This window comes from Streptomyces sp. NPDC048270 (assembly GCF_040652335.1).
In the GTDB taxonomy this organism is placed as follows: Bacteria; Actinomycetota; Actinomycetes; order Streptomycetales; family Streptomycetaceae; genus Streptomyces.
Window position 1 is genome coordinate 1 of record NZ_JBEZLV010000043.1, and the last position, 47,484, is coordinate 47,484.

A 47,484-nucleotide genomic window follows, 5' to 3' on the forward strand; every position below is an offset into this window, starting at 1 on the left:
GGCTTGCCAGGGTGGGCGGGTTTGTCGGCGGCGCTTCGGATGGCGGCGGCGGCGGGGTCGGGCCCGTGCCCGCCGCCCCCGCGCCGGCCGCCCAGGCCCCCGCGGCCCCGGCCGCCGCCGCGCCCTCGCCGGGCATGGCCGCCGGCGCCGGGCAGGTCCAGGCGATGTGGCCCGGCGTCCTCGAGGCCGTCAAGAACCGCCGCCGCTTCACCTGGATCCTGCTCAGCCAGAACGCGCAGGTCACCGGCTTCGACGGCACCACCCTCCAGCTCGGCTTCCCCAACCCCGGAGCCCGCGACAACTTCGCGAGCAGCGGCAGCGAGGACGTGCTCAAGGCCGTCCTGGCCGAGCAGTTCCAGGTCAACTGGAAGATCGACGCCGTGGTGGCCGGCGGAGCACCGGCCCCGCTCCAGTCCTCGCCCTCGTACGGCGCCCCGGCGGCCCCCGCCCCGGCCTACAGCCCGCCGCCCCCGCCCCAGGCGCCGTCCTCCTCCGCTCCCGCCCCGCAGTACCAGCCGCCGCAGCAGCACCAGCAGTCGGCTCCGGCCCCGCAGCCCCCCGTACAGCAGGCGCCCCCGCCGGTCGCGCCCGAGGACGACGTCCCGGAGGAGGACGATCCCGACCTCGTGGAGAGCGCGCTGACCGGACACGACCTGATCGTGCGCGAGCTCGGAGCGACCGTTGTGGAGGAATACACGAATGAGTAGCCCCGCCTGATTGGGGTGGCCGCACGAAGCCGGCTGCGCCGTCCGGGCTAGGCTGAGCAGCGTGAAGGTCCTCGTCATCGGCGGCGGCGCCCGCGAACACGCCCTGTGCCGCTCTCTGTCCCTCGACCCCGACGTCTCCGCGCTGTACTGCGCTCCCGGCAACGCCGGCATCGCCGAGGTGGCCGAGCTCCGCCCGGTCGACGCCCTCGACGGTGCTGCCGTCACCGCTCTCGCCACCGAACTCGGCGCCGGCCTGGTCGTCGTCGGCCCGGAGGCCCCGCTGGTCGCCGGAGTCGCCGACGCCGTGCGCGCCGCCGGCATCCCCGTCTTCGGCCCGTCCGGCGAGGCGGCGCAGCTGGAGGGCTCCAAGGCTTTCGCCAAGGACGTGATGGCCGCGGCCGGGGTCCCGACCGCGCGCAGCTACGTGTGCACCACCCCCGAAGAGGTGGACGAGGCCCTCGACGCCTTCGGCGCCCCGTACGTCGTCAAGGACGACGGCCTCGCCGCCGGCAAGGGCGTCGTGGTCACCGACGATCTCGCCGCCGCCCGCGCCCACGCGCTCGGCTGCGACCGCGTGGTCATCGAGGAGTACCTCGACGGCCCGGAGGTCTCCCTCTTCGCCATCACCGACGGCGTCACCGTCCTCCCGCTCCAGCCCGCCCAGGACTTCAAGCGGGCGCTGGACGGCGACGAGGGCCCCAACACCGGCGGCATGGGCGCCTACTCCCCGCTGCCGTGGGCCGACCCGAAGCTGGTCGACGAGGTCATGGAGCTCGTCCTGCAGCCGACCGTCGACGAGCTGCGCCGCCGCGGCACCCCCTTCTCCGGACTGCTGTACGCGGGCCTGGCCATCACCGGCCGCGGCACCCGGGTCATCGAGTTCAACGCCCGCTTCGGCGACCCCGAGACCCAGGTGGTCCTGGCCCGGCTGCGCACCCCGCTCGCGGGTGTGCTGATGAACGCCGCCAAGGGCACCCTGAACGCCCAGCCCGAGCTCCGCTGGAGCGAGGACGCGGCCGTCACGGTGGTCATCGCCTCGCACAACTACCCCGAGACCCCGCGCACGGGCGACGTCATCGAGGGCCTGGACGAGGTGGCGGCCGAGGACGCCCCCGACGCGTACGTGCTGCACGCCGGGACCCGGCGCGAGGGCGATGCGGTGGTCAGCGCGGGGGGCCGCGTGCTCTCGGTGACGGCGACCGGATCCGATCTGGCGCAGGCCCGTGAGAAGGCGTATAAGGCGGTCGCGCGGATCCGGCTCGACGGCTCCCAGCACCGCACCGACATCGCCGCGAAGGCGGCCGGACGCCCCTGAGCTGCGGCAGAGCGACCCCCGCGGGCCCGGTGCGCACGAGGTGCGCCCGGGCCCGCGGGCGCGTTCGCGTGCGACTGCATCCGGCCGCGTTCGAACGCACCCACCTTTGCCCAAAGCCATTCCATCGGGTGATCGTCCCCCGGTCTGCCTGACGGCCGCTCCCGCCCCAACTAGGGTGCGGCGCAAGCATTCCGGCACTCGTTCCGGCACTTGGCCCACCGGCATTGCGATGTCAGTGGCGGGTGTCACAGTGGGGGAGTGAGCAAAGCCGCCGCAGCGCAGAGGGGGTGAGGTCCGGCCGTGTCCGGAACCGGTTCGATCATGGAAGCGGGCGTGCCGTCCGCGCGTTCCCGCGCCTTGGCCGTGCTGCGCGTGCGCAGCAGGGCACTGGCCGTCGGGCTGCTGCCCGCCGCCCTCGCGGTGGTGCTGGTGGCCGCCCGGATGACGGGCCGGCTGGCCGGTGACCCCTGGCCCGCGGTGACCCTCGCCGTCTGCGTGGTCGCCGTGCTGGTGCTGCTGGTCGGCGGGATCTTCGGCGCGGTGGTCCTGCGGGCGAGCCCGGCCGTGACGCCGACGGTGCCGCTGTCCGAGGCCGCCGCCCCCGACCTGTACCGGCTGGTGCGGGACCTCGCCGACCGGATGAACGTGCCGGCGCCCTCCGCGATAGCCCTCACCCCGGACTGCGACAGCTGGCTCGAGGACCGCACCCACGCGGCGCACCGCCGAGACGGCATATCCGCGGGCCCGGAGTCCGAGCCCGGTGCCGCCCCGGTGCTGGTCATCGGCTCGCCGTTCCTGTGGTGGATGCGCGTCGCCGAGCTGCGCGCCGTCCTCGCCCCGGTCGTCGCCGGTACGGGCCCTTCGGCGCACCCGGACATAGCCGATGCGCGGGGGTTCGTCCGGGGTCTGGACGCCGCGGTGGACGTGGGCGGCCGGCGCGGCCTCGGCTGGATCGCCGCCCCCGCGCGGCTGCTGCTGCGGCTGTGCCGGGTGGACGCCGCGGAGATGGAGCGCGGGGTGGCCGCTGCCGCCTCCGAGCGTGCACAGGGTGTGGACTACGGGCTGCGCATCGTCGCCCAGGAGCAGGTCGGCCTGGCCTACGCGGGCTGGGACCGGCTGCTGACCCGCGTCGCGCTGCCCGCCTGGCGGATGGGGCGGTGGCCCGCGCACCTCGACGCCGGGGTGGTCTCCGCACTGACCGAGCTGTCCCGGCGCGACCGGCTGGCCGACGGGTTCACCTCGCGCCTCGGCGAGCGCCCCGCCTGCGACCTGCTGGAGCAGCCCGGTGCCGTCGACGAGGCGACTTCGCTGCTGGCCGCGCGGCTCTTCCACGGCGGTCCGGCGCAGACCGGGCCGGAGTGGTCCCCGGTGGACTGGGCGGCCTATCCGGAGGAGGTCGTGGACCGCAAGTGGCGTACGGAGGCGGCCCGTCTGCACACGGCGCTCGACGCCCTGACCGTCGCGGCCGCGCCGCCCGCCCCGCCGGCCTCCGCGGCCGCCGCCCCCGCACCGGCCGCCCCCGCACCGGCCGCTCCCGCGGCGGCCGCTCCCGCGGCGGTGGACGGCTTCGCCGGCCCCACGCTGGAGCGGGTGCTGGGCTATCTCACCGACCCCGCCGGCGCGGGCGCGGCCGGGGAGGCCCTGGCCGGACGGCTCAGCGGCGATCTGGCCCGCGAGGAGCGCGCCGCCGGTGCCGCGCAGCCCTCGGCCGGCAAGGCCCGGGGCGCGGACGCCGTGCCGCTGTTCCCGCTCCAGCCCCCGCGCAGCGGCCGGGACCTGCTGGCCGACCACGTGACGGCCATGGTGTGCTGTGCGGCCGTCGACTCCGCCGGAGCCGCACCCGGCCTGGACTGGCTCGACGGCCCGGTCCTGCTCGTCGGCGGCGACCGCCGCTCGGACCTCGCGCCCCGCGTGCTGTGCCTGGTCGAGGACGGTGACCCCGAGCCGCTGCGCGACTGGCTCGCGGACCTCGGCGTCCGCCCCGAGAAGCCGGTCCGCCTCGTCTGAGGCCGCCCCGAGGCTTCCAGGGGCCTTCCGGACGCCTCCCGTACGGGCTACGGCTCGCACACTCAACCGGATTCCTATGTTCCGATCACGTCAATTCGCGACGAAGGGTGACGGACTGCGTGCGTAATGTGATGTGCTGGGACCGGCTCGATGCATTGCCCGTTCGGGGGAGCGAGGGAGGGGAGCGGTCATGGGTGCGGACCAGATCCGGCGTTGGGAGTCCGGTGCGCTCGCGCACGCGGTGAACGACCCCTTCGGACAGGGCCCCCTGCCCTGGTTCCGCGGCAGCGAGCTCTACTTCGACGACACCGGCCAGGTCGTCCCCTGGTACGTGGACCCGGCCCTCGCTCCCGGCCAGCTCCCACGCGCCCGCAGCGGCGGCCCCCGCACGGCCGACGACGTGCACCGCCAGATCAAGGGGTTCGCCTCCACCGGCGCCGTGGCCCCCGGCGAGGCGATCGACTTCCACATCACGGTCGACCCGCCCCAGCAGTTCTCCGTCGACGTCTACCGCATCGGGCACTACGGCGGCGACGGCGCATCCAAGATCACCACCAGCCCGCGCCTGTCCGGGATCGTCCAGCCGGCCCCCCTCGCCGCCGACCGCACCGTCTCCTGCCACCACTGGTGGCTGTCCTGGCGTCTCCAGGTCCCGTCGTACTGGAGCATCGGCGCGTACGTGGCCGTCCTCACCACCGTGGACGGCTACCGCTCCCACATCCCCTTCACGGTCCGCGACGACCACCCCGCCGACCTCCTGCTCCTCCTGCCCGACATCACCTGGCAGGCCTACAACCTCTACCCGGAGGACGGCCGCACCGGCGCCAGCCTCTACCACGCCTGGGACGAGGACGGCCGACTGCTCGGCGAACAGGACGCGGCCCACACCGTCTCCTTCGACCGCCCCTACGCGGGCGCCGGCCTGCCCCTGCACGTCGGCCACGCCTACGACTTCATCCGCTGGGCCGAGCGCTACGGCTACGACCTCGCCTACGCCGACACCCGCGACCTGCACGCCGGCCGCGTCGACCCGACCCGCTACCGCGGCCTGGTCTTCCCCGGCCACGACGAGTACTGGTCCGCGCCCATGCGCCGCACCGTCGAACGCGCCCGCGACCACGGCACCTCCCTCGTCTTCCTCTCCGCCAACACCATGTACTGGCAGGTCGAGCTGGGACCCTCCCCCTCCGGGGTCGAGGACAGGCTCCTGACCTGCCGAAAACGGCGCGGCCCGGGCCGGGCCAGCCTCTGGCGCGAGGTCGACCGCCCGGAGCAGCAGCTGCTCGGCATCCAGTACGCGGGACGCGTCCCCGAACCGGCGCCCCTGATCGTGCGCAACGCCACGCACTGGCTCTGGGACTCCACCGGGGCGGGGGAGAACGACGAGCTGCCCGGCCTGGTCGCCGGCGAGGCCGACCGGTACTACCCGCGCACCCAGCTCCCCGCGCACCAGGAGCGGATCCTGCTCGCGCACTCCCCGTACCTCGACAGCGAGAACCACCGCCGCCACCAGGAGACCTCGCTCTACCGCTCGCCCAGCGGCGCCCTGGTCTTCGCCTCCGGCACCTTCGCCTGGTCCCCGGCGCTCGACCGCCCCGGCCACGTCGACGAGCGCGTCCAGCGCGCCACCGCCAACCTGCTCGACCGGATCTGCAAGCGGGACTGAGAACCCGCGGGGGCCCGGCACCCCCGCCTGCCCGGGCAGGGCGTCCCGTACGGGAGAATGGGTTCGCGCTCGTACAGACCCACAGGGAGACCCCGTGTCCGGATTCGTCGAAAAGCCCGAGCCGGTTGAGGTTCCCGGCCTCGTCCACCTCCACACCGGCAAGGTGCGCGACCTCTACCGCGACGAGGACGACCGCCTCGTCATGGTCGCCAGCGACCGGATGTCCGCCTTCGACTGGGTGCTGCCCACCGAGATCCCGGACAAGGGCCGCGTCCTCACGCAGCTCTCCCTGTGGTGGTTCGACCAGCTCGCGGACCTCGTCCCGCACCACGTCATCTCCACCGACCTGCCCGCCGGCGCCCCCGCCGACTGGGCCGGCCGCACCCTGGTCTGCCGCAACCTCGACATGGTCCCCGTCGAATGCGTGGCCCGCGGCTACCTCACCGGCTCCGGCCTCGCCGAGTACAGGCAGACCCGTACGGTCTGCGGGCTGGCCCTGCCCGAAGGCCTCGTGGACGGCTCCGAGCTGCCCGCCCCGATCTTCACCCCGGCCGCCAAGGCCGCGGTCGGCGAGCACGACGAGAACGTCTCGTACGAGGAGGTGGCGCGCACCACGGGCGCCGAGACGGCCGCCCTGCTGCGCCAGACGACCCTCGCCGTGTACGGCCGGGCCCGGGACATCGCCCGTGAGCGCGGGATCATCCTGGCGGACACCAAGTTCGAGTTCGGATTCGACCCGAAGGACGGCTCGCTGGTCGCCGCGGACGAGGTGCTGACCCCGGACTCCTCCCGCTTCTGGCCGGCCGACCTGTGGGAGCCGGGCCACGCCCAGCCCTCCTTCGACAAGCAGTACGTCCGCGACTGGCTGTCCTCCCCGGCCTCCGGCTGGGACCCGAAGGGCGAGCTCCCGCCGCCCGCCCTCCCGCAGGAGGTCGTCGAGCGGACCCGCGCCAAGTACGTCGAGGCCTACGAGCGGCTCACCGGTCTGCCCTGGTCGTAGGACGGCCGGCGCGGCGCCGCAGGGCGCCGCGCCGCCCCGGAAGACGAAGAAGCCCCCGGTCCTGAGGACCGGGGGCTTCTCCCTTACAGAGCGGACAACGCGACTCGAACGCGCGACATCCACCTTGGCAAGGTGGTGCTCTACCAACTGAGCTATGTCCGCAGGTGCGCCGTAACGCGAGAACTACTATACCCAACCCCGCTCGCGTGCGAGACGCACTGCGGTGTGACGGTTCTCGGCCCCCAGCTTCGTCGCCGCCGAGGAGAGGTAGTTCCGCACGGTCCCCTGGGACAGCCGGGCCCGCTCCGCGATCTCCGCGACCGGCGCCCCGTCCGCTGCGAACTCCAGCACCTCCGCCTCCCGGGCGGTCAGCGGCGAGTCCCCGGCGCTGATCGCGTCGGCCGCCAACTCCGGGTCCACGTAACGCCCTCCGGCGTGCACGGTCCGGATCAGCTCCGCCAGCCGCTGGGCCGAGACGGTCTTCGGCGCGAAGGCCCGCACCCCCGCCGCCAGGGCCCGCTTCAGGTGCCCGGGACGGCCGTGGCTGGTCACGATCATGGCCTTGCATTCGGGGAGCTCGGCCCGCAGCGATGTGGCCACGCTCACACCGTCCGCCCCGGGCATCTGGAGGTCCAGCACCGCCACGTCCGGCCGGTGCGCCCGCGCCATCGCCAGGGCCTCGGGCCCCGACGCGGCCTCGGCGACCACCAGCAGGTCGTCCTCCAGCGCCAGCAGCGCGGCCAGCGCCCCTCGGATCAGATGCTCGTCGTCGGCGAGCAGCACGCGTACGGGGCTCACGCCCGCACCTCCAGTCCTTGCACGTGGGCATTCGGGATCTCGGCGCACAGCCGGAAGCGGCCGCCCGCCACCAGCCCCGCCTGCAGGGTTCCGTCCAGGGCCGCGAGCCGCTCGCGCAGCCCGGCGAGCCCGGAGCCGGGCGGCCCGGCGGGGCACTCGGGCGCCCCGTCGTTCTCCACCACCAGCGTCACCGCCCCGGCCTGCGGTGCGGTCAGCCGTATCAGGCAGTTCTGCGCGTCACCGTGCCGCAGCACGTTCGTGGTGGCCTCGCGCACCACCCAGCCGAGCGCCGACTGCACTTCCGCCGGCAGCGACCGCCCGGCCCGGACGTCGACGCGGCAGTCCATTCCGGCCGCGCTCAGCACCCCGCGCGCGCCCTCCAGCTCCACCGACAGGTCCGCCTCCCGGTAGCCGCGCACGACGTCGCGCACCTCGCGCTGGGACTCCTGCGCGATCCGCTGGACCTCGATCATCTGGTCCACCGCCTCCGGGCGTTCGCGCCGCGCCAGCTGGACCGCCAGCTCGCTCTTGAGCGCGATCACCGCCAGGTTGCGGCCCATCACGTCGTGCAGGTCCCGGCCGAAGCGCAGCCGCTCCTCGGCGACCGCCAGCCGCGACTGGGCCTCGCGGGAGCGGTCCAGCTCCCAGACGGTCTTGAGCAGCCAGTTGGTGAATCCGCAGGCGATCGAGAAGAAGAGGGTGGAGATCAGCATGCCGACCACGTACCCGAGGGCCTCCGCGGCGGACAGTCCGAGCGCGAGCACCACCAGCCCCGTGCCGCCCGAGTAGGCCGGGCCGACGTACCGCATCTGCCGCACCGAGGGCAGGCACATGACCAGGGCCCCGCTCCCGAAGCCAGCCGCTCCCGCGATCAGCTGCGGGGCCACAGCCGGGTCGGAGAGCACCCCGTACCGGCGCAGGACGAGCACCGTCACCACGAAGACGGCCGTGACCGTCGCGACGGTGACCGAGAGCCGGACCGGCCGCTCGCGCCGGCCGACCACCCAGTCCATCGCCCGCGAGTACACGAACCCGCAGAGCACCGCGTGCGCGCACACCAGCAGGAAGAGCGCGAGGGCCACCATGGGCTGCTCGGGGGCCTCGACGGCCACCGGGAGCAGCCCGAAGGAAAGGATCTCGAGGAGCACGAAGAGGTGGCACGACCAGCGCGTGTACAGCTCCACCTTCTCCGCACTGCTGCGGTTCTTCCACCACCCCGTCAGCTTCGACACGGTTCCCGTCCCCCGACTCCCCTAGCGGCGCGGTTCCCAGCGGAACCACTTCTGCACAGCAAACACGGTGATCACGACCCAGGCCAGCGTGGTGAGCGTCGCCCCCAGCAGCTCCTCGGCCTGCGTGCCGCCGCTCCAGCCGGCCCGCACCAGGGTCATCACCCCGCTGAGCGGCAGCAGTTCGCACACCGAGGCCAGCTTCTCCGGCAGCCGCTCCAGCGGTACGAAGAGCCCCGAGCCGAGGGCGGTCAGCAGGAACAGCGGCAGCGTGGTCAGCCCCGCGCTCTCCACGGTGCGGGTGACGGCGCTGGTCAGCGCGGACATCCCGGCCAGCAGGACGATCCCGGCGAGCACGGCCGCCACGAGCAGCAGCGGACTGCGCGGCATCGCCGCGTCCAGGGCGGCCGCCCCGGCGACCGCGAGGACGGTGCTCTGGCCGACCGCGAGGACGGCGGAGGGCAGCGCGGTCCCGGCCAGGATCTCCAGGTCGTTCGCCTCGCCGGTGCGCAGCCTCTTCAGTACGAGCTCCTCGCGTCGGGCCACGAACGCGGACACCAGGTTCATGTAGACGACGAGCAGCAGCACCATGCCGATCCCGCCGGTCAGCGTGGCTTCGCCGACGGCGGCCAGGCCCTCGGCGCCGCTCAGGGTGGAGCGCAGTACGAAGACCATCAGCAGCGGCATGAGCAGGGCCACGCTCAGCGCCGCCCGGTTGCGGACGAGCAGGGTGAGCTCGCTGCGGCCGAGCGCGGTGAGCCGGCCGGGGTTCAGGGTCGGCGTGTTCATCGGGCGGCTCCTGCCAGTGCGCCGGCCGGACCGGCCGGCGCGGTGGTGTCCGGGGTGGCGGCCGTGCCCCCGGCGCGGCGGCCCTGGGCGATGTCGAGGAAGGCCTCCTCCAGGGAGCCGGACCGGGCGTCGAGCCGGTCCAGCGCCACCCCGGCGTCATGGGCCCAGCGCAGCAGTTCCGTCAGGGACTCCTGGAGCCGCCCGGTACGGATCTCCACGTGCTGCCCGTAGGCCGCGGCGCGCAGCGACAGCGGGAGCCGGGCCGCGGGCACCCCGTCCGGCAGCGTGAAGCGGATCCGGGCGGGCCGGCCGGCGGTCACCTCGGCCGGGGTGCCGGCCAGGACGATCTCCCCCTCGTGCAGGATCGCCAGCCGGTCGGCGAGCTCCTCGGCCTCCTCCAGGTAGTGCGTGGTGAGCACCACGGTGGTCCCCTGGTCCCGCAATTCGCGTACCAGCGCCCAGGTGTCGCGGCGCCCCTCGGGGTCCATGCCGGTGGTCGGCTCGTCGAGGAACAGCACCTCGGGCCGTCCCAGCAGGGCCAGCGCCAGGTCGAGGCGCCGGCGTTCGCCGCCGGACAGCTGCTTGACCCGGACGGAGGCGCGCGCTCCCAGGCCCACCAGCCCCAGCACCTCCGCCGCGGGCCGGGCGCCGGTGGTGACCCCGCTCCACATCCGCACGGTCTCGGCGACCGAGAGGTCCGAGGGGAAGCCGCCCTCCTGGAGCATGACCCCGGTGCGGGGGCGGACCTCGGCCCGCCGCGTGGAGGGGTCGAGCCCGAAGACGCGGACCTGCCCGCCGCTCGGCGCTGCCAGTCCCTCCAGCAGCTCGACGGTGGAGGTCTTGCCGGCGCCGTTCGTGCCGAGCAGGGCGAACACCTCGCCCCGGGCCACGGAGAAGGAGACGCCCCGTACGGCTTCGAAACCGCCGGCGTAGCCCCGGCGCAGCCCCTCGACGTCGATCACGGTGTCAGTCATGACTCCAGCCTCGCGGCGCCCGGACGGCCGGGGCAGTGCGCGCTGTCATGATCCGCAATGACATTTGTCAGGACGCGGAAGGGAACGCGGAAGGGAGCGCCCGAGGGCGCCGGAGGGAAACGGGGACGGAAACACGAAGAAGGCCCCGGTCGTAATGACCGGGGCCTTCTCCCAATGGAGCGGACGACGCGACTCGAACGCGCGACATCCACCTTGGCAAGGTGGTGCTCTACCAACTGAGCTACGTCCGCAGGTTTACTGCGTGCACCGCGAGCGGTGCGTGCATCACTCTACCCGATCCACCGTGGTGGTCGGACAACCGATGCAGAGCGGGTGACAGGGATCGCACACTGCGCCTTCCTCCTGGAAGGAGGATGTTCTGCTACTGAACTACACCCGCACGACTTCGGGGCTGTGACCTGCGGTCTGGCCCCTCGGCGTGATCCACACACTAGCCGACGGAGGGGGGTGGATGGCAAATCGGCTCTCAGTGGGCCGCGTTGTAGGCCTCGTAGATCTTCTTGGGGATGCGGCCGCGGGGCGGCACCTCGTACTGGTTGGACCGGGCCCAGGCCCGGACGACCGCCGGGTCCGGGGCGATGGACGTGTGCTTGAAGGTCTTCCCCGAACGCGACTGGCGGCGGCCGGCGGCCACGAAGGGGGCGAGGCCCTTCCGCAGCTTTTTCGCGTTGGCCACATTGAGGTCGATCTCGTACGACTTTCCGTCCAGAGCGAACACGACCGTTTCCGCCGCTTCTCCGCCATCGATGTCGTCGGAGAGCGTGACTACTACGCGCTGCGCCACGGATATCGGTCCCTTCGTGCGACCTCGCTCCGTGTTGACGTGGGGCGATGTCGACTGTGTGGATGTTTCGGGGCAATGCATCATTCAACCGGAATCCCGGGTGATTCCTTTGTACCCCGATTCCCATTGCATTGCGAAGCCCAGTTAATTCTCTCCGCGTGTCCCGCCGCAATGCCGGGCGCGTGGTTTTCCGTCGGATTTTGCGAAGCGTTGGTGAAGCCGAAACGGCCCGGTGATCACGGCTCCGAGATATCTACCCGCGTAGAAATTTCGGCCGGGTACGCTGAGGGAACCGCCTTCGCACCAACCACACACGGGAGTGCCCGATGGCACGCGTCGTAGTCGACGTCATGCTCAAGCCGGAGATCCTCGACCCCCAGGGCCAGGCGGTGCAGCGTGCACTGCCGCGCCTGGGCTTCGAGGGAATCGCGGACGTCCGCCAGGGGAAGCGTTTCGAGCTCGAGGTGGAGGGACCGGTCGACCAGGCCGCCCTCGACCGCATCCACAAGATGGCCGAGACCTTCCTCGCCAACACCGTCATCGAGGACTTCACCGTGAAGGTCGAGGACTGACGGTGACCACTCGCATCGGAGTCGTCACGTTCCCCGGAACGCTCGACGACCGTGACTCACTGCGCGCCATCCGCCTCGCGGGGGCCGAGCCGGTCTCGCTCTGGCACCGCGACAAGGACCTGCACCAGGTCGACGCGGTCGTCCTCGCGGGCGGCTTCTCCTACGGGGACTACCTGCGCGCCGGAGCCATCTCCCGGTTCTCGCCGGTGATGGACACCATCATCGAGCAGGCCAAGGGCGGCATGCCCGTCCTCGGCATCTGCAACGGCTTCCAGGTCCTCACCGAGGCCCACCTGCTGCCGGGGGCGATGCTCCGCAACAACCACCTGCACTTCATCTGCCGCGACCAGAAGCTGCGGGTGGAGAACACGGGGACCTCGTGGACCGGCGACTACACCGCCGGCCAGGAGATCTCCGTACCGCTCAAGAACATGGACGGCCGCTACACCGCCGACGAGCGCACGCTCGACGAACTGGAGGCCGAAGGCCGCGTGGCCTTCCGGTACCTCGACGTCAACCCCAACGGCTCGCTGCGCGACATCGCCGGCATCACCAACGCCGAGGGCAACGTCGTCGGCCTGATGCCGCACCCGGAGCACGCGGTGGAGCCGCTGATCGGGACGGGCCGCACCGACGGCCTCCCGTTCTTCACCTCGGTCCTGAAGAAGCTGGTGGGCGCATGAGCCTCGACACGGTCAAGAACGCCTCCGAGACCCCGGACGCGGCGCAGCCCTGGAAGGACCTCGGCCTCAAGGAGGACGAGTACGCCCGCATCCGGGAGATCCTCGGCCGCCGCCCCACGGGCGCCGAGCTCGCCATGTACTCGGTCATGTGGTCCGAGCACTGCTCGTACAAGAGCAGCAAGGTCCACCTGAAGCAGTTCGGCGAGAAGGTCCCGCAGAACGACGCCATGCTCGTCGGCATCGGCGAGAACGCCGGCGTCGTCGACGTCGGCCAGGGCTACGCGGTCACCTTCAAGGTCGAGTCGCACAACCACCCCTCGTACATCGAGCCCTACCAGGGCGCGGCCACCGGCATCGGCGGCATCGTCCGCGACATCCTCGCCATGGGCGCCCGCCCGGTCGCCGTCGTGGACCCGCTGCGCTTCGGCGCGGCCGACCACCCCGACACCAAGCGCGTCCTGCCGGGCGTCGTCGCGGGCATCGGCGGCTACGGCAACTGCCTGGGCCTGGCCAACATCGGCGGCGAGGTCGTCTTCGACGAGTGCTACCAGGGCAACCCGCTGGTCAACGCCGGCTGCATCGGCGTGATGAAGCACGAGGACATCCACCTCGCCAAGGCCTCCGGCCCCGGCAACAAGGTCATCCTCTACGGCGCCCGCACCGGCGGCGACGGCATCGGCGGCGTCTCGGTCCTCGCGTCCGAGACCTTCGACGACACCAAGCCGACCAAGCGCCCCGCCGTCCAGGTCGGCGACCCCTTCCAGGAGAAGCTCCTCATCGAGTGCACCCTGGAGATCTTCAAGGAGAAGCTGGTCGCGGGCATCCAGGACCTCGGCGGCGCCGGGCTCTCCTGCGCGACCTCCGAGCTCGCCTCCGCCGGCTCCGGCGGCATGCGGGTCGAGCTGGACACCGTCCCGCTGCGCGACGCGACGCTCTCGCCCGAGGAGATCCTCATGAGCGAGTCGCAGGAGCGCATGTGCGCGATCGTCGAGCCGCAGTACGTCGAGCGGTTCATGGAGATCTGCGAGAAGTGGGACGTCATCGCCACCGTCATCGGTGAGGTGACCGACGGCGAGCGCCTGGAGATCTTCTGGCACGGCGAGCAGATCGTGGACGTGCCCCCGGGCACCGTCGCCCACGAGGGTCCGGTCTACAACCGCCCGTACGCACGCCCCTCCTGGCAGGACGCGCTCCAGGCGGACGACGCCGGCAAGCTGGCGCGGCCGGCCACGTCGGACGAACTGCGCGCGCAGGTCCTGGCCCTGGTCTCCTCGCCGAACCAGGCGTCGAAGTCGTGGGTCACCGACCAGTACGACCGCTTCGTCCAGGGCAACACGGTGCTCTCGCAGCCCGAGGACGCGGGCATGGTCCGCATCGACGAGGAGTCCAACCTCGGCGTGGCCATGTCCACCGACGGCAACGGCCGCTTCGCCAAGCTCGACCCCTACGCGGGTGCGCAGCTCGCGCTGGCGGAGTCGTACCGCAACGTCGCGGCGACCGGCGCCAAGCCGCTGGCGATCTCGAACTGCCTGAACTTCGGCTCCCCCGAGGACCCGGACGTGATGTGGCAGTTCGCCGAGGCCACCCGCGGTCTCGCCGACGGCTGCCTGGAGCTGGGCACCCCGGTGACCGGCGGCAACGTCTCGCTCTACAACCAGACCGGCGACGTAGCCATCCACCCGACCCCGGTCGTGGCGGTCCTCGGCGTGATCGACGACGTCAACCGCCGTACGCCGATGGCGTTCTCGGAGGCCGGCCAGCTGCTGTACCTGCTGGGCGACACGACCGAGGAGTTCGGCGGCTCGGCCTGGTCCCAGGTCGTCCACAACCACCTCGGCGGCCTGCCGCCCAAGGTGGACCTGGGCCGCGAGAAGCTGCTGGGCGAGATCCTGATCTCCGCCTCGCGCGACGGCATGATCGACGCCGCGCACGACCTGTCCGACGGCGGCGTGATCCAGGCGCTCACCGAGTCCTGCCTGCGCGGCGGCAACGGTGCGCGGATCGTGGTCCCGGAGGGCCTGGACGCGTTCACCTTCCTGTTCTCCGAGTCCGCGGGCCGGGCCATCGTGTCCGTCCCGCGCAGCGAGGAGCTCCGCTTCACCGACATGTGCGGGGCGCGCGGCCTGCCGGTCGCCCGCATCGGCGTGGTGGACGGCGAGGAGATCGAGGTCCAGGGCGAGTTCACCCTCCCCCTGGCCGAACTCCGCGAGGCCCACGAGGCGACGATCCCGGGCCTGCTGGCCTGATCCGCCCCTCGGCTGTCGCAGGCCCCGCCCACCGTGTGGGCGGGGCCTGCGTGCCGTGGTCGGGGGTTGGTACGGTCGGCCGCGTCGGTGCGGTCGCACGAGCGGGGGGTCGGGGATGTTCGAGCCACTGGAGCCCGGCGGCGGGGTGCTGCCGGACTGGGGCCGATGGCGCAACGCGGCCAACCTCCTGCTGTGCACAGCAGGCGCGGTCGGCGTGGCCCTCGGCGGCTGGGCGCTGTCCGACACGTACCGGACCCATCAGGACCGGGAGGCGAGCCGGACGCTGATCACCCGGGCCTGCGCCGGGCTGGTGGACGCCGGGACGGTCATGGAACTGGACGGCGGCGCCGACCGGGTGGTGCTCGGCGGCGAGGGACCGGACCCGGGCACGGTCGGCCTCGACGCGCTTCCGGGCCGCTGCGTGCTGCACCGCCTGGAGGACCGCGACGGCCGGGACCTCAGGCTCAGCCAGTTCACCCTCACCCTGCAGGCGCTGCCCCGGGAGCGGGCCCTGCACACCGTTGGGGACTCCCGCCAGGAACCCTTCTCCACCTTGCGGCTCGGGTCGCGAGACGAGGTGACCGCGCGGACCAGGACCCCCGGCCGGCCGCCGCTCGGAGACGGCCGGCTCGGCGACTACGGCCCCGCCGACGTGACGGTCGTGGCCCGGTGCGAGCAGCCGGCCCTGGACGGGATGACCAGCCTCGTCGTCACCGCCGCCGCCCCGGGCACCCGCCAGGAGGCCGGCGACCGTCCGAGACTGGCCCGCCTCGCACGGCAGGCCGCCGAGCGTGCCGCCGCCGAGTTCGGCTGCCGCACCCGGCTGCCGGGGCTACCCGAGCGGCTGCCCGCGCCCGTCGCCGAGCTCGGACCGGTGGGCGAGCGGTCGGACAGCTGCGCCTGGTACGCCGCCCACGTGCGGACGGCGGACAGCGGCAGGCTGCCCGACCGGGCGGCCGGAGTGCCCCTGACGGGCGGCGCCCGCGAGGAGAGTTGCCTGCTCGCGGTGGGCCGCGAGGCCACCGAGCGGGTCTTCCCCACCCTGAGCCCGGACGAGCGGGCCCGCCTGGACCTGAACGGAATCCTGTGGACCTCGCCGTGGTGGGTCCGCACCCGCACGTACTACGGCGAGGACGCGGCCGCGGTGGCGGTCGAGGTCCGGGGCACGCACAGCCCGGACCCGCTCGTCCCCGGCAGGGCGGGCCGCCTCGGCGACGTGCTCCACGGCTCGATGACCTGCGACGGGCGGCCGGCCACCCTCACGATGACCGTCCCGTACCGCTACCGGTCCGTCCTCGGCCCGCGCCTCGACGAGCTGTTCAAGGCCTACGCCACCGACGCCGCGACGCGGCGCGGCTGCACCGGACCGGTGCTGCCCGCGGCCCAGTAGGGTCAGGACATGCCGCCCGCCAAGAAGAAGCCGCGTGCCTACGACCCCGCGAAGATCCGTGCGGCCGTCACCGCACAGTTCGGGCATGTCGCCCGGGGCGTGGCCGAGTTGGGGCCCGAGCAGCTCGCCCGGCCCAGCGGGCTCGGCGCGTGGACCGTCGCCGAACTGGCCGCGCACATCGCGTGGATCGCGGACTCGCTGGCCGCCGGCCTCGCGCGGCCGCCCGCCGCCGTCCCCGAACTGACCGCCGTCGAGTGGCCCTTCGCCACCGCGTCCCTCGCCGGGAAGATCTCCGAAGCCGCCCGCGAGACCCTGGCCGGAGCCCCGCTCCCCGAGCTCTACGAGCGGGCGGGCGCCGGCATGGCCCGGGCGCTGGAGGCCCACACCGGGGCGCGCGTGCTGGACCTGTGGATCGGGGACATGACCCTCGCCGACTTCCTGGTCACCCGGACCGTGGAACTGGTGGTCCACACCGACGACCTGAACCGGGCCGCCGGAGCGGACATCCCCCTCGAGCGCCAGGCCCTGGCCGCCTGCACCCGGCTGCTCGCCGACGCCCTCGCCCTCAAGGCCCCGGGCGGTTCCGTCGAGGTGCGGATCCCGCCCTTCGCGGTGGTCCAGTGCATCGAGGGCCCCCGCCACACCCGCGGCACCCCGCCCAACGTGGTGGAGACCGACCCGCTGACCTGGATCCGGCTCGCGACGGGCCGTACGGACTGGGCCGCGGCCCTCGACGAGGCGCGGGTCAGGGCCAGCGGCGAGCGGGCCGACCTGTCCGCGCTGCTCCCCCTGATGAGCTGAGCGGAACCGCCCGGGCGCCTCGTCCGTCCGATCGGCATGCGTACCCTCAGGCACCTTCCGACCGGCCTGGCCCTCGTCCTCGCGCTCTGCGCGTGCGCCCAGTCCGAGGACAGCGGGAGCAGCCCGCTCCCCGACCCACAGGGCTCCTGGGCCGTTGAGTCCCTCACCACCGGCGGCCGTACCCTGCACGCACCGGCCGTCGCCCGCCTCGAGCTGGGGCCCGACAAGGCCACGGGCAACTACGGCTGCAACGGCTTCACGGCGAAGGCCGTCTTCGAAGGAACCTCCGCCGTGACCGTGACCCCCGGCGCGAGCACCACCATGGCCTGCGAGAACCAGGAGTTCGAGATCGCGTTCGCCAAGCTCTTCAAGGGCCGGCTGACCATCGACCGGGGCCCCGACCGGCTCACCCTGAAGGCCCCCGACGGCGGCACCATCGCCCTGACCTCCCAGCCCGCGGCCCCCGACGCCCCCCTCGCCACGACCGAGTGGAGCGTCGACTCGCTCGTCGACGGCGCGACCGTGTCCTCCGTCCCCGCCGAGGCGGCCGGCAAGGCCCGGTTCACCCTGACCCCCGACGGCGCGGCCAGCGGCAGCCTCGGCTGCAACACGTTCAGCGCCAAGGCCGCCGTCGACGGCTCCTCGGTCACCTTCGGGCCGCTCACCTCGACCCGGATGGCCTGCGAGGGCCCGGCCGGCGAGGTGGAGCGGACCCTGACCGCGCTGCTCGGCAGCGGCCCGCTCACCTGGAAGATCCAGGGCCAGAACCTGACCCTGACCGCCCCCGACGGCAAGGGCCTCACCGCCAAGGGAGCCACGGCGGCCGAGTGACCCCCCGTACGCCGGCTGCCCGCCGGAAGGGCGCCGAAGCCGCCCCTCCGGCGGGCAACCGGCGTACGCGCCCCCCGGGTTCGGCCCGCCCGGGAGCACGGCGGGTCAGGCCGGGTACGGCAGCAGCTGCGCGTCCACGGCCTCCCACGCGGAGCGCAGCGCGGCCAGCCGGGCCGGTTCCACCGCGGCCTTGTCGGCCTGCTCGCGGACGTCCCCCGCCAGGTCGAACAGCTGGTCCCGGCCCGCCTTGCCGCGGTAGTACTTCCAGTTGCCGCGCCGCAGGGCCCGCTCCCCGCGGACCCGCCAGAACAGGTCCCGTTCGGCGGGCTCGTCGCCGCGCAGCAGGTAGCCGGCCAGGCTCACCCCGTCCAGCGGGTACGCCGGGTGCGGCCGCGTCCCGGCCACCTCGAGCAGCGTCGCCGCCCAGTCCGGGCTGAACACCGGGACGCGGCTGACCTGCCCGCCGTCCAGCCGCGCGGGCCAGCGCGCGATGTTCGGCACCCGGATCCCGCCCTCCTGGAGGGAGGCCTTGTTGCCCGACAGCGGCCAGTTGTAGGAGAAGCGCTCGCCGCCGTTGTCGCTGGAGAACACCACCAGGGTGTTCTCCTCCTGGCCGGAGCGCCGCAGGGCCTTCAGCACCTCGCCGACCGACCGGTCCAGGTCCTCGACCATCTCCCGGTACTTGTCGAGCGAGCCGCCGTCCTGGTGCCACAGCGCCCGCCCGTCGCCCGCCTTGATCCGGCGGACGATCTCGGCGCTCTGCTGCGTGTCCCCCTCCGCGATCCACGGCCAGTGCGGGGTGGTGAAGTTCAGGTTCAGCAGCCACGGCCTGCCGTGGTGGTCGCGGGAGACGTAGGCGCTCGCCCGCTCGGTGATGATCCGCGTGTAGTAGCGCAGGTCCCGGTAGGTGGCGTCGCCCTCGTAGAGGTCGTACTCGCCGCCCAGGCCGAGCTTCGAGTAGTACTCCAGCGCCCCGCCGAAGTTGCCGAAGAACTCCTGCCAGCCGGACTTCGTCGGGCTGTAGTCCGGCAGGTGGCCCGCGTGCCACTTGCCGATCAGCGCGGTGGAGTAGCCGGACTCCCGCAGCAGCGAGGCGAGCGTCGGGTGGGTGGGGTCCAGGCCCACCGACTTGTCGGCGATCGGCTCGGCCAGCCCGCCCTTGGTGCGGGCCGGGTAGCGGCCGGTGTAGAGGCTGAAGCGGGTGGGCGAGCAGGTCGCGGAACCGGAGTACGCGTCCGTGAACCGGACGCCCTGGCGGGCCAGCCGGTCCAGGTTCGGGGTCTTGATGTGCGGAGATCCGTACGAGGACAGGTCCGCCCAGCCCAGGTCGTCGCCCAGGATGAACAGGATGTTGGGACGCCGGGACTGCCGCCCGCGGGCGGCGCAGAACTCCCGCTCGTGAGCGGCCTCCGCCGCCTCCGCGGCCTGGGCGGGGGCCGCGGCGCCCAGGCCCACGGCCGCCGCGGCGGCGCTCACACCGACCGCTCCGCCGAAGGCGCGCCGGGACAGTTGGGGTTCGTACGAGGTCACAGGTACTCCAAGGCACGGCCCGGCACCCGGCAGCGCGGGGCGTGCCGGGGCGGGGCAGGACGAGAAAGAGAAAGGAATTGCGGCGTGTGACTACGCAGAACAGCGACAGATGGCGCTCGCGACACGGACCAGGTCCACGTGCCGGCGCTCGACGAGGGTGACGGTGCGGTCACCGAGAGGCTGCATGGGGCGAGAGCCTGTACGAATGCCCATACGGCTGTCAACAAAGGAATCCGGATACCGAGACGGAGCGGGCCGGTCACCCTCTGTGCTGTGACATTTCCCGGGCATCCCGAATTCGGACCAGTGGTCGACCTCGCCTACACTCGTAGTGTGCCTCGTGGTGATGGACGACTCAACCACGACCTGCTCCCCGGTGAGAAAGGCCCCCAGGACGCTTGCGGCGTCTTCGGTGTCTGGGCTCCGGGTGAAGAGGTCGCCAAGCTCACCTACTTCGGACTGTATGCACTGCAGCACCGCGGACAAGAGTCCGCGGGAATCGCTGTGAGCAACGGTTCCCAGATCCTCGTCTTCAAGGACATGGGCCTCGTTTCCCAGGTCTTCGACGAAACCTCTCTCGGCTCGCTCCAAGGTCATATCGCGGTCGGTCACGCCCGCTACTCGACCACCGGAGCCTCCGTCTGGGAGAACGCGCAGCCCACCTTCCGTGCGACCGCCCACGGCTCGATCGCCCTGGGTCACAACGGCAACCTGGTGAACACCGCCGAGCTTGCCGAGATGGTCGCCGACCTCCCCCGTCAGGACGGCCGCGCCACCCAGGTGGCGGCCACCAACGACACCGACCTGGTCACCGCCCTGCTCGCGGGGCAGACCGACGAGGACGGCAAGCCCCTGACGATCGAGGAGTCGGCCACCAAGGTCCTCCCCAAGGTCAAGGGCGCCTTCTCGCTCGTCTTCATGGACGAGGGAACCCTCTACACCGCCCGTGACCCGCAGGGCATCCGCCCGCTGGTCCTCGGCCGCCTGGAGCGCGGCTGGGTGGTCGCGAGTGAGACCGCCGCCCTCGACATCTGCGGCGCCAGCTTCGTCCGCGAGGTCGAGCCGGGCGAGCTCATCGCGATCGACGAGAACGGCCTGCGCACCTCCCGATTCGCGGAAGCGAAGCCCAAGGGCTGTGTCTTCGAGTACGTCTACCTGGCGCGCCCGGACACCGACATCGCCGGCCGGAACGTCTACCTCTCGCGTGTCGAGATGGGCCGGCGCCTGGCCAAGGAAGCCCCGGTCGACGCCGACCTGGTCATAGCGACTCCGGAGTCGGGCACGCCCGCCGCCGTCGGATACGCGGAGGCCAGCGGTATCCCGTACGGCTCCGGCCTGGTCAAGAACGCCTACGTCGGCCGGACCTTCATCCAGCCCTCGCAGACGATCCGCCAGCTCGGCATCCGCCTGAAGCTCAACCCCCTCAAGGAAGTCATCCGGGGCAAGCGCCTGGTGGTCGTGGACGACTCGATCGTCCGCGGCAACACCCAGCGCGCCCTGGTCAAGATGCTCCGCGAGGCCGGCGCGGCCGAGGTCCACATCCGGATCTCCTCGCCGCCGGTGAAGTGGCCGTGCTTCTTCGGCATCGACTTCGCCACCCGGGCCGAGCTGATCGCCAACGGCATGACGGTCGACGAGATCGCCACGTCCCTGGGCGCGGACTCGCTCTCGTACATCTCGCTCGACGCGATGATCGAGGCGACGACCATCCAGAAGCCCAACCTCTGCCGTGCCTGCTTCGACGGCGAGTACCCGATGGAGCTGCCCGATCCGCAGCTCCTGGGCAAGCAGCTCCTGGAGTCCGAGCTCGCGGGCGGCACGGACGCCGCCGACGCGCTGCGTCGTCCGTAACCTTCGCTCCACCTGCGCCGGGTCCTGTCTTTCAGGCTTTTCCCAGGGCCCGGCACCGACAGCAGTAACGACACGAAAGCTCTCCCTGTCATGACAGAGAAGACCACCGGTGCCAGCTACGCAGCCGCAGGCGTGGACATCGAAGCGGGAGACCGCGCCGTCGAGCTGATGAAGGAGTGGGTGAAGAAGACGCAGCGCCCCGAGGTACTCGGCGGCCTCGGCGGTTTCGCCGGCCTCTTCGACGCCTCCGCCCTCAAGCGCTACGAGCGTCCGCTGCTCGCCTCCGCCACCGACGGGGTCGGCACCAAGGTCGACATCGCCCGCCGGCTCGGCGTGTACGACACCATCGGCCACGACCTGGTCGCGATGGTCATGGACGACATCGTCGTCTGCGGCGCCGAGCCGCTCTTCATGACCGACTACATCTGTGTCGGCAAGGTGCACCCCGAGCGTGTCGCGGCCATCGTCAAGGGCATCGCCGAGGGCTGTGTCCTCGCCGGCTGCGCCCTGGTCGGCGGCGAGACCGCCGAGCACCCGGGCCTGCTGGGCCCGGACGACTTCGACGTGGCCGGCGCGGGCACCGGCGTCGTCGAGTACGACCGGCTGCTCGGCGCGGATCGCATCCGTAAGGGTGACGCCGTCATCGCGATGGCTTCGTCCGGCCTTCACTCGAACGGGTACTCGCTGGTCCGGCACGTCCTCCTCGACCGGGCCGGGATGGCCCTGGAGCAGGAGATCGAGGAGCTCGGCCGGACCCTCGGCGAGGAGCTCCTGGAGCCCACCAAGATCTACTCGCTGGACTGCCTGGCACTCACCCGGACGGCCGAGGTGCACGCCTTCTCGCACATCACCGGCGGCGGCCTGGCGGCGAACCTGGCCCGGGTCGTCCCGGACCACCTGCACGCCACGGTCGACCGCTCGACCTGGGCCCCGGGCGCGATCTTCGACCTGGTCGGCAAGGCCGGTCAGGTCGAGCGGCTGGAACTGGAGAAGACGCTGAACATGGGCGTCGGCATGATGGCGGTCGTGCCCGCCGAGTCGGTGGACGTGGCCCTGACCGCGCTGGCCGACCGGGGCGTCGACTCCTGGGTCGCCGGTGAGATCGTCGAGCGCGGCGAGCACACCGAGGGATCGACCCTGACCGGCTCCTACGCGAGCTGAGCAGCACTGAAACCCGGTCCGGGGCGATGCCCTGGACCGGGTTTCAGTCTGTGACCCTGTTGTGCAGACGCTCTCGAGAAAGCGTCAAGCGCCGCGACGCTGTGCCGACGGACCGGACTCTTCGTCCTCGTCGTCGTCATCGCTGTTGTAGAGATCCGCGTACTTGGCGTACGGGTCGTCGTCGTCCAGATCGTCATCGACTTCGACCGGCTCGCTGATCTGCAGCGGCTCTGTCGGCGATGCGCCCAGCTCATTGGCCAGACGCGAGAGGTCAGTCCCGCCGCTGTTGTACTTCAGCTGGCGGGCGACCTTTGTCTGCTTGGCCTTGGCCCGGCCGCGCCCCATGGCTCGACCCCCTCGGTGACGGGGCTCGACGGCCCCAGAGTCTGACACGCGTTCATGGTTCGGAGCGGGCTCTCCGTGGAGAGACCGTCCGTAGGGGTTTAACGGTACCTGCTTCCGCGGCCATACGGTACGCCGCCCGCATGACGCGCCCCGGTGCAGTACCAACAAGGCGCCCCGTCCTCGCTGGTCAACCGCGATTTTAACGCGTTCCTGGCCCGCGACCCGCCGAAGTGCAGTGAGTTCTGTCTCCCCGCACCCCGGCGGGCGCGCCCAAGTGCCCCCGGAAGGGGCCCGTGGCTAGCGGGCGGAGCGGGCGTCCGCCATCCGCTGCTCGGCGATCCGGTCGGCCGCGGCAGCCGGCGGGATGCCGTCCATCTTCGCGCGAGCAAAGATCTCCAGGGTGGTGTCGAAGATCTTCGTGGCCTTGGCCTTGCACCGGTCGAAGTCGAAGCCGACCAGCTCGTCGGCCACCTGGATCACGCCGCCCGCGTTCACCACGTAGTCCGGGGCGTAGAGGATCCCGCGGTCCTGCAGGTCCTTCTCGATGCCGGGGTGGGCGAGCTGGTTGTTGGCCGCGCCGCAGACGATCTTGGCGGTGAGGGCCGGCACGGTGTCGTCGTCCAGTGCGCCGCCGAGGGCGCAGGGGGCGTAGATGTCCAGGCCCTCGACGCGGATCAGCGCGTCCGTGTCGGCGACCGCGGTGACCTTGCCCGGGTGCTTGTCGAGGATCCGGCGGACGGACTCCTCGCGCACGTCCGTGATCACGACCTGGGCGCCGTCCGCCAGCAGGTGCTCGACCAGGTAGTGGCCGACCTTGCCGACGCCGGCCACGCCGACCTTGCGGCCGCGCAGGGTCGGGTCGCCCCACAGGTGCTGGGCGCTGGCGCGCATGCCCTGGAAGACACCGAAGGCGGTGAGCACCGAGGAGTCGCCCGCCCCGCCGTTCTCGGGGGAGCGGCCGGTCGCCCAGCGGGTCTCGCGGGCCACGACGTCCATGTCCGCCACGTACGTGCCGACATCGCAGGCCGTCACGTAGCGGCCGCCGAGGGACTCCACGAACCGGCCGTAGGCCAGCAGCAGTTCCTCGCTCTTGAGGACGTCGGGGTCGCCGATGATCACGGCCTTGCCGCCGCCGAGGTCGAGACCGGCGAGGGCGTTCTTGTACGACATGCCGCGCGAGAGGTTCAGCGCGTCGAGGACGGCCTCCTCGTCCGAGGCGTACGCGTGGAAGCGCGTGCCGCCGAGGGCCGGGCCCAGGGCGGTGGAGTGGATCGCGATGACGGCCTTCAGGCCGGTGGCTCGGTCCTGGCACAGCACGACTTGCTCGTGGCCGCCCTGCTCCGTACGGAACAGGGTGTGCAGGACGCCGTCGGTCATTTCGGTCACGGTGGTGACTCCCATGGGAGAGATGCGGCGCGGAAATGACGCCCGCCCTGCGGGTGGGGGAGGGCGTGCTGGGAGCAGCGTAAGACCTGAGGGGGGTGCGGGGACCGCCTGTCCGAGGATCGGAACACTCCCGTGTCACTGGCGCGCCGGAGGTAGCGGAGCCGCAAAAAGGGGAGTACGAGAGCGTGAGCGAATCTCCCGATCCCCTGCTGCCCTCCGCGCGCTCGGCGCCGGCCGTCCCGTACGCCTCCTACCTGCGCGTCTACGAGCCGCTGGCGGCCTTCCCGGAGCCGGAGCGGGCGCACTGGGCCGACTACGCCCGGCGCGGGACGGCCCCGACCGCCCAGGACGAACTGCGCCGTTCGCTCGCCGACTTGGTGCGGGTGCCCTTGGTGGGGGTGCCGGCCCACGAGAGCGCGGACGCCTTCACGGCGGAGGTCGACGGGGTGCTGCTGGTCTGCCCGTGGCGCACCCGGCTGCGCGGCTGGCTGGCGCTCAAGGAGCTGGTCGAGTGGTTCCCGCTGCCGGTGCTGGACGCGGCGCTCCCGCCGGCGGTGCGCCGGCGGGCGGCGGAGGAGTACGAGCACTGGCGCGAGCGGAACCCGGACGCCCGGCCGTGGATCCGTACGGGGGTGTGGCAGGTCCCGCTGCGCTGGTTCGTGCTGGTGGCGGACCAGGAGCGGGAGTACGTGCCGGGCGAGCGGCTGCGCTACCGGACGCCGATGGTCCAGGCGCGGCGGCGCCTGGCGCGCGCCCTGCGGACCCTGCGGGCGGCGGACGGGTACGGGATGCTCGCCGAGGGCCTGGTGGAGGTCGGGAGCTGGCTGGAGGAGTTCCACCCGCGGTCCATGGTCGAACTGGACTACGGAGGGCTGCTGCACGCGCTCCCGGCGGACCGGCTGGCGGCGGACCGCTCGGCGGGCGACCTGGCGGAGGGGATCGCGGCCCTGCGGGCGGGGGACGAGGAAGGGGCGGCCGAGGTCTACGAGGAGCTCGCGGAACGGTGGAGGGCGGTTCGGGAGAGACTGTTCGCGAATTAGTTTTCCGAGGCGGGCCGGCGCCGGATCGGGCCGCGGAGCACCCGTACGTACCCCCGCGTATCGGTCTTTCGGCCATAAGTGGCTGATCAGGGGCTTGATCGCACCTTTAAGGACGTTGTACCAGGACCTACGTCCCGATACGGGCCATTGGCCCAAGCGTGACGGACCGCACTAACCACACCCTTGCGCCCTTCCCCTACCCTCGTGCCAAAATAGGACAAGGAGTCCGGGGAGGGTTCCTTCCGTCCAACTAAGGGCGGAATGCTCGGCATTGCGCTCTACGGGGGGTCTGACGACTCCTGATCGCTCTGTGACTGATCGTCACAGTGGGGTGACTGTCCGTTATGGGGCGGTCCATCGGCTTCCGCCGCTGATGAACACCTCGGAGGGCAATTCCGTCGGTTTGGCCCTTGGGGCTGGACGGATGGTGTAGTTGTAGTGCCGAGGACAAGCCGTTCGTCCTATAACCGACTCGGCCCGCGTATGTCCATTTCGGGCACCGCGGGCCAAGGTGCAGAATTTAGAGGAAAGAACCGAGATGGTTCGGTTCTCCCGAGGAGGCCGCTCATGACCGCTCGCACCCCTGATGCCGAGCCGCTGCTGACCCCGGCTGAGGTTGCCACGATGTTTCGCGTGGACCCGAAGACGGTCACCCGCTGGGCCAAGGCTGGCAAGCTCACGTCCATCCGCACCCTGGGTGGGCACCGGCGTTACCGCGAGGCCGAGGTTCGCGCACTGCTCGCGGGAATTCCGCAGCAGCGCAGCGAGGCCTGAGGTCGCGCAAGCACCCCTGCTTTAACGGGTTCGTATCGGGTCCCCCAATCCGATGAAACCCACATTGCTTCATACGGCTGAGCCTGCCCCAACAGGTTCACAAGTCGTCGATCGCGCTGGACTCCGCCGGGTCCAGCGCGATCTTTTTTATGCCCTGGTCAGGCTGGTATCGGGCTGATGTGCGGGGGCCGGCAGGGTGGGGTGCAATTGCACATATTAAATCGAGCAGGTGTATGGGTGCGATAAAAGTACATGTCTCAAAAACTCATATGGTGACTCCCGTCACATATGATCACTCTTGTATGCACGGGAATGCACCCCGTAAGGGGGCGGGCCGCCGGGAAGCGCTTCATCCGAACGGGGGATTCTCGTGCGGATGGGAGGACGTCGGCCGGGGGTCGACCGAACGCGGCGGGCCGGGGCGCGGCGGAGCGGGTCGGCGGGTCGTCTGCGGCGGCCAGGACCGCCCTGGACACCCTGGGCGCCCTGGACGCCGGAACGGGCGCCGGAGGGCCCCGTGCGGCGCCGGTGGACCTCTGGGTCGAGAGGCGGGCCCCGAGCAGTCCGCGGAGGCCGGGAGCCCCCAAGGCCGCCCGGCGGATTTCCCCGCCAACGCGTCAGGGCCCGCATCCCCTGGGGGATACGGGCCCTGACGTTTCTGCGAACCTGACGGGACTTGAACCCGCGACCTCCACCTTGACAGGGTGGCGAGCTAACCAACTGCTCCACAGGTCCTTGATTTGCGGCCGCTCGGCGGCTGCGAATCAGACTGTACCGCAGCTCAGGGGGTGCAGTCGAACCGGAGCCCGCGAGCGGTCACGGGGCCGCCGCGTCCACCGCCTTCACGATCCGCTTGTCGGAGATCGGATACGCCGTCCCGAGGGCGTGCGCGAAGTAGCTGACGCGCAGTTCCTCGATCATCCAGCGGATGTCGGTGACCGCCGCGGGCACGGGCCGGCCCTTCGGCAACTGCTCCAGCAGCCACGCGTACTCGTCCCGCATCTCGTGCACCTTCTCCATGCGCGTGGTGTCCCGCTGGACGCCGGTGGGCATCTGCTGGAGCCGCCGGTCCGCGGCCACCAGGTAGCGCATGAGGTCGGGCAGCCTGCGCAGCCCGGTGAGCGTCACGAAGCCGGCCGGCATGAGGGCCGCCAGCTGCGTCTTCACGTCCTGGAGGTTGGCGACCAGCGCCAGGCTGTTCGTGGCCTTCAGGCGGCGCTCGCAGGCCTGCCAGGCGGCCAGCACCTGCTGGACCTGCCCGATCGTCCGCACGGTCGTGTCCACCAGGTCGGCGCGGACGGCCTCGTAGAGCCTCCGGAAGCCCGCCTCGTCCCACGCGGGGCCGCCGTGGTCGGCGATCAGCCGGTCGGCCGCCGCGGTCGCGCAGTCGTCGAACAGCGCCTGGATGGAGCCGTGCGGGTTCCTGGACAGGGCCAGCTTCTGCTGGTTCGTCAGGTGGTCCGAGGCGAACTTCGCCGGGTTCACCGGGATGTTCAGCAGGATCAGGCGCCGGGTGCCCAGCCACATCGCCTGCTGCTGCTCGGCCTCGGTGTCGAAGAGCCGTACGGAGACGGTCGCGCCCTCGTCCACCAGCGCCGGGTACGCCTTCACCGGCTGGCCGGCCCGCCGGGTCTCGAACACCTTGGTCAGCGTCCCGATGGTCCAGTCGGTCAGCCCGGTCCGCTCCACCGACTCCCCGCCCGCCCGCTCGGCGGTGGCCGCGGCGGCCTTGGAGAGGGCCTGGCGGGCCTTCGGCCTCAGCCGCAGCCTCAGCGCCTCCAGGTCCTTGTCCTCGGCGAGGTTCTTGCGGCGCTCGTCGACGATCCGGAAGGTGATCTTGAGGTGGTCCGGGATCCGGCCGAGGTCGAAGTCCTCGGCGGAGACCGGGACCCCGACCATCCGCTGGAGCTCGCGCGCCAGCGTGACCGGCAGCGGCTCCTGCAGGGGCACCGCCGTGTCCAGGAAGCGGCCGGCGAAGTTGGGCGCCGGGACGTAGTGGCGGCGGATCGGCTTCGGCAGCGACCGGATCAGCTCCGTGACGACCTCCTCCCGCAGGCCCGGGATCTGCCAGTCGAAGCCCTCGTCGGTGACCTGGTTCAGCACCTGGAGCGGAATGTGCACGGTGACACCGTCCGCGTCCGCGCCCGGCTCGAACTGGTAGGTCACCCGGAACTTCAGCTGCCCCTGCCGCCAGGTGTCCGGGTAGTCGGCCTTGGTGACCCCGGCCGCCTTCTCGGTCAGCAGCATCTCCCGCTCGAAGTCGAGGAGTTCGGGCTCCTCGCGCTTCTTGTGCTTCCACCAGGAGTCGAAGTGCGCCCCGGAGACCACGTGCGCCGGGATCTTCTGGTCGTAGAAGTCGAAGAGGGTCTCGTCGTCCACCACGATGTCGCGGCGCCGGGCCCGGTTCTCCAGCTCCTCCACCTCGGTGAGGAGCCTGCGGTTGTCCGCGTAGAACTTGTGGTGGGTCCGCCAGTCGCCCTCGACCAGCGCATTGCGGATGAACAGCTCGCGCGAGACCTCGGGGTCGATCCGCCCATAGTTGATCTTCCGCTGCGCCACGATCGGTACGCCGTACAGCGTGACCTTCTCGTAGGCCATCACGGCCGCCTGGTCCTTCTCCCAGTGCGGCTCGCTGTAGGTGCGCTTGATCAGGTGCTGGGCGAGGGGCTCGACCCACTCCGCCTCCACCTTGGCGTTGACCCGGGCCCACAGCCGCGAGGTCTCCACCAGCTCCGCCGACATCAGGAACTTCGGCTGCTTCTTGAAGAGCGCCGAGCCCGGGAAGATCGCGAACTTGGCGGACCGGGCCCCCAGGTACTCGTTCTTGTCGGTGTCCTTGAGCCCGATGTGCGAGAGCAGGCCGGCCAGCAGGGAGATGTGGATGCTCGTCTCGGGCGCGTCGGCCTCGTTGACGTGGATCCCCATGGTCTTGGCGACCGTGCGCAGCTGCGAGTAGATGTCCTGCCACTCGCGGATCCGCAGGAAGTTCAGGTACTCCTGCTTGCACATCCGGCGGAAGGAGGACGAGCCGCGCTCCTTCTGCTGCTCGCGCACGTAGCGCCACATGTTCAGGAACGAGAGGAAGTCGCTGGTCTCGTCCTTGAAGCGGGCGTGGTTCTGGTCGGCCTGGGTCTGCTTGTCCGAGGGCCGCTCGCGGGGGTCCTGGATGGACAGGGCCGCCGCGATGACCATGACCTCGCGGACGCAGTTGTTCTTGTCCGCCTCCACGACCATGCGGGCCAGGCGCGGGTCCACGGGCAGCTGCGAGAGCTGGCGGCCCATCTGCGTGAGCCGCTTCTTCGGGTCCTTCTCCGCCGGGTCGAGCGCCCCGAGCTCCTGGAGCAGCTGCACGCCGTCGCGGATGTTGCGGTGGTCCGGCGGGTCGATGAAGGGGAACTTCTCGATCTCGCCGAGGCCGGCGGCGGTCATCTGGAGGATGACGGAGGCCAGGTTGGTGCGCAGGATCTCGGCGTCCGTGAACTCCGGCCGGGCGTCGAAGTCGTCTTCGGAGTAGAGCCGGATGCAGATGCCGTCGCTGGTGCGGCCGCAACGGCCCTTGCGCTGGTTGGCGCTGGCCTGCGAGATCCGCTCGATCGGCAGGCGCTGCACCTTGGTGCGGTGGCTGTAGCGGGAGATCCGGGCGGTGCCCGGGTCGATCACGTACTTGATGCCGGGGACGGTCAGGGAGGTCTCGGCCACGTTCGTGGCGAGGACGATCCGGCGGCCCGTGTGCTGTTGGAAGACCCGGTGCTGCTCGGCGTGCGAGAGCCGCGCGTACAGGGGGAGGACCTCGGTGAAGCGAAGATTCCGCTTGTTCAGCGCGTCCGCCGTGTCGCGGATCTCGCGCTCTCCGGAGAGGAAGACCAGGATGTCGCCCGCGCCCTCGGACTGGAGCTCGTCCACGGCCTCGCAGATCGCGGTGATCTGGTCCCGGTCGCTCTCCTCGGAGTCCTCTTCCAGGAGCGGCCGGTAGCGCACCTCCACCGGATACGTCCGCCCGCTGACCTCGACGATCGGCGCGTCCCCGAAGTGCCGGGAGAACCGCTCCGGGTCGATGGTGGCGGAGGTGATGACCACCTTGAGGTCGGGGCGCTTGGGCAGCAGCGTGGCCAGGTAGCCGAGCAGGAAGTCGATGTTCAGGGACCGCTCGTGGGCCTCGTCGATGATGATCGTGTCGTACGCGCGCAGCTCGCGGTCCGTCTGGACCTCGGCGAGCAGGATGCCGTCCGTCATCAGCTTCACGAAGGTCGCGTCCTGGTCCACCTGGTCGGTGAAGCGGACCTTCCAGCCGACCGTCTGGCCGATCTCGGACTTCAGCTCCTCGGCGATGCGCTCCGCGACCGTGCGGGCGGCGATCCGGCGGGGCTGGGTGTGCCCGATCATGCCCCGGACGCCGCGGCCCAGTTCCATGCAGATCTTGGGGATCTGCGTGGTCTTGCCGGAGCCGGTCTCGCCCGCGACGATCACGACCTGGTGGTCGCGTATCGCCTCGGCGATCTCGTCCTTCTTCTGGCTGACGGGCAGGTTCTCGGGATAGGTGACCTCGGGCATCCGCGAGGCGCGGCCGGCCAGTCGCTCGGCGGCCTTCGCGGCCTCCGCGGCGATCTCGTCGAGCACGGCCTGCCTGGCCTCGGGCTTGCGGATACGGCGGGCGCCCTCGAGGCGACGGCCAAGACGGTGCGCGTCGCGGAGGGAGATCTCACCGAGAAGCGTCTGCAGGGCGGCGAAGGAAGTAGACATACCTGGTCGAGGATCTCACCCGGGGCCGCCGGGTGGCGAACGCATTTGTGGGGCGGACCCGTACCATTTCGGGACGAGTGCACCGGCCGTACGAGTGAGAGGCAGCCCACCTTGTCCCGCCGCAGCCGTGTGTGGTGCCTGCTCGGCGCCGTACTGGCCCTGCTGGTGGGCTGTGCGCTGCCGGCCGCCGCATCGCAGCCGGCCCCGCCGCCGGCCGTCCCGGCCCACGCGGTGGCGTACGCGGGCGGGGGCCCGTCCTGCGCCCCCGGCCCCGGGGACCACGGTCGTCCGCCCGCCGTGCCGCCCCGCGCCGCGGACCCGTCCCACGCCCACGTCCCGGCCGCAGGGCGGCTCGCGGCGGACCGGGCCTGGGACTGCCGGGCGATACCCGTACGGATCCTCGTACGCGGCCCCGACCAGCCGGCGCCCGGCCCGCTGGAGCTGTCCGTGATGCGGGTCTAGGAGGGCCGGTCGCCACCCACCGGTCCACCTCACCGCCCGCAGCCCTGGAGCACGCATGTCCACGCCCACCCCCGGCCGGCCCGCCAAGGACGGCAAGCCCGCCGAAAGCGGCAAGCCCGCCGAAAGCGGCAAGCCCGCCGAAAGCGGCAAGCCGGCCGTGTCCGGCAAGCCCGCCGTGTCCGGCAAGCCCGCCGCGTCCGGCCGGCCCGCCGCGTCCGGCCGGCCCGGCAAGCCCGGCCGGAAGTCGAACAAGCCCCTGCACATCGCCGCCGGGGTCGCCCTCGCCGCGCTCACCCTCGGCCTCGTCTCCTGGCAGGCCTCCACCGCCTCGACCGACGGCCCCTCCGCCGGCTCCGGCGCCTCCGCGGCGCCCCGCACCGACCCGGCCGCCGAGCTGAAGGCGCTGGCCCGCCGCGAGTCGGGCGACAAGCTCGCCGTCGGCCGCGCCGACGCCCCCGTCGTACTGATCGAGTACTCCGACTTCAAGTGCGGCTACTGCGCCAAGTTCGCCCGGGACACCGAGCCCGAGCTGGTCCGCAGGTACGTGGAGGACGGCACCCTGCGCATCGAGTGGCGCAACTTCCCGATCTTCGGCGCCGACTCCGAGGCCGCCGCCAAGGCCGCCTGGGCCGCCGGGCAACAGGACCGGTTCGCGGCCTTCCACGCGGCCGCCTACGCCGACGGAGCCAAGGAGAAGGGCTTCGGCGAGGCCCGCCTCGTGGAGCTGGCCGAGCAGGCGGGCGTCCCCGACCTGGAGCGCTTCAAGAAGGACATGGCCGGCGAACAGGCCGCGGCGGCCCTGAAGAAGGACCAGGACGAGGGCTACCGCATCGGCGTGACCTCCACCCCGTCGTTCCTGGTCAACGGGCAGCCGATCGCGGGCGCCCAGCCCCTCGACGCCTTCACCGCCGCCATCGCCCGGGCGAAGGCGGCGGCCCGCCCGTGACCGGCATCGGATACCTGGCCGCCCTGCTGGGCGGCCTCCTGGCGCTGCTCAGCCCCTGCAGTGCGCTGCTGCTGCCCGCCTTCTTCGCGTACTCGATCGACTCCACGTCGCGGCTGCTGGCGCGCACCGGCATCTTCTACGCGGGCCTCGCGACCACGCTCGTACCGCTGGGGGCGGCCGGCTCGTACGCCGGACGGTTCTTCCACGGCAACCGCGACGGGCTGGTCCTGGCCGGCGGCTGGCTGATCATCGCGCTCGGGCTCGCCCAGATCCTCGGGCTGGGCTTCGCCTCGAAGCGCGCCTCCGAGCTGTCGGGGCGGATCCGGCCGACGACCGCCCTGTCGGTGTACGCGCTCGGCGCGGTCTACGGGCTGGCCGGATTCTGCGCGGGCCCGATCCTGGGCAGCGTGCTGACCGTGGCGGCGGTCAGCGGCAGCCCGGTCTACGGGGGCCTGCTGCTGGCCGTCTACGCCCTGGGGATGGCCCTGCCGCTGTTCCTGCTGGCCCTGTTGTGGGAGCGGTTCGACCTCGGCCGGCGGCGCTGGCTGCGCGGTCGGGCCTTCTCGGCGGGCCGTTTCGAGCTGCACACCACCTCGCTGCTGTCCGGGCTGTTCTTCATCGCCCTGGGCGCCGTGTTCCTGGTCTTCGACGGGGCGAGCGCGCTGCCCGGGCTGCTGGACGTGGACGACTCGTTCGCGGTGGAGGCGTGGGTCCGGTCGGTGGCGGACGGGGTCCCGGACTGGGCGCTGCTCGGCCTGGTCGCGGCGGGGGCGGCGGCCGTCGCCCTGGTGCAGTGGCGCCGCAGGACCCGTACGGAGGAGACGGCGGGGGCGGCGGAGGCCGAGTAACCACAGAAGGCCCCGTCCGATGGACGGGGCCTTCTTGATGGTGGCTGGGGCCGGGGTCGAACCGGCGACCTATCGCTTTTCAGGCGATCGCTCGTACCAACTGAGCTACCCAGCCACGAAACCGTTTCCGGCTTCAGCGATCCTGACGGGACTTGAACCCGCGACCTCCACCTTGACAGGGTGGCGAGCTAACCAACTGCTCCACAGGACCTTGCAGTGTGCGAGACAAGTCTTGCACACGGTAATGCGTACCCCCAACGGGATTCGAACCCGTGCTACCGCCTTGAAAGGGCGGCGTCCTGGGCCACTAGACGATGAGGGCTAAAGGCCCGCCGGGCACTTTCCAGCGCGTCGGGGACGTGAGAAGCATATGGGATCCGGGGAGCTATCGCCAAAACGGTTTCCCCCGGCAAGCGGGAGGCGGCCCCGCCGGGGGGACAATGGCCCGGTGCTGGAGATGACGCGCGAGGAGTTCGAAGAGCTCGTCGCAGAGGCCCTGGACAGGATCCCGCCGGAGCTGACGCGGCTGATGGACAACGTGGCGGTGTTCGTCGAGGACGAACCGCCCGCCGACGACCCCGAGCTGCTCGGTCTGTACGAGGGGACCCCGCTGACGGACCGCGGCGAGTGGTACGCCGGGGTCCTGCCGGACCGGATCACGATCTACCGGAACCCCACGTTGCGGATGTGCGAGGACCGGGAGAGCGTGGTCGCCGAGACGGAGGTCACCGTGGTGCACGAGATCGCCCACCACTTCGGGATCGACGACGAGCGGCTGCACGCGCTGGGCTACGGATGACCCGGCCGGCCGTCCCCGGCGGCGAGGCCATCGACCCGGACGTCGACCTGCGCGTGGCCGCGCAGGCCGCCGAGCCGCAGGGCCGGGTGCTCGCGGCGGTGGCGGCGGGCGGGGCCCTCGGGGCCTCGGCGCGGTACGGGATCTCCCTGCTGTGGCCGGCCGGGCCCGGGGCCTTCCCGTGGGCGACCCTCGTGGTCAACGCGGCGGGCAGCGCACTGATCGGCGTACTGATGGTGCTGATCAGCGAGGGCGGCAGGCGGCCGCCGCATCCGCTGGTGCGGCCCTTCGCCGGGGTCGGGATCCTGGGCGGCTTCACCACCTTCTCGACGTACGCGCTGGACTTCTCGCGGCTCCTGGACGAGGGGGAGGCGGGCACCGCGCTGGCGTACGCCGGGCTCACGGTGGCCGCGGCGCTCGGCGGGGTGTGGGCGGCGGCCTCGGTGACGCGGCGCGCGGTGCGGGGGCGGGCGGCGGCCCGGTGAACTGGCTGCTCGTGGTGGCGGGAGCGGTGGTCGGGGCGCCGCTGCGGTATCTGACGGACCGTGCGGTGCAGGCGCGGCACGATTCGCCGTTCCCCTGGGGCACGTTCGTGGTCAACGCGGCCGCCTGCCTGCTGCTGGGGGTGCTGGCCGGAGCGCTGCTGGCCGGGGCCTCCTCCAGCCGGCTGGAGCTGCTGCTGGGGACGGGGCTGTGCGGTGCGCTGAGCACGTACTCGACCTTCTCGTACGAGACCCTGCGGCTGGCCGAGCGCGGCTGGAAGTTCCTCGCTGCGGCGAACGTCGCCGCATCGGTGCTGGTGGGGCTGGGCGCCGTGCACCTGGGCTCGCAGGTGGCGCGGCAGCTGTTCGGCTGAGGGCGTGTCCCTTACGGGCCGAAGGGAGTTGGGCTGTTTGACCCGCTCATGCGGACCGCTCACCCCTCAGGCTCGGAGGTGCCCTCGTGCGCCAGTTGTCCGCTTCCCTCCGACTGGCCGTCACCGCGCTCGCGGTAGCGGCGACGGCGGGCTGCATGAGTGTCGGCGAGGACTCGGCGAAGCCCGGGCCCTCCTCCTCGTCCGACGGCCGCGGCGCCGCGGCGGGCGGGGGGTCCGCGGCCGGACGCGGGTCGGGGGCGCACGGCCAGGGGCACGGCGCGAAGGACGGTACGGGGAGCCAGGACGGCAGGCCCAAGGAGGACGGCAAGGCGTCCGGCGCGACCGGGGGCTCGCCGAGCCCGGGGGCGACGAACGGCAAACCGGGGGTGCCCTCGCCGTCGGCGGGCCCGGGCGGCGGGGCGGGCGGCCAGGGGCCGCAGGAGCCCTCCGGGGGCGGCGCGGGCGGGGCGGGCGGATCCGGCGGATCGGGTTCCGGGGGATCGGGCGGATCGGGTGGCTCCGGCTCCGGGGGGCCGGGGGGCGGGCAGCAGTCGCACAGCCCCACTCCGGAGCCGCCGGCCACCACGCCTCCTGTGACGGAACCCACGCCGCCGCCGAGCCCGCAGCCGGAGCCGAGCACCCCGGCGGGGTCGTAGCCGGGGCGCCGCTCCGGCCCCGCAGTCCGGTCCGCCGCCGCTTCCTCCCCGCTCCCTCCCGCTCCCGGGCTCAGGTCATCCGTGCAGGTCAGGGCCCATCTTGGCGGAGCGACTTGCCAGACCCGGGGGAGGGTGCGTATGGTTATAGATCGTTTGATCCCATTGCCCGGCGCCGAATCCGAAGAGCGCCGTGTGGCGCGTACTCTCCCTAGCCGTGGCTGACCGCATTGAGGCGGTCGATTTGCGATTCACGGAGTTTGGGCGCGTGCCGAGACTCCGGAAGGTTTCGCATTTCGCATGTCCATTTCCAGTTCTGACCGTGCCGTCATGCCCGAGAACGACTCGAACGAGATCGTCGACGCAGTAGAGACCCTTGTGGTCGACGAGACCATCGAGGCCCTTGAGGCCGACGTGACGACCGACCAGTCCATCGACTCCGTCGACGCCGAGGGCGACGACGAGTCCGACGCCGACGCCGAGCCCACGATCACCTTCGCGGACCTCGGTCTGCCCGAGGGCGTCGTGCGCAAGCTCGCGCAGAACGGTGTCACCACCCCCTTCCCGATCCAGGCCGCGACCATCCCGGACGCCCTGGCCGGCAAGGACATCCTCGGCCGCGGCCGCACCGGCTCCGGCAAGACCCTCTCCTTCGGCCTGCCGACCCTGGCCACGCTGGCCGGCGGCTTCACCGAGAAGAAGAAGCCCCGCGCGATCATCCTCACGCCGACCCGTGAGCTCGCGATGCAGGTCGCGGACGCCCTCCAGCCCTACGGCGACGTGCTCGGCCTGAAGATGAAGGTCGTCTGCGGCGGTACCTCGATGAGCAACCAGATCTACGCCCTCGAGCGCGGTGTCGACGTCCTCGTCGCCACGCCGGGCCGTCTGCGCGACATCATCAACCGCGGCGCCTGCTCCCTGGAGAACGTCTCGGTCGCGGTCCTCGACGAGGCCGACCAGATGGCCGACCTGGGCTTCCTGCCCGAGGTCACCGAGCTGCTCGACCAGATCCCCGGCGGCGGCCAGCGCATGCTCTTCTCCGCCACCATGGAGAACGAGATCGGCACCCTGGTCAAGCGCTACCTGTCCAACCCCGTCACGCACGAGGTCGACAGCGCGCAGGGCAACGTCACGACCATGACGCACCACGTGCTCGTCGTGAAGCCGAAGGACAAGGCGCCGGTCACGGCCGCCATCGCCGCCCGCAAGGGCCGCACCATCATCTTCGTCCGCACCCAGCTGGGCGCCGACCGCATCGCCGAGCAGCTCGTCGAGGCCGGCGTGAAGGCCGACGCGCTGCACGGCGGCATGACGCAGGGCGCCCGTACCCGCGTCCTCGCCGACTTCAAGGACGGCTACGTCAACGCGCTCGTCGCCACCGACGTCGCCGCCCGCGGCATCCACGTCGACGGCATCGACCTGGTCCTGAACGTGGACCCGGCCGGCGACCACAAGGACTACCTGCACCGCTCGGGCCGTACCGCCCGCGCCGGCAAGTCCGGTGTCGTGGTCTCCCTGGCCCTGCCGCACCAGCGCCGCCAGATCTTCCGCCTGATGGAGGACGCGGGCGTCGACGCCTCGCGCCACATCGTCCAGGGCGCCGGCGCCTTCGAGCCCGAGGTCGCCGAGATCACCGGCGCCCGTTCGCTCACCGAGGTCCAGGCCGACTCCGCGAACAACGCCGCGAAGCAGGCCGAGCGCGAGGTCGCCGAGCTCACCAAGCAGCTCGAGCGCCTGTCGCGCCGCGCCGTGGAGCTGCGCGAGGAGGCCGACCGCCTGGTCGCCCGCTCCGCGCGTGAGCGCGGCGAGGACCCCGAGGCCGCTGTCGCCGAGGTGGCCGAGGCCGCCGAGGCCGAGGTCGCGGCCGCTGCCGCGGCCGCTGCCGCCGAACTGGCCGCGCAGGAGCGCCGCGAGGAGCAGCGCGCCCAGCGCGACGACCGCGGCAACTTCGAGCGCCGCGACAACCGCGGTGGCGACCGCGGCGGTAACGGTGGCGGCTTCCGCCGTGACGACCGCGGCGACCGCGGTGGCCGTCCGTCCGGTGGCTTCAACCGCGATGACCGTGGTGGCGACCGTGGCGGCTTCCGCCGTGACGACCGTCCGTCGGGTGGCTTCCGCTCCGGTGGCGACCGTCCCGCCGGTGGCGGTTTCCGTCGCGACGACCGCCCCTCGGGTGGCTTCAACCGTGACGACCGTGGTGGCGACCGTGGCGGCTTCCGCCGTGACGACCGTCCGTCGGGTGGCTTCCGCTCCGGTGGCGACCGTCCCGCGGGTGGCGGTTTCCGTCGCGACGACCGCCCCTCGGGTGGCTTCAACCGTGACGACCGTGGTGGCGACCGTGGCGGCTTCCGCCGTGACGACCGTCCGTCGGGCGGCTTCCGCTCCGGTGGCGACCGTCCGGCCACGGGCAACGGCACGTACAACCGTGACGACCGCACCTCCGGCGGCGGCTTCCGCTCCGGTGGCGGCGACCGCCCGTTCAACCGCGACCGTCGTGACGACCGCCCGTCCGGTGGCTTCCGCTCCGGCGGCGCCGGCGACCGCCCCTACGGCCGCCGCGACGACCACCGCCCGTCGGGCTCCGGCTCGACCGGCTCCTTCGGCGGCCGCCGCGACGACAAGCCGCGCTGGAAGCGCAACGGCTGACCGCAGCTGAGCTGAACCCCTGACAGGGCCCCCACGACCACTCGGATCCGAGCTGGTCGTGGGGGCCCTGTCGCGTGTTGCTACGATCCGGACTTTGCGGTGGGGGCACGGCAACGCGACACCGCGACCACCCCCGGCGCTTCATCTGGGGGGTAGTAATACATGAAACGGTCACGTGTGCTGGGCGCCGCCGCGCTCGCACTGGCCACGGGGATCGGCGCCCTCACCGCCGTACCGGCCGCCGCCGGACCCGCGGCAGCCGGACCCGCGGCAGCCGGCGAACTGACGGTCGCTCCGCTACCGCATCAGGAGCCGTCGCACAAGATGGTCTTCGCCGCGGGGCCGAACGGCGTGACGCTGCCCGCACCCGGGCGCGGGCTGTACTGGAAGCGCTTCGCGGACGGCCGTGAAACGCCGCAGGCGGACTGCGACTCGGGGCCCTACCACGGCCCGTGGCTGAGCATCGGCGACACCGTGGGCTGCGAGTACCGCGCCGTGTCGGGCACGACCCCGGGACCGCTGACCCTGCACGACCAGTCAACGGGCCACCGGGAGACCCTCGCCGTCCCGGCGGGCCTGTCCTGGACGGGCACCTACTCGCCGACGCAGGTCCTGGCCACCGAGAAGGACGCGCAGGACAGGCTCACCCTGCACCTGATCGGCCGGGAGGGGGAACCGCGCAAGGACGTCACCGTCAGCGCCCCGGAACGCATCGCGGGCCACAGCTTCTGGGTGCGGACCTCCGACGAGAAGGGCGCACTGATCACCTACCGGTCCGCCGCCGGCCAGGCCACCCTCGCCCTGCTCGACTTCGCCACGGCGACGCTGACCCCGCTGGCCCTGCCGGACGGCGCGACCGACCTCGGCTCCGTCGACTACGCCCTCGGCTACCAGTGGGTCTCGCTGCGCACGAGGGGATCCAGCACGGTGACGGTGCGCTCACGCGCCGACCTGTCCGTGACCCGCAGCGCCACCACCTCCACCCTGTACGGGGAGGTACAGCCCGTCGGAGACTGGCTGGTCGCGCACGACTCGTACGCGACGAGCAACGCCGTCACCGCCGTACCGGTGAACGGCGGCCCTGCGCGCACCCTCCTCGCCCGGTCCTCGTGGCGCGGCATGAAGACGGGCACGGACGGCTCCGCCTACCTGGCCGGAGGCACCGACTCCAGCCACTGGGCGATGTACCGGATCACCCCCGGCCCCGACGGCGCCCCGGCGCTGACGAAGGTGATCGACCTGCCGCCGGACCCCGCGGACCGGGTGACGCTCAGCCTCGCCCAGGGCCGGCTCCTCACCGGCCAGGAGAACCCCGCCCGCAGCCTCCACAGCTACGACCTGCCCGTGTCCGGGACGTCCCCGGCCGGGCAGACTCCCGCCTGGAGCTGCGAGGAAACGACGGACCACCGGCTCTGCGCGCCCCGGGGCGAGATCCCGGGCTGGACCGTCCCGACGGGAGACGGCCGGATCGTCTCGCTCTCGGCCATGGGCACGGACACGGGCGCCTGCGGCAGCAGCCTCTGCGGAACCGTGCTGAACGTACGGGAGACCCGCCCCGGCGGCTCGGTCCGCGAGGTGCCCCTGTCCGGCACCGAGGCGATGTCGTCGTACCTGGTCGAGAGCGCCTCCGGCCGGTACGTGATGTTCTCGGCCACGGAGAACAGGAACTCCCGGATGGTGCTGGCCGACATCGACGCCGGCAAGCTCCTGGACGTCAGGCCCTCCTCGGCGGCCACCCTGTGGGGATCCACCCTGTGGGACCGGGAGGACGACAGCACGGTGACCGGAACCGACCTGCGCACCGGCAGGGTCACCCAGCGGGTCGACCTCGGCTGCCGCCCGTACGAGCTCCAGGCGAGCGGCGACTGGCTGTACTTCACCTGCTCCGCGGGCGGCACCGGCGCCTCCGCCTTCCACCTGCCGTCCAAGAAGCGGATCCCGCTGCCCTTCACCCCCGCGGGCGACGCCGCCAGGCTCGGCGACGGCTATGTCGCGCACCGGACGGACACCGGCCTCGAGGTCTACAACCTGCGCTCCGGCGCGCCGGTGAAGGAGCGCGAGATCGCGCAGCCCCTGAAGAAGTACGGCAGCGACTGGACCGTGGACCGCTTCGGCGGCCGGCTGGCCTACACGGACGCGGGCGAGACCGTCCACGTGGTCGGCGTCACCGGCAAGGCCTCCCCGCTCGCGGTGATCGACCAGGACGCGCCGGCCGCGGTCGACTTCCGCAGCGCGCAGAGCTGGTCCTCGCGCTGGTGGCTGTCGAAGCCGGTCTCCTCCTGGCAGCTGACGGTGCGCAACAAGACCTCGGGCATCTCGACGGTCGTGCGCTCCGGCGGCGAGGCGCGCGGCCTGATCGCGCCGGCCTGGGACGGAAAGAACCAGTGGGGCTCCTACCTCCACACCGGCGACTACGAGTGGACCCTGACGGCCCGCCCGGCCGACGGCCAGACCCCCGAGCTGCGCACGAGCGGCTCGATGAAGGTCACCGGCACCCCGTCCCGCGTGGTGCGCCCGCCCGTCCGCTGACCCCGACAGGCCGGTCAGTCGATACCCGATCGGCTGACCGGCGCTGTCCGGCTATGCTCTGGGGTGAGCACGCCGAGGGCCATTAGCTCAATTGGCAGAGCAGCGGACTTTTAATCCGTTGGTTGTCGGTTCGAGTCCGACATGGCCTACTGCTCAGGGCCCGCCGGGGACAACCCCGCTGGCCCGTACGACGAAGCGCCCCACCCGAGGTGATCGGGTGGGGCGCTTCGTCGTGCGGGGGCCGGGCCGGTCGGGGGCGCGGCCGGGTGGATCAGGCGGAGGCGTTGCGGCGGCGGCGGGCGCCGAGCCAGGCGGCGGCCGCGCCGAGGGCGACCAGGGCGCCGGCGAGCCCGGCGTACAGGCCCGTGCCCGAGGAGCCGGTGGCGGCCAGCGAGCCCGAACCCGTGCTCGTCGTGTGGGCGTTGCCCGCGGCGGCGGCCGAGGAGGTGGCCGCGGCCGGCTGGACGGCCGGGGCAGTGGCCGGGGCCTTGGTGGGCGTGGCGGAGGTGGAGGGGGTCGGGGTGCCGGACGGCGAGGGCACCGGGTCCGTGTTCGGAGTGAGCGGGAACTGCACGTAACCGGACTTGAGCGGGAAGGTGTTGCCCGCGGAGTGGGAGACCTCGACCTCCATCGTGATGGCGGTCTTCTTCTTGAGTTCGGTGTCCTGGCCCAGGTTGATCCGCAGCGGCAGGGTGCGGACACCGGAGGCCGCGCCGAAGCCCTTGGGGATCTCGGGCAGCGTGTAGCGGCTGTCCTTCGCCTTCAGGTCCTGCCAGCGGCCGTCGATCATGGCCTGGACGCGGAAGTCGGCCTTGTCCTCACCCGGGTGCGACAGGCTCAGGGTGCTCGCGAGACCGGTGGCGAACGCGCCGTCGCCGGTGGCCTGGTAGTTCAGGTCCCAGTACGCGCGGCGCTCCTGGCCGCCCATGTCGGCGAGGCCCTGCGTGAACGAGGTCTTCAGCTCGCCGGCCTTGATCTGCGGGCCGACCTTGAAGAGGTGGGAGCCCGTGCCGTCGGCGGCGACCGAGTTGTTGTAGCTGGCGGCGCGGAGGTTGAAGTCGCCGTTGTTGGTCGGGTAGTTCGCGCCGAGGCCCAGGGTGACCTTCCAGGTCATCTTGCCGTTCGCGGGGATGTCGAAGCCGCCCTGCCCGCCCTCGCCGCCGGCGGCCGGGTAGAACATGCCCTGCCATTCGCCGTCCTGCTGCCCGATCGAGGACTTGGTCGCCGGGGCGTCCACCGCGTCGACCTTGAAGACGACGTCGTCGTGCTGGAGCCGGCTCGGACCGGTCGGGTCCAGGAGCATCCACGGCTTGTACGTGACGGCCTTGCCGGTCGGGTTCTTCACCGTGAGGTCGAAGGTCTCGGTGACCCCGCCGCGGGTCAGCGGACCGTTCGGGACGGGGGTGCCCATCTCCGTGCGCAGCACCGGGCTGCCGTCGGCGGTGGGCGCGGCGGACGCGGCGGTGGCCGAGAGCGGCAGCAGAGTGGTGACAACGCCGGCGACGACTGCGATGGCGGCTGCGGTGCGAACGGACATGGTGGACTCCCCCCAGGAATCACAAGGGCTTCGGCAGAGCGCCGAGCCGGTCGGTGTGGTTGGTGCTTCCGGCCGGTTCGTGTTCCCCGCGGCCTTGGCGACAGGTGAATCTTCGCCCGCGGCCGATCCCGGAACGATCCCCGCAGTGTCACCGGCGTGCAACAGAGATGATCTTCGACCCGCGGGTGCCCGGTTCTGGGTCGATTGGACCGTCCTGACCTGGGGTTATGGGGGTTGCGGGGGAGGGGTGGCGGTTAATTGGCGGAGGCGTCCCCCCGGATGGCGTAGAGTTGTGTTTACCGACGCGGGGTGGAGCAGCTCGGTAGCTCGCTGGGCTCATAACCCAGAGGTCGCAGGTTCAAATCCTGTCCCCGCTACTCAGTACGAAGGCCCGGTTCCCCTTGGGAACCGGGCCTTCGTCGTGTTCCGGTCTTCCCTCTCACGGTCTTCCCTCTCGCGGTCCGTCACCCGATCGGCCGCGGCCGGGTCGCCGTACGGGCCCCGGTGCCGCCACCCTTGAGGGGCGAGGCGGTGGCCGGCCCGCACCCGTGGGAGCGACCGGGCGGCAGGAGGGCAGCGTGGTGGGGCTGGGCCGGGAGGGCAACGGCGACCGGGGGCGCGAGCGCGCGGACGGCGCCGGCAGCGGTGCGGCCCGGCAGGTGGCCCGGGTGATGCCGACCGTACTGATCATCGTCGGGCTGGCCTTCGACATGCTGACCCCGCCCAACTTCACCGGATCCCCCTTCTTCTCGGCGGCCCCGCTGATCGCCGCCCCGCTGTTCAGCTTCCGGGCCACGGCGCTGACCGGCGCGCTGGCCTCGCTCGCGGTGGTCGTGCTGCACCTCTACCACGGCACCACCTGGAAGGTGGAGGCGCTGACCGAGCTGGTCACCGTCGTGACCGTGTCCGGCCTGGCACTCCTGATCAACCGGGTGGTGCGGCGCAGCGGCGAGCGGCTGGCCTCCGCGCGCGGCATCGCCGAGGCCGCGCAGCGGGCGGTGCTGCCCACGCCCGCCGAGCGGATCGGGGGCCTGCACGTCTCCGCCCGGTACGAGGCCGCGCAGGCGGACGCCTTCATCGGCGGGGACCTGTACGCCGTCCAGGAGACCCCGTACGGAGTGCGGCTGGCGGTGGGTGACGTACGGGGCAAGGGGCTGGGCGCGGTGGAAGCGGTGGCGGTGGTGCTGGGGGCCTTCCGGGAGGCGGCCGAGACCGAGCCGACGCTGGACGAGCTGGCCCAGCGGCTGGAGCGGGCCCTGGCCAGGGAGGGCACCCGGCGCGACAGCCTGGACGCGGTGGAGGGGTTCACCACGTGCGTGCTCGGGGAGATCCCGCCGGAGGCGCACGTACTGCGGCTGCTGAACCGGGGCCACCCCGAGCCGCTGCTGCTGCACGCCGACGGGGAGCTGCTGGCGCTCGGCCCGCAGGAGCCCGCCGTGCCGCTCGGCCTGGGCGAGCTCGACGGCCGGCCGGGCCGGGTCGAGGAGTGGGCCTTTCCCGCGGGTGCCACACTGCTCCTGTTCACGGACGGGGTCACCGAGGCCCGGGACCGGGCGGGGGCCTTCTACGATCCGGCGGACCGGCTGCGCGGGCGGGTGTTCCCCGGCCCGGAGGAGCTGCTCGGGGCGCTCAGCAGCGATGTGCGCCGGCATACCGGGGGCGCCGCGACGGACGACATGGCGCTGCTGGCGGTGGGCCGGCCGCGCGAGGGGGAGCCGGAGCGCCGGCGGACCGTGCCGGTGGTGCGCCGCGACGACGGCCTGTGACGGTGGGTGAGCGGTAGGCCGCTCTCCGCAAGGTGACTGACGGATCGTCATGATCCAGTTGTGGCTGAAGTGATATCGGAATCGCCTGAATTTTGCCCGAGTTGATCCGGATCTCAGGCGAAAAGCCCTGGCCAGAGCAGCTCAGGGAGTGGCCGATTGCTGAGAACGATCCATCGCAACAGCTTGGAATCACTCCCCTGCGTCTATTACCTTTCGATAACGCAGTGCGGTCTTCCCAGCCGTCGCAAGAGACGGCGCCGTGCGCGATCGCGTCAATAGGAGTGTGCCCCGGTGGCCTCCAACTTGCCTGCCCCCGAAGGCATCGAAAGCCAGGAGCCGCCTGCCGCGGGTGCCTGGGGCGAGTGGAATCCCACCGAGGATTCGGTCCGTGCGGTCCGCGGGAAGCACCGCGTGGCCAAGCAGCGCGGCGGACTCGCCCGCAGCTCCACCGTGCTCGGCGTCGGCGTGATCGCCGCGGTGGGCGCGAGTGGCATCGCCACCGCCCAGGACCGGCCCCAAGTCGCGATATCCATGCCGTCGCTGCCCGACGTGATGTCCGGCGACTCCGCCGCCGGCATCACCGGGGACAACGTCCGGCAAACGGAGGCCGGTTCCGGGGAGTCGGCCCGAGCGGCCGCGACGGCCGGGATCATCCCGCAGCAGTCCGACCGCCGTGCCGACCCCGGCGAGGTGCTGCGCAACCGCATCCTCCAGCAGGCCGACTCCCAGCAGGCCGCAGCGGCCGCCCAGGCACAGGCCGAGGCCGAGCGGGCCGCCCGGGAGACCGCTGCCCAGGAGGCCAGGGACAAGGCGGAGGCCGTGCGCAAGGCGGCCGAGGAAGCGAAGGCCGCCGCCGAGGCGAAGGCCGCACAGGAGGCCAGGGCCGCCGAGGAGGCCGCCGCGGCCAAGGCCGAGCAGGAACGCGCCGCCAAGACGGCCGGCAGCTACTCCCTGCCCACCTCCGCCTACACCCTCACCTCGCACTACGGGGTCGCGGGCTCCATGTGGTCCTCCGGCCACCACACCGGCCTCGACTTCGCGGCCCCCACCGGCACCCCGGCCAAGGCCGTGGCCGCCGGGAAGATCACCTCGGCCGGCTGGTCGGGGGCGTACGGCTACCGGATCGTGCTGGAGCTCGAGGACGGGACGGAGGTCTGGTACTGCCACCTCTCCTCGATGTCGGTGACCTCCGGCACGGTCTCCCCGGGCGAGACCATCGGCCGCGTCGGCGCCACCGGCAACGTCACCGGACCCCATCTCCACCTGGAAGTACGCAAGGGCGGCTCGACGGTGGACCCGCTGGCGTGGCTGACCTCCAAGGGCCTGAACGTCTGAGGCCCGCACCGGAGCCGGAGCCGTAGCCGGAGTCGGAGTCGGAGTCGGAGCCGGAGTCGGAGTCGAATCCGGCGTCGCCCCTCCTGACGCCGTCCTTCCTGACACCGACCCTTTTGGCACCGACCCTCTTGGCGTCGCTGGCCCGTCGCGGCGACGGCATGCCGGTCAGCACCGCCTCCGGGGCAAGGGCGGGCCGGGGCAGGGGGTCGAACCACGGCGGCAGCAGCTCCTCCATGGCCGCCGCCCGGGCCAGCGCGGGACCCGCCGTCGCCCGGCGCAGCCAGAGCCGGTCCAGCAGCTCCCGCTCCCGTCCCGCGAAGTCCGGCTCGTGCCCCGGGCCGCCGCGGCGCGCCCGGTTCCGCAGGAGGGCCAGGGCCGCCGCATCCGCCTCGTACAGGGCGACGGCACGCCCCGCCGCCCGGCCCCCGCTGCGCCGGGCCAGGGTGCGGGCCAGCGACCGGGCGGGCATCGAAGCCAGGGCGGGTACCTCGGCCGGACCGAGCCAGCCCGCCGCCGCGTACACCGCGAGCTCCCCGGCGACGGCCCGCAGGCGACGGCGCCTTATCCGCACGGCCAGCCACAGCAGCAGCCCGAACAGCGGGACCATCACGCAGCCGTAGACCACGTAGAACCCGTACTCCCCGAGCCGCGAGGAGCTGTTCCACAGCGCGTGCAGGCCCATGGCGAGCGCGAGGCCGAGCAGCGGCAGCCCGATCCTGCGCCCCCGGCCGGCGCTGACCGCGGCCGCGCCGAAACCGAGCCCGGTGAGCACCGTGAACAGCGGGTGCGCGAACGGCGACACCACTATCCGGACGAAGAAGGTCGCGGCCGTCACGGAGTTGAGCATGCCGGTGCCCTTGGCGAGGTCCTCGTCGAAGGCGTTGCCGAGGTAGAGGATGTTCTCGGTGAAGGCGAAGCCGGTGGCGGTGAAGCCGGCCACCACGAAGCCGTCGGCGGGCCCGGTGAACTGCCGTCTGCGGAAGACGAAGACGAGGAGCAGGGCCGCTGCCTTGGCGCTCTCCTCCACCACCGGCGCGATCGCCACCGAACCGAGCTGGTCGGCGTCGGAGGGGTCCGCGGTGGCCGCGGCTATCCACTCGGTCGCGAAGCTGTTGGCCAGTATCGCGATCAGCGCCGCGGTGCAGGCACCCCAGCCGAAGCAGAACAGCAGCTGCGGCCAGGGCGCGGGCGCGGCCCGGCCCAGCCACCGGAAGGCCGCCATGAGCAGCGGCACCGGCAGCAGGGCCAGACCCAGACCGACGAAGAAGCCGGGGGTACCGGTCTGCTCCCGCACGAGTTCGAGGATCGCGATCCCGGTGGCGGCGAGCAGAGCGAGGAGCACGCACGTGCGGACCCTGCCCGACGGGCGTGCGAGCACAGCGGGGAGCGCTCGGAACACACCATGACCCTACAGAGCGGGTCTGACACGCGCGGTGACGTTGTCAGTTCTCCGTGCGCCGGAAGAGCAAGTCGTGTACCACGTGGCCCTTGTCGAGGCCCTGGCCCTCGAAGCGGGTGAGCGGCCGGAAGTCGGGCCGCGGCGAATAGCCGCCGTCGGCCTGGATGTTCTCGAAGTCCGGGTGCGCGGTGAGCACTTCGAGCATCTGCTCGGCGTACGGCTCCCAGTCGGTCGCGCAGTGCAGCACGCCCCCGGGGGCCAGTCGGGTCGCGGCCAGGGTGAGGAACTCGGGCTGGATCAGCCGGCGCTTGTGGTGGCGGGCCTTGGGCCAGGGGTCCGGGAAGTACACGCGGATGCCGGCCAGGGAGTCGGGCGGCAGCATCTCGCGGAGCAGGATGATGGCGTCGCCGTTGGCCACGCGGACGTTGGTGAGCCCGTTCCGCTCCGCGAGGGCGAGCAGGTTGCCCTGCCCGGGCGTGTGCACGTCGGCGGCGAGGATGCCGGTGGAGGGGTCGGCGGCGGCCATCTGGGCCGTGGCCTCGCCCATGCCGAAGCCGATCTCCAGGACGACGGGCAGGCCGTCGAAGAGGGTCTTCAGGTCGATGACCTCGTGGCCGTCGATGTCCAGGCCCCAGGTACCCCACAGGCGCTTCAGGGCCTCGCCCTGTCCGGTGGTGACCCGGCTGCGGCGGGGCTGGAAGCTCCGGATGCGCCGCTCGTGGTGCGAGCCGGCCGGGTCCGGGGAGGGCCCGTCGGGGAAGCGGGGCTCGGTCCGCCACTTGGGCGGCACGTACGCGTTCGCCTCCGGCGCGGGCGCGGGAACGGCGTCCGGGAGGCTGGGCGGCTGGGGATTCAGGGACTCAGACACAATGCCGAGATTCTACGACGGAGGGCCGGGCCGCCGCCGCCCCAGCGGCGCCGCGCACCTCCGCAGCACCACAGGCCCCGGACCGGTCCCGCCCCGCCGCACCCGGCGTGAGGACGGCCTCCAGCGCCGGCTTGAGGGCCAGCACGGCCACGTCGCTGCTCATTCCTTGGCCTCCACGATCTGGTCGAACTCGTCGGTCACGG

General features: G+C 72.3%; 37 protein-coding genes, 9 tRNA genes and 1 pseudogene. 27 read left to right on the plus strand and 20 right to left on the minus strand.

The features are described 5' to 3' along the window. From AB0D66_RS28645 to AB0D66_RS28665, 5 genes and pseudogenes are all read left to right on the plus strand, one after another. A pseudogene (locus AB0D66_RS28645) lies at positions 1 to 707 on the plus strand (DNA polymerase III subunit gamma and tau); the annotation flags it as partial. Between the two features lie 61 nt (positions 708 to 768). Further along, positions 769 to 2,022: a phosphoribosylamine--glycine ligase gene (purD, locus tag AB0D66_RS28650; RefSeq protein WP_362309572.1), complete on the plus strand. Its 1,254-nt coding sequence runs from the start codon at positions 769 to 771 to the stop codon at positions 2,020 to 2,022. Between the two features lie 321 nt (positions 2,023 to 2,343). Beyond that, a complete protein-coding gene (locus AB0D66_RS28655) occupies positions 2,344 to 4,029 on the plus strand; it encodes a hypothetical protein (protein WP_362309663.1) in 1,686 nt (561 codons plus the stop codon). A 190-nt stretch (positions 4,030 to 4,219) separates the two neighbouring features. Then, positions 4,220 to 5,695: a N,N-dimethylformamidase beta subunit family domain-containing protein gene (locus AB0D66_RS28660; protein WP_362309575.1), complete on the plus strand. Its 1,476-nt coding sequence runs from the start codon at positions 4,220 to 4,222 to the stop codon at positions 5,693 to 5,695. Between the two features lie 94 nt (positions 5,696 to 5,789). Then, positions 5,790 to 6,695, plus strand: coding sequence for a phosphoribosylaminoimidazolesuccinocarboxamide synthase (locus AB0D66_RS28665; RefSeq protein ID WP_362309578.1), 906 nt, complete (start codon positions 5,790 to 5,792; stop codon positions 6,693 to 6,695). A gap of 89 nt (positions 6,696 to 6,784) precedes the next feature. On the opposite strand, the gene AB0D66_RS28670 is transcribed toward AB0D66_RS28665, so the two are convergent. The 8 genes from AB0D66_RS28670 to AB0D66_RS28705 all read right to left on the minus strand — a co-directional run bounded on the left by AB0D66_RS28670 (position 6,785) and on the right by AB0D66_RS28705 (position 11,290). Beyond that, positions 6,785 to 6,857, minus strand: a tRNA-Gly gene (locus AB0D66_RS28670). A gap of 24 nt (positions 6,858 to 6,881) precedes the next feature. After that, positions 6,882 to 7,493 (minus strand): response regulator transcription factor, encoded by a 612-nt coding sequence (locus tag AB0D66_RS28675; RefSeq protein ID WP_362309581.1) that lies wholly within the window; start codon positions 7,491 to 7,493, stop codon positions 6,882 to 6,884. Then, a complete protein-coding gene (locus AB0D66_RS28680; RefSeq protein ID WP_362309585.1) occupies positions 7,490 to 8,725 on the minus strand; it encodes a histidine kinase in 1,236 nt (411 codons plus the stop codon). The genes AB0D66_RS28675 and AB0D66_RS28680 overlap by 4 nt, the downstream gene beginning before the upstream one ends. A 21-nt stretch (positions 8,726 to 8,746) precedes the next feature. Next, positions 8,747 to 9,511, minus strand: a complete 765-nt coding sequence (locus AB0D66_RS28685) for an ABC transporter permease (RefSeq protein WP_362309588.1) — start codon at positions 9,509 to 9,511, stop codon at positions 8,747 to 8,749. Further along, the gene (locus AB0D66_RS28690; RefSeq protein ID WP_362309591.1) at positions 9,508 to 10,485 is read right to left on the minus strand and encodes an ABC transporter ATP-binding protein; all 978 of its coding nucleotides are present in this window, start codon (positions 10,483 to 10,485) and stop codon (positions 9,508 to 9,510) included. The genes AB0D66_RS28685 and AB0D66_RS28690 overlap by 4 nt, the downstream gene beginning before the upstream one ends. A 175-nt stretch (positions 10,486 to 10,660) precedes the next feature. Next, positions 10,661 to 10,736: transfer RNA gene (locus AB0D66_RS28695), tRNA-Gly, on the minus strand. 77 nt (positions 10,737 to 10,813) lie between these two features. Then, positions 10,814 to 10,885, minus strand: a tRNA-Gly gene (locus tag AB0D66_RS28700). Between the two features lie 87 nt (positions 10,886 to 10,972). Beyond that, the gene (locus tag AB0D66_RS28705; RefSeq protein WP_362309594.1) at positions 10,973 to 11,290 is read right to left on the minus strand and encodes an Lsr2 family protein; all 318 of its coding nucleotides are present in this window, start codon (positions 11,288 to 11,290) and stop codon (positions 10,973 to 10,975) included. A 326-nt stretch (positions 11,291 to 11,616) separates the two neighbouring features. Here AB0D66_RS28705 and purS point away from each other — a divergent pair, with 326 nt between their 5' ends. The 6 genes from purS to AB0D66_RS28735 all read left to right on the plus strand — a co-directional run bounded on the left by purS (position 11,617) and on the right by AB0D66_RS28735 (position 17,813). Further along, positions 11,617 to 11,862 (plus strand): phosphoribosylformylglycinamidine synthase subunit PurS, encoded by a 246-nt coding sequence (gene purS, locus AB0D66_RS28710; RefSeq protein WP_362309597.1) that lies wholly within the window; start codon positions 11,617 to 11,619, stop codon positions 11,860 to 11,862. Positions 11,863 to 11,864: 2 nt separating this feature from the next. Then, a complete protein-coding gene (gene purQ, locus AB0D66_RS28715; RefSeq protein WP_362309600.1) occupies positions 11,865 to 12,545 on the plus strand; it encodes a phosphoribosylformylglycinamidine synthase subunit PurQ in 681 nt (226 codons plus the stop codon). Next, a complete protein-coding gene (gene purL / locus AB0D66_RS28720) occupies positions 12,542 to 14,791 on the plus strand; it encodes a phosphoribosylformylglycinamidine synthase subunit PurL (RefSeq protein WP_362309603.1) in 2,250 nt (749 codons plus the stop codon). Before purQ ends, purL begins: the two co-directional genes overlap by 4 nt. A 115-nt stretch (positions 14,792 to 14,906) precedes the next feature. After that, positions 14,907 to 16,181, plus strand: a complete 1,275-nt coding sequence (locus AB0D66_RS28725; RefSeq protein ID WP_362309607.1) for a hypothetical protein — start codon at positions 14,907 to 14,909, stop codon at positions 16,179 to 16,181. Positions 16,182 to 16,190: 9 nt separating this feature from the next. Further along, on the plus strand, positions 16,191 to 16,982 hold the full coding sequence (locus tag AB0D66_RS28730; protein ID WP_362309610.1) for a sterol carrier family protein: 792 nt from the start codon (positions 16,191 to 16,193) through the stop codon (positions 16,980 to 16,982). A gap of 36 nt (positions 16,983 to 17,018) precedes the next feature. Next, positions 17,019 to 17,813, plus strand: a complete 795-nt coding sequence (locus AB0D66_RS28735; RefSeq protein ID WP_362309614.1) for an META domain-containing protein — start codon at positions 17,019 to 17,021, stop codon at positions 17,811 to 17,813. A 105-nt stretch (positions 17,814 to 17,918) separates the two neighbouring features. Here AB0D66_RS28735 and AB0D66_RS28740 read toward each other — a convergent pair whose 3' ends face one another. Both AB0D66_RS28740 and AB0D66_RS28745 read right to left on the minus strand, forming a co-directional pair. Then, positions 17,919 to 19,343, minus strand: coding sequence for a sulfatase-like hydrolase/transferase (locus AB0D66_RS28740; RefSeq protein ID WP_362309617.1), 1,425 nt, complete (start codon positions 19,341 to 19,343; stop codon positions 17,919 to 17,921). 90 nt (positions 19,344 to 19,433) lie between these two features. After that, positions 19,434 to 19,634, minus strand: a complete 201-nt coding sequence (locus AB0D66_RS28745) for a putative leader peptide (RefSeq protein ID WP_362309666.1) — start codon at positions 19,632 to 19,634, stop codon at positions 19,434 to 19,436. 42 nt (positions 19,635 to 19,676) lie between these two features. Between AB0D66_RS28745 and purF the strand changes: the two genes are divergently transcribed. Next, on the plus strand, positions 19,677 to 21,194 hold the full coding sequence (purF, locus tag AB0D66_RS28750; protein WP_267033687.1) for an amidophosphoribosyltransferase: 1,518 nt from the start codon (positions 19,677 to 19,679) through the stop codon (positions 21,192 to 21,194). Positions 21,195 to 21,284: 90 nt separating this feature from the next. Further along, a complete protein-coding gene (purM, locus tag AB0D66_RS28755) occupies positions 21,285 to 22,355 on the plus strand; it encodes a phosphoribosylformylglycinamidine cyclo-ligase (RefSeq protein ID WP_362309621.1) in 1,071 nt (356 codons plus the stop codon). 84 nt (positions 22,356 to 22,439) lie between these two features. On the opposite strand, the gene AB0D66_RS28760 is transcribed toward purM, so the two are convergent. Next, positions 22,440 to 22,700, minus strand: a complete 261-nt coding sequence (locus AB0D66_RS28760; protein WP_069921195.1) for a DUF3073 domain-containing protein — start codon at positions 22,698 to 22,700, stop codon at positions 22,440 to 22,442. A gap of 297 nt (positions 22,701 to 22,997) precedes the next feature. Continuing rightward, the gene (locus AB0D66_RS28765) at positions 22,998 to 24,086 is read right to left on the minus strand and encodes a Glu/Leu/Phe/Val dehydrogenase dimerization domain-containing protein (protein WP_362309625.1); all 1,089 of its coding nucleotides are present in this window, start codon (positions 24,084 to 24,086) and stop codon (positions 22,998 to 23,000) included. A 185-nt stretch (positions 24,087 to 24,271) separates the two neighbouring features. On the opposite strand from AB0D66_RS28765, the gene AB0D66_RS28770 reads away from it, so the two are divergent. Further along, positions 24,272 to 25,126: a hypothetical protein gene (locus AB0D66_RS28770; RefSeq protein WP_362309628.1), complete on the plus strand. Its 855-nt coding sequence runs from the start codon at positions 24,272 to 24,274 to the stop codon at positions 25,124 to 25,126. Between the two features lie 567 nt (positions 25,127 to 25,693). Continuing rightward, entirely contained in the window at positions 25,694 to 25,900 is a 207-nt protein-coding gene (bldC, locus tag AB0D66_RS28775) for a developmental transcriptional regulator BldC (protein WP_003949541.1), read from the plus strand. Between the two features lie 661 nt (positions 25,901 to 26,561). Here bldC and AB0D66_RS28780 read toward each other — a convergent pair. Together AB0D66_RS28780 and hrpA are read right to left on the minus strand one after the other, a co-directional pair. Continuing rightward, positions 26,562 to 26,635 (minus strand) — tRNA-Asp (locus AB0D66_RS28780). An 81-nt stretch (positions 26,636 to 26,716) separates the two neighbouring features. After that, the gene (gene hrpA / locus AB0D66_RS28785) at positions 26,717 to 30,640 is read right to left on the minus strand and encodes an ATP-dependent RNA helicase HrpA (protein WP_362309631.1); all 3,924 of its coding nucleotides are present in this window, start codon (positions 30,638 to 30,640) and stop codon (positions 26,717 to 26,719) included. A gap of 111 nt (positions 30,641 to 30,751) precedes the next feature. Here hrpA and AB0D66_RS28790 point away from each other — a divergent pair, with 111 nt between their 5' ends. The 3 genes from AB0D66_RS28790 to AB0D66_RS28800 are packed head-to-tail and all read left to right on the plus strand — an operon-like array spanning position 30,752 to position 32,896. Continuing rightward, positions 30,752 to 31,102: a hypothetical protein gene (locus tag AB0D66_RS28790; protein WP_362309634.1), complete on the plus strand. Its 351-nt coding sequence runs from the start codon at positions 30,752 to 30,754 to the stop codon at positions 31,100 to 31,102. Between the two features lie 55 nt (positions 31,103 to 31,157). Then, positions 31,158 to 32,048: a thioredoxin domain-containing protein gene (locus AB0D66_RS28795; RefSeq protein WP_362309637.1), complete on the plus strand. Its 891-nt coding sequence runs from the start codon at positions 31,158 to 31,160 to the stop codon at positions 32,046 to 32,048. After that, a complete protein-coding gene (locus AB0D66_RS28800; protein ID WP_362309640.1) occupies positions 32,045 to 32,896 on the plus strand; it encodes a cytochrome c biogenesis CcdA family protein in 852 nt (283 codons plus the stop codon). Before AB0D66_RS28795 ends, AB0D66_RS28800 begins: the two co-directional genes overlap by 4 nt. 38 nt (positions 32,897 to 32,934) lie before the next feature. On the opposite strand, the gene AB0D66_RS28805 is transcribed toward AB0D66_RS28800, so the two are convergent. The 3 genes from AB0D66_RS28805 to AB0D66_RS28815 all read right to left on the minus strand — a co-directional run bounded on the left by AB0D66_RS28805 (position 32,935) and on the right by AB0D66_RS28815 (position 33,218). Continuing rightward, positions 32,935 to 33,011, minus strand: a tRNA-Phe gene (locus AB0D66_RS28805). A gap of 22 nt (positions 33,012 to 33,033) precedes the next feature. Then, positions 33,034 to 33,107 (minus strand) — tRNA-Asp (locus AB0D66_RS28810). Positions 33,108 to 33,145: 38 nt separating this feature from the next. Further along, positions 33,146 to 33,218 (minus strand) — tRNA-Glu (locus AB0D66_RS28815). A gap of 126 nt (positions 33,219 to 33,344) precedes the next feature. Between AB0D66_RS28815 and AB0D66_RS28820 the strand changes: the two genes are divergently transcribed. The 6 genes from AB0D66_RS28820 (at position 33,345) to AB0D66_RS28845 (ending at position 40,525) form a co-directional block, all read left to right on the plus strand. Beyond that, entirely contained in the window at positions 33,345 to 33,695 is a 351-nt protein-coding gene (locus tag AB0D66_RS28820; RefSeq protein ID WP_030012899.1) for a metallopeptidase family protein, read from the plus strand. Then, on the plus strand, positions 33,692 to 34,177 hold the full coding sequence (locus tag AB0D66_RS28825; RefSeq protein ID WP_362309643.1) for a CrcB family protein: 486 nt from the start codon (positions 33,692 to 33,694) through the stop codon (positions 34,175 to 34,177). Before AB0D66_RS28820 ends, AB0D66_RS28825 begins: the two co-directional genes overlap by 4 nt. Further along, on the plus strand, positions 34,174 to 34,548 hold the full coding sequence (locus AB0D66_RS28830; protein ID WP_362309646.1) for a CrcB family protein: 375 nt from the start codon (positions 34,174 to 34,176) through the stop codon (positions 34,546 to 34,548). Before AB0D66_RS28825 ends, AB0D66_RS28830 begins: the two co-directional genes overlap by 4 nt. A 953-nt stretch (positions 34,549 to 35,501) precedes the next feature. Beyond that, positions 35,502 to 37,847 (plus strand): DEAD/DEAH box helicase, encoded by a 2,346-nt coding sequence (locus tag AB0D66_RS28835; RefSeq protein ID WP_362309649.1) that lies wholly within the window; start codon positions 35,502 to 35,504, stop codon positions 37,845 to 37,847. Positions 37,848 to 38,009: 162 nt separating this feature from the next. After that, positions 38,010 to 40,376 (plus strand): hypothetical protein, encoded by a 2,367-nt coding sequence (locus tag AB0D66_RS28840; protein ID WP_362309652.1) that lies wholly within the window; start codon positions 38,010 to 38,012, stop codon positions 40,374 to 40,376. A gap of 76 nt (positions 40,377 to 40,452) precedes the next feature. Further along, positions 40,453 to 40,525 (plus strand) — tRNA-Lys (locus tag AB0D66_RS28845). Positions 40,526 to 40,647: 122 nt separating this feature from the next. Here AB0D66_RS28845 and AB0D66_RS28850 read toward each other — a convergent pair. After that, positions 40,648 to 41,913: a hypothetical protein gene (locus tag AB0D66_RS28850; protein WP_362309654.1), complete on the minus strand. Its 1,266-nt coding sequence runs from the start codon at positions 41,911 to 41,913 to the stop codon at positions 40,648 to 40,650. 303 nt (positions 41,914 to 42,216) lie between these two features. Between AB0D66_RS28850 and AB0D66_RS28855 the strand changes: the two genes are divergently transcribed. The 3 genes from AB0D66_RS28855 to AB0D66_RS28865 all read left to right on the plus strand — a co-directional run bounded on the left by AB0D66_RS28855 (position 42,217) and on the right by AB0D66_RS28865 (position 45,014). After that, positions 42,217 to 42,290 (plus strand) — tRNA-Met (locus tag AB0D66_RS28855). 294 nt (positions 42,291 to 42,584) lie between these two features. Further along, the gene (locus AB0D66_RS28860; RefSeq protein ID WP_362309669.1) at positions 42,585 to 43,679 is read left to right on the plus strand and encodes a PP2C family protein-serine/threonine phosphatase; all 1,095 of its coding nucleotides are present in this window, start codon (positions 42,585 to 42,587) and stop codon (positions 43,677 to 43,679) included. Positions 43,680 to 43,982: 303 nt separating this feature from the next. Continuing rightward, positions 43,983 to 45,014, plus strand: coding sequence for a M23 family metallopeptidase (locus AB0D66_RS28865; RefSeq protein ID WP_362309671.1), 1,032 nt, complete (start codon positions 43,983 to 43,985; stop codon positions 45,012 to 45,014). Here AB0D66_RS28865 and AB0D66_RS28870 read toward each other — a convergent pair. Next, positions 44,923 to 46,356 carry a PrsW family intramembrane metalloprotease gene (locus AB0D66_RS28870; protein ID WP_362309657.1) on the minus strand — a complete coding sequence of 478 codons (1,434 nt, stop codon included), beginning with the start codon at positions 46,354 to 46,356 and terminating at the stop codon, positions 44,923 to 44,925. The two genes, AB0D66_RS28865 and AB0D66_RS28870, sit on opposite strands and share 92 nt — an antisense overlap. 100 nt (positions 46,357 to 46,456) lie before the next feature. Beyond that, positions 46,457 to 47,281: a tRNA (guanosine(46)-N7)-methyltransferase TrmB gene (gene trmB / locus AB0D66_RS28875; RefSeq protein ID WP_362309660.1), complete on the minus strand. Its 825-nt coding sequence runs from the start codon at positions 47,279 to 47,281 to the stop codon at positions 46,457 to 46,459. Positions 47,282 to 47,484: the final 203 nt, after the last annotated feature.

Excerpts from the sequence above, each read along its gene's own strand:
- AB0D66_RS28655 (WP_362309663.1), top strand. The coding sequence starts at position 2,344 with ATGGAAGCGGGCGTGCCGTCCGCGCGTTCCCGCGCCTTGGCCGTGCTG.
- AB0D66_RS28660 (WP_362309575.1), top strand. The coding sequence starts at position 4,220 with ATGGGTGCGGACCAGATCCGGCGTTGGGAGTCCGGTGCGCTCGCGCAC.
- AB0D66_RS28685 (WP_362309588.1), bottom strand. The coding sequence starts at position 9,511 with ATGAACACGCCGACCCTGAACCCCGGCCGGCTCACCGCGCTCGGCCGC.
- AB0D66_RS28690 (WP_362309591.1), bottom strand. The coding sequence starts at position 10,485 with ATGACTGACACCGTGATCGACGTCGAGGGGCTGCGCCGGGGCTACGCC.
- purS (WP_362309597.1), top strand. The coding sequence starts at position 11,617 with ATGGCACGCGTCGTAGTCGACGTCATGCTCAAGCCGGAGATCCTCGAC.
- purL (WP_362309603.1), top strand. The coding sequence starts at position 12,542 with ATGAGCCTCGACACGGTCAAGAACGCCTCCGAGACCCCGGACGCGGCG.
- AB0D66_RS28725 (WP_362309607.1), top strand. The coding sequence starts at position 14,907 with ATGTTCGAGCCACTGGAGCCCGGCGGCGGGGTGCTGCCGGACTGGGGC.
- AB0D66_RS28730 (WP_362309610.1), top strand. The coding sequence starts at position 16,191 with ATGCCGCCCGCCAAGAAGAAGCCGCGTGCCTACGACCCCGCGAAGATC.
- AB0D66_RS28735 (WP_362309614.1), top strand. The coding sequence starts at position 17,019 with ATGCGTACCCTCAGGCACCTTCCGACCGGCCTGGCCCTCGTCCTCGCG.
- AB0D66_RS28745 (WP_362309666.1), bottom strand. The coding sequence starts at position 19,634 with ATGCCCGGGAAATGTCACAGCACAGAGGGTGACCGGCCCGCTCCGTCT.
- purM (WP_362309621.1), top strand. The coding sequence starts at position 21,285 with ATGACAGAGAAGACCACCGGTGCCAGCTACGCAGCCGCAGGCGTGGAC.
- AB0D66_RS28760 (WP_069921195.1), bottom strand. The coding sequence starts at position 22,700 with ATGGGGCGCGGCCGGGCCAAGGCCAAGCAGACAAAGGTCGCCCGCCAG.
- bldC (WP_003949541.1), top strand. The coding sequence starts at position 25,694 with ATGACCGCTCGCACCCCTGATGCCGAGCCGCTGCTGACCCCGGCTGAG.
- hrpA (WP_362309631.1), bottom strand. The coding sequence starts at position 30,640 with ATGTCTACTTCCTTCGCCGCCCTGCAGACGCTTCTCGGTGAGATCTCC.
- AB0D66_RS28795 (WP_362309637.1), top strand. The coding sequence starts at position 31,158 with ATGTCCACGCCCACCCCCGGCCGGCCCGCCAAGGACGGCAAGCCCGCC.
- AB0D66_RS28825 (WP_362309643.1), top strand. The coding sequence starts at position 33,692 with ATGACCCGGCCGGCCGTCCCCGGCGGCGAGGCCATCGACCCGGACGTC.
- AB0D66_RS28835 (WP_362309649.1), top strand. The coding sequence starts at position 35,502 with ATGTCCATTTCCAGTTCTGACCGTGCCGTCATGCCCGAGAACGACTCG.
- AB0D66_RS28840 (WP_362309652.1), top strand. The coding sequence starts at position 38,010 with ATGAAACGGTCACGTGTGCTGGGCGCCGCCGCGCTCGCACTGGCCACG.
- AB0D66_RS28850 (WP_362309654.1), bottom strand. The coding sequence starts at position 41,913 with ATGTCCGTTCGCACCGCAGCCGCCATCGCAGTCGTCGCCGGCGTTGTC.
- AB0D66_RS28860 (WP_362309669.1), top strand. The coding sequence starts at position 42,585 with ATGCCGACCGTACTGATCATCGTCGGGCTGGCCTTCGACATGCTGACC.